Below are 57,671 nucleotides of genomic sequence, written 5' to 3'. Positions count from 1 at the left end.
AATCTGGCTGAGCAACGGCACGCCTTTCAGCGTTTTAACTATCGTGTTGCGAAGCAGTCCGCCAATCACAAGGCTCTGACCATCGCGCAACTGCACCGTGGTGGAGACATTGCTGGTGGTGAAGGACGGCAGCAGCGAGCTGCTCTGTCCGACGCTGAGGCTGACCGGCTCTTTCGACAATTCGGACACTTCCGGCGCGACCCGCAGGTTGATCCGGCCCCCGTCCAGCACGGTCGGCAGGAAGGTCAGCCCGACACCGAACTGGCGTTCTTCCAGCGTGATATTCGTGCTGTTGCCATTGCCGCTTTGCGCAACGGGGATGAAAATCTTGCCGCCGACGAGGAATTTGCCTTCTTCCCCGCTCATCGCGACGATGGTCGGTTCGGCGAGAATCTTGATCGTGCCGCGCTTGCGTTCGGCATCGAGATCGGCGCGGTAATTGGTGCCATTACCGCCGAACAACAGGCTGGCGACGGCGCTGCCCGACCCAAGGAAGTTGGAACCGACCGCCCAGCGCACATCGCCGCCCGGATTGGCGATGTCGAGCTTCAGCCCCAGCCGGTCGACGATGGATTTGGACACTTCGGCGATGCGCACTTCCAGCATGACCTGTTGGGGGTCGCGGATCTTCATCAGGTTGACGACCTGCACCAGCTTGTCGTCGCCGCCTTGGCCGGATGCGCCGCTGCTACCGCCGCCATCCTTGCCGCCCTGCGACAAGAGGCGATTGAGGCTAACGGCATGGGCGTCCGCGAGCTTGATCGCCGCATTGGCCGCTACGGTATCCGCCGCCATGCCGCTCAGGATGATGGAGGAGGCGGTGGACGTCACCTCGATCTGGCTGCCAGTCGGCAATTGCGACTGGATCATCGCATCGAGCGATTGCAAATCAATGCCCACATCGATGGTCGCGGCCTGCGACGAGCCGAAGCGATCCCAGATCAGGATATTCGTGCGCCCGACGCTCTTGCCGAGCAGATATAATTCGCTCGGGCCGATCATGCGGAAGTCGGCGATCTTTTCATCGCCAATCGCCACGCGCTTTGCGGCAAAGGGGAGATGGATGACCTCCGCCTGTCCCAGAAAGACCGACAGGCGTTCGCTGTTGTCGGCGCTGGCGCGCAATGCCTGCCCGCCAGTTAGCGCAGGTGATGGGGCATCGCTGCTGGCATAAGCGCCAAGCGGCGATAGCAGCAACAGTCCGGCAAACAGGGCGATGCGCTTGGCCATCATTGTGCTGTTTCCATTCGGCCAGTGCCGCGAATTTCCTCGACGCCCTGCACGACACGGGGGGCTTGGCGACGGGTGGCGCGGCCAGATGCGGGCGCGGCGGTGGGCTGTGGCTGTGCCTGCGGGTTCAACGCCGCGCCAGAGGCCGCGGGCGGCACGGTAAAGACGATGGAGGAGCCGATAAACAGATCGTTCAGCCGTGCGCCGGGCGCCTTGGCAGGCGAACGGTCGAATTCATTGCGCAGGACCAGCGACAAAGTGCCGACCGACCGCGCCAGATCGAGTCGTTCAGCCTCGGTCGGCGTCATTTCGAGGGTGACGGCATTGACGACCTTGGGCGCATCCGGCTTGGACTTTGTTTCCTGTTCGACCGCGAGAATCTTAATGCGCTCCAGCACGACCTTGGAAAAAGGAAAGCCTGCGGAATCCTTGGCGCTGACCAGCACATCGACATAAGATCCCGGCATGGCAAAACCGGCCACGCCGATCACTTCGTCTGCTCCGATGGAAATCGCGCGCTTGCCTTCCGCGATCATCGCCGTCATCCCGGCCATCGCCGACACTTGGGCAAGGTGGGTATCGAGCACCGGTTCGCCCGCATAGACATTGGTCCGCGCGATCCGGCCTGTGACGAGCTCGATTTTTTCAAATGCGCCTTTGGGCATTTCTTCCGCCGCCCATTCGACGGTGGATAATTCGCTGGCCTTGATGGCGGTGCCAGCGAGAATTTCCCCACTCGCGACGACGATGCGTTTGCGGGCGGCCTCCGTATCCGGGATGATGACCCGAAACACGAGAAACGCCGCCACCAGTCCGATCAGCAAGGCGGCTATGATGAGCGCGGAAGATCGCAATTTCACCCACCTTTACATGAAGTGCCAATGGCAACGCGCACTTTGCCCCGGCCACATCAAGCCTTGGGGGCAGTCAGGCTGCGGCGCAAACCAGCCCCGTTAGAGGGGCCATCTGTCCGCAACCCGGTTTGATTAAAGCGAGTCGAGAATGGTCGTGAAGGTCGTGACGAGCTTCGGACCGATCAAACGCAGCACGGCAATTGCAGCGATCGAAATCAGCGCGGCCAGCAGCGCATATTCAATCATGGTGGCGCCCTTCTGATCCTTGCGACGACGGAAGAGCGAAATCTGGGGCTTGTTTGCCATCTCAGCGAACCTTTGATAACGGAGTATTCAAGATAACTTAAGCTGCCGCAAAAGATGCGCAATGTCAATTAATGTTATTAATTCATTATCCTTTTAGTCTCTGGGGACAGGCGGTTTGACGACATAATTTTCCCATGCAGTGGCGAGATATTGGATGAACGCTGTGCCCACGGCTTCATGGGCCAGATATGCGGGCGTCACCGGAAAGGACTGGGAGACGAAATCCGGATTGGCCAATATCTGCTGGGGAAAATCATGATGCAGGATCGCGCCACGGCCAATCAGGACAAAGTCCGCACCATGGTCGAGACATGCCTGCACATCCTTGGCCGAAAGTAATTTGCCCGCGACGCCCAGACGGCAATGGCTGCGATCGAGGTCCGTGAACCAGTCGATCAGCATCTTGCTTTTGTAGGCCTCTTCTTCCGGTAGCTTGAAGCTATCCCATAATGACATGTCGATATAATCGAGCTTGCCGCCGGTCATCAGTTCCTGCGCGAATTGGCGGGCGATGGCGATGGAATAGCCATAACGTTCGGCAGATAATCGGATGCCCAACTGAAAGTCCGGGCCGGTCGCGGCGCGGACGCCCTCAATCACTTCATGATAGATGCGTGTCCGGTTCTCATAAGAACCGCCGAAGCGGTCGGTGCGGTTGTTATGGCGTTCATCCAGAAACTGGCACAGCAAATAGCCATGGGCGCCATGTAGTTCGACCCCGTCGAAACCTGCTTTTTCGCAGCGGATGGCGGCGTTGATGAAATGCTGGATCGTGTCTTCGACCTGTGCGGTGGTCATCGCCTTGATGCCGCGCTGTTCATCGTCCCATGGGCCATAAAGCTGGCCACCATTCAGGGCCGCATCGGCGCGACCACCGGCATGATGCAATTGGACGGAAGACAGCGCGCCTACCGCGCGCAAGGCTGTGGCGATGCGTTTGAGGCCCGGAATGTGGTCATCGGCATAGCAACCGAGCTGGCCTTTGAAGGCCTTGCCGCTCATATGCACGGATGCGGCACAGGTCATTACCAGACCAAAGCCGCCTTCTGCTCGCTTCACGAGGAAATTGAGTTCGTCTTCGCCCAAAGTGCCATCGTCGTTGCTCTGCAAATTGGTGAGCGGCGACAGCATGAAGCGGTTCTTGATCTCAGGCCCATGCACGAAGGTCAGGGGAGCGTTGAGTGAGGTCATTTAAACAGCGGGTCCAGCCAGCGCAGCATCCGGGCCTTGACCGTGGCATCGAGCGGTAGCCGGTCAAACACATAGGCGTGATTGATGCGGAGCATCGGCACCATTTTTTCCGCCTGTGCCCATGCCGCCTGCGCCTTGGCCATGTTGCCGGATCGCGCCTCCAGCGCCGCCGCCATCAGATGCACCACCGGGACAGAATGGCGCAAGGAGGACGCCCGCACCAGCGCATGGCGCGCCCCAATGACATCGTCCTCCATCATCGCGGACATATAGAGACCGATGAAATACCAGGCGGGCGGATTGAAATGGCGAGAGATGGCCTCGCGCAGCAGCGGCAGACCCTCCGGATGATTGTTCAGGACAAGCATCATCCCGGCCACGCCCTTGACGTCGAGATTGTCGGGATTGAGGGCAAGCGCCTGACGAATGGCGGCCTGCAGTTCGGCATCGCGATGGGCGAAGGCGAAGTTGCGGACTGCCGAAATCTGGACAAAGCTGGAACCGGGGTTGATCTGGCGCGCGGCCTCTGCAACCTCGATGGCTTGTTCAACCAGTTCCTGTCGGTTGGACTCGCTAAAGGCCAGCACCGATTTATCAAGCAGCACCCAGCTATACAGGCCTGCCGCAATCGGGTTGCGGGGGGCGGCATCATGCCAGGCGACCGCGCAATGCGCCATCGGGCCGCTGCCAATGCGGAAATTGTCCTGCAATTGGGATGTGAAGCCCAGCCAGCACCCATAAGGCGTGTCATAGCCATGATTGTGGCTGCGTTCGTTGGCGTGCAGCACGCCCGTCGGCTGGCCGATAACGAACGAGATGTCGGCGGCGACCTTGTCGGTATTGAATGTACCGGTCTTGGGGACGCGCGGCACATCGCCTGACCATGACCAGATGACCTGATTGCGTGGCCGATGCACCAGCAACAAAGTCGCCATGGCCTTGGGGCCATCATGATGAATATAGCTCCGCAGTTCGTAATCGGCGTGACTGCCGGCATGATCACGCACCCGCAGTGTTTCAAAGCGGGTCAGCGCCAGCAAGGTCGACTGGCGCAGTGCTTCGCCCAACGTGGCGTTGAGCGGGGCTTGCTTGCTGCCCATCAAGGTCATTTCGATGCTGGGGAAATTATCGCGTTGCCAGAGCGCCGTGCGGGCGCGTTGATGGTTGATCCACCAGATTGCCGCCCCAGCCAAGGCCGCGAACAATAATAATAGGCCAATGATGCGGATCGTCGGCCGGGACAATTGCCACCACGCGGGCATTGCCAGCGCAGTCGCCGCATCGGTGGTCGCGCTTGTTGCGCGGGGGTTGTCGATCAGTTCGACCTGATAAGAACCATTGTCGATTCTCAGCCTTTGGGGCCGTGTTGCGCCTGACCCGGCATAAAAGGCATCGAGCGATTTGCGCAGCCGGGCCACCTGTACCCGGGCATAGGAATCGACCTGCGGATCGAAATCGGGGGCGCGACCCAGCCCATCTACGGCGACGCTATAGGACTTCAGTCGGGTGCCCCGTCCGGAAATGCTTTCTTCGACGAGAAAGGCAAGCAGGCGCGTCAAAACAGGCGACCGGGCGAATACCGGGTCGGCAAGGACCCCCGCCAGTTCTGTCCTGATAGCCGTAGCGGTCGTCATCCCATTCCTCAGAAAAGCCCCCGGCGAGCGGGCGCTATTGCAGGCATATTTATTTTGGAACGCAAACACATGACTGGTGTCGAGCGGCGATGCACCGACCAGCACCCAAGATGCGTCGTTTTATGGGTGGCATGTGTGGGGATGCTGGCGGACTGGCCTGCAACCTTTGTGCATGCGTTCGGCGACGCATGCGGAGGTATATCGGGCGGTCGGGAGAAAGCAAGGGCAGTGCAACGCCATCCGGTCCCGGATTGGGGCAGTGCCGATCCGGTTTCCGGCTGCGTTTTGGCAGCGGGCGGTCCCTTTTGATCTCCAAAAAATAGGGCCAAACAATAGGGCCAAAAGGAATGGACGGCATCATCAGGACAATGATGCCGTCCATTTGGACGCTCCAACTACCGGGACAGGGACAGTATCGCCGGTTATTGGAACTCGGTCAGATTGCACATGCCCTGCGGCGCGCTTTCTGACCTGTCGCCACGCAATCGATCAATCGCATCAACATTGCATGTCGATGTGCTGATCATCGTAATCGGCATGTTCGGCAGGGTCGCAACCAAATCCGAACGTGCCGGATAGCCGAGATGTACCGATATGCCGGGCATGATGCGGGCTGTCGCAGCGCCTGCCACCATTGCCCCCGTGACGGGTATGACCGGTGTGGCGCCCATAGCGATCATCGGTGCCGTAACAGCAATGAGAACCACTTGGGACATGAGCAACCTGCCAATCATGTGCATAAAAAGGCCATGGATGAGTGCTGCGCATAAGTTTCAACCGGTATCGTACTGCAATATCCGGCCAAAATGCCGCAAACTGCGGCTGTGAGGGGGGTGTTAAACGGGCTGTTTAACGCATGCGGTGGTGGATCCCATAGCGTGACATAGTCCTGCTTTTAGTGCAAAGGCGTTAAATGGGCGTTGTTTCTTAAGGATTCCCTAATCATTATTGATGAAATGCAACCAAACTGGTACGAATATCGGCACGCAGTAAGACTTAAGGCGTGAAAGTGCGAAGGGTCGGGGGACGTTGAACGACACGGATGATCTGAACCTTGCACTTGAACAGGTTCTGGCCGACCCGGCTTTCGTGCGTTCGCCCGTGCTGGCCCGGCTGTTACGATATCTGGTGGCGGAGACACAGGCTGGCCGCGGCTTTGGTATCAAATCCTACGCGGTGGCGGTGGACGGGCTTGGCCGTCCCGCTGATTTCGATGCCCATACCGATTCCTATGCGCGCGTTCATGTCGCGCGTCTGCGTCGCTCGCTCGATAATTTTTATGCCGGGGCCGGTCGTGGCCAGATGATGCAGTTGCAGGTGCCGCAGGGTGGTTATGGCGTCCGGCTGGTATCCCGGACCGGCGATACAGATCCTGTGGACGTACCTGACATGACGTCGCCGGTTGGCGCGCGTGCGCGGTGGCGGGCATTATGGGGTCGTCCAGTCGCTATTCCTAGCCTAAAGCGTCCCATCGTTCGCCGCTTGTTGCTGCCGGGTGCGGTGTTGCTTTTGGCCCTGATGGCAGTGACGGGGGCGATGCTGTTTCGGGCCGAGGCTGCGGCACAACGCTGGGCGCATAATGACTTTCCCAATGTCGCGATCATTACACCGCCAATGCCCCATGACGACCAACCATCGGCAGAGGTGCGGCAGACCTTTGTTCTGTCGATGATCGAGGCCTTCAACTTGATGGAGGGCGTCAATATTGTCGATCGGATCACCGACAAGACTGATTATGTGGTGGAGATCAGGATGCGTCCAGTCGCGGATGCGACGCTTTTATCGGCCACGCTCGTCAACCGGATGCAAGACCGGATCATAGCCTCGCGCCACCTGATCGCGCCCGATCAGGGGCAGCGCGGGGTGTTCGACCAGGCCCGCATGGCCCGCGCATTCGCATTCGAACTTGGCCAGGCCACTGGCGCCATTCACGCGGATCAACAGCGGCTGAAAATCAGTGCGGATTCGCCCTATCGCTGTTGGCTCAATTTTGCCAATCGCTGGCAGCAACAGCGCTTCGTGAGCGGTTGGCAATTGCAGGAGTGCAGCAGCGACTGGCTCGATGCCCAGCCCAATGATCCATTGGCCGCGATGGTGCGGGGATGGACGCTGGTCGATCAGGCGCTGACCAGCAAGCATGGCGCGGCGCGCACTGAATTGCTCGATGCGGCAAGCATATTGGCGCAGCGCAACCTGCAACTTAATCCGGATCGGCTGTCTTCGCTTCTGTTCGCGATGCATGCCGCCTGTTTTGTCGAGGGCGATTCCGAATTCGACATGATCGCTGCACAGCTTTTGACGCGGTTCGGCGATATGCCGGATGTGCGTGGTTCGGTCGGGCTGCATATGCTGTATCGCGGCAATCTAAAGGGTAAGGCGTTGTTGCAACAGGCGGTGAAGGGCCATTTCAACCCGCCATCGCGCTTCTTTGTCGGGCTGTTTTTCGCGGCAGTGCGGATGGACGATGTGGCAGCGGCGCGGACGGCTTTGGCGTCTATTCCCTCTAGCGGGCGCGATCCGCAATTTGCGGTGTTGTCGGCGGCGCTGGCCGCGCGCGAGGGGCGTCTTTCCATGGCGCGGGCCGCATGGACCCGGGCGGCGCAGGCGCAGCGCGTCAAAGGCCAGTCTGTCGATCAGCTGTTGAATGAAGGGCTTTACCCACCGGGCGTGAAGCAGCGGCTTCGCATCTGGCTGTCACCGGTCTGGCAGTGAGATTGTATGGCACATCAATAATTATCGTCAGATAAATATGGGTATCCTTGCTATTAATCGCCACAATTCAAGCGACTGCACGATGGGCAGGCCGTGCATCCCGGCAATGATGCCAGTTCGGTTACGATAGCATTTGCGAATCAATGGGCTACGCCGCACCATCGGTGTTGTAATAGCGCGCCCTTTCATCGCTGGACCTAACTATTGCAATTGCCCGGAGGTCGGACGGCTCTTGGTCGCCTTGATGGTGCGGGTAATTTTCTGGTTCTGGAAAATGCGGGGGAGACGGTCTCTCTCCCGCATTTTTTATGGCCCGTATTTTATATGCCTAGGGCTTGATCCTAAGTGCCAAGGCTATTGGCAAAGGCGAGCAGATCCTTGGGGCGGATTGGCTTTTGCAGGAAAGCGGTGCGCACCACAGGCAGTTTTTCAGCCCTTATGGTCTGGGCATGTTCATTGCCCATCAGCCCGAATTGTATGTTGCGCAATGAAAGCGCCGGGTCCGTTGCCACCGCATGAATCAGGTGCAGGGCATTATCGCCGCCTAGCCTGATATCAAGCAACACCCCGCCGATATCCGGGTTGGCCCGCAAATGTTCAAACGCATCGGCCAGATTATCGATGTGATGCGCGGTGCGGCCATGGCTTTCGAGCAATTCGGCAATCTCTTCTGCCAGCTCGATTTCCTGTTCCACGATCAGCACCGCCGGCGCCCCCATGGCTGCTGCCACCTCCATTGCAGGCCGGTGTGCGAGCAACTCCATGATCTTGTTGAGCATCACTTTAAATCCGACCGGTTTGACGAGTGCGCCTTGTGCACCAAGCTTATGCAGCGACTGGATCATTTCATCATCGCCATAGGCGGTGAACATCAACATGATCGGGCGATAGCCCTTTGACGCGCGCAGACCCTTTAATATCTCAATTCCCGTCATGCCGGGCAATTGGACATCGCAAATCACAAGATCTGGTCGATCGCGTTGGATCATGGCGAATGCTTCAGTGCCATCGCCAGAGCCTGATACCTCGAAATCGCAACATTCGAGCAATTCGATCAGGTCGGCGCGCAGCTCTGCCTCATCTTCCACCACGAGCAAACGGGCCAATGTCATGCGCGTTCACCATATTGATTGTCGTGCAGCACCGGCAGGCGCAACGACACGCAGGCGCCGCCATCGGGGGCGCTGTCGATTTCAAGTCGACCGTCATTGGAGGCGGCAAACACCCGCGCCATATGCAGGCCGATACCCGATCCGATGGTCGTGGTGGCATTGCTGCCGCGATAGAAGCGGTCGAAAATATGGGGCATGTCGGCGCTTGGAATGCCCTCGCCATGATCGATGACCGAGATGACGATTTCGTCCGCATCCTTATCCGTGCGGGCGCGGACCTCAATCGGCGTGCCGGCCGGTGAGAATTTGTTCGCATTTTCCAACAGCGCGATCAGGATCTGGCGGATCAATTCATCATCGCCGCGTACCCGCAGCCCCGGCTCCACCGCAGTATCCACGGTGATCTTTTCGCCACCGACCCGGGCGAATTCCTCGCAGGTCGCATTGACCAGCCAACTCAGATCCAGCGGCACCAGTTCGGCGCGCTGTTTGGAGTTCACCAGTTCAAGCAGGCGCACCAACCGGCTCAACACATCTTGAATACGGTTGCTGGCACGACGGATCTTGTGCGCGCGCGCGACGATTTGCTCGCTGCTTTGTTGTTCGGGTCGGCGCACCATCACTTCGGCGCAGCTATCGACAATCGCCAATGGGGTGCGAATTTCATGCGACATGATGCGGATGAAACGGCGCTGGCTTTCATTGGTCTCGCGCTCATGTTCAAGAGCGCGGGCGATTTGCCGCTCCTGCAAGACGCTGCGTTCTTCGGCTGCGGCCAGACGGTTGTTCATGTCTATCAGATGGTGGCCGACGCGGTTAAGTTCTTCAACCTTTGAACTGGTGAAATGCTGGTCATAGGCCCCAGCCCCAACCCGATCCATGATCGCAGTGACCTGTTCCAGTGGTTCCGCCAGCACCTTGCTCATCGTGCGGGAACGATAAGAGAGCAACATGAAGAAAACGATATAGAACAGGATCAAAATGGCCAGCATGAACAAACCGACCATCTCGACCCGGTCGCGCAAGCGTTGGGCATCGCTGTAGATCATGCTTTGTGCGGCGATGACGACTAGCCGCCAACCGGGGCCGGGCACCTCGGCAAAGGCGGCAACATGCGGGATGCCGTCAAATTTGACCACGATTTTGCCGCTCTTTTTGGCGAACAGCGCTTTGCCGAGTTGTTGCAGATCGGGGCGCTTGCGGATGTTGAAGTCATCCGGGCGAAATGTATCGCCGGTGATGGCGCTGGTATATTCATGGTCGCGCATCATTTTGAGATGGAAATCGGACTCGCCATCTTTCGGCATGGCGATGATCGCGCCATCACGGCCGACCAGCATGGCATAGCCATTCCAGGGCAATGCCGTATCGAGGATGCGGTTGACGATCTGCTTGATCGTGATGTCGATGCCTGCCACGCCTTCTAGCCGGTTGCCGACATAAATCGGTGCGATCGACGATACCATCCAGCCTTGCCCGGCAGGGTCGATATAGGCGTCGGTCCACACGACTTTGCGTTGCGGATTATGACCGGAATCTGCCTCATAATAGAAATTATACGACGGAATATCCATTTTCGCCGGATAGACGCTCGTATCCATATAGGGGTAGATGCGGTTATAGGAATCGAAGGTGTTGATATAGAGTTGGGAAATGAGCGGGTTTGATTCCTTGATGTTCCGAAACACCGGGTCGATCTGGGACGTGCGCCAGACCTTGGCGATCTCTTTCGGTCCAACCGGGACAATGCCGCTATAAAAGGTCGCCGACCCGCCATTGTCGCGGACGGTGATGAAGCTGCCATCCGGGCGCAATTGATAACGCGATTTTTCGGAGGCAGGGGGATCATAAGGCGTGACAAGGGCGCGGCGGCTTTCCCGCACGAACATGCCCGTCAGGCTTTCCACGCCATGCAAAGTTTCGGCAATGACCGATGCTTCCCGCGTGGCGACATCGACGAAATATTGATCTGCCACATTTTGCACGGCCGAGGTGTTGGCGCGATAGCCGATTTCCGCGCTGATCCAATAGACGCCGAGAAAGCCCAATTCAATGAACAGCAAGGGGATAACCGCCGACCGCAGAAAAGCGCGCCACAGCCAGCGCTGCAACGGCATGGGGCCGGTGTTATCCTGATAGATCAATTGCGCGCCCCTTTCCCTATTGGCCGTCCTCCCCTCCAGCCAATCAGATCTTCGCTTATATAAGTTGTGGGGCAGCTTTCCATCTATTTAAGAGTCATCTTTTATATTGTGCTGTATTTTTTTACATGCACCCGATCGCCGCCCCGAGATCGGACAAGAGATCAGCGCAGCATATCATGGTGTTGCGGTGAAATATCGATGCGGTTTGCGGGGAGGGTGACGACAAGACAGGCCCCCCGGCTATCCGGATTCTGGCCGATAGTGATCTGGCCGCCAATCCGTTCGATCATTTGATGGCAGACGAACAGGCCAAGGCCGGTGCCGCCGGTTTCGGCTTTGGTCGTGAAAAAAGCGTCAAATGCCTTGGAGGAATCGGCTGGCGCAATGCCGACACCGTCATCAATCACTTTCAATGACAATCGGCCATCGGGCAGGATATGTGCGATTGTTTCGATCCGACCGCGTGACGCGATGCCGTTCTTGCGGGCGGCATGAATGGCATCGATGGCATTTTGGAACGCATTCTGGATGATCTGCTCCATCATGCCGCGCGCCATGCCGATGATACGGACGGCACCGGGCATGATGGCGTCGCAGATCTGAATATCAGCCTCCTGCGCATCCTGACGGCAGAGATCTTGCACAATGCGAATCGATTGGCCGAGATCGAATTGCATTTCGACCGATGTCTGGGTGCGCGATTGTTCCATCATGCGGTTTGAAATATCGCGCGCGCGATCGACCTGATCGAGGATGCGGTCGAATTTTTGCAGGGCTTTCTGGCTTTTGGTGTCGGAGGCGCCCACCAGCATCAATCGCCCGTTTTCGGCGGCGAAAGAAATGGTCGATAAAGGCTGTTTCAATTCATGCCCCACCACTGCCGACATGCGGCCAAGGTCCATCAGCCGCGCGGCCTGCATCGGATCTAGCGCAACGCTCGCGGGATTGGGCAATTGGATCAGGCTGCCATAATGCCAATGACCGGGGGCAAGCCAGCCTGCGCCCACAAATTTGACCCAGCGACCCTGTTCGGCGGTCCCGACGCGGAAACGGATGCAGGGCTGGTCTTCATCCAGCGCCTGTTCAAAATTATCGCGATCATAGATGCAAATGGCAAAGCGTTCGACGATCCCCTCTTCAGGGGCGGCATTGCATGCGGCGATGGCCTGGGTCTGATCCTTGGCCTGCAAAATGATCAACTCGCCGGTTGCAGGGTCGTAACGGGCGTCGGTGCCATAGACAAATATGCCGTCCTCGCAGGACGCGAAGAGGAGATGTTCAAGTTGCGCGATGCGCGCGACATTGTCCGATTTATCGACCTCATGTCCGCTGGCGCGACCGGCCGTTCCTTTGCGGCGGCTATCCTTGCGACCGAAGATCAAGCCGTTCATATGATCGGCGGACTGCCCATGTTGGACAGCAGCTTGACCATGCGCAGCGCCGTATCCTCGGTCAGCGCGACAAAAATGCGACGCGCATCGCTTGGATCATCCCAACGGTGGAGCAGTTCCTTGTCGGTCATTTCACGGATGCGGCGCATGGCAGTCGATGTCGGCACCGAAGTCGCGAGCGCGACACTCGTCACCGATTCCTGACGGCCTTCGAGATGGGCCGCCGTCAATTCCAGCAAAATATCCCATGACGGGTCGGAGAACAGGTCGTTCTCGAAATATTTGCCGCGCTGGCGACGCGCCTTCATGATCGCCTTTACATCGGCGGATGTAACGGTGCGCTCCTGTCCCGGTGCCGCGGCCTGTCCGGCGGGCGCTGGCGTGGCGGCGGGCTCGACGCCGACCTTTTTCATCAGCGCATTGAGCGAATCCTGTATGGCCTGTACCGAAGCATAGACCTTATCTTCAGCGGCAAAGGCGATGAGCTCCGCCAGCCGTTGATGGGCGCGTTGCAGGGCAGTTTCCAGCATGCCCACAGTTGCCGGCTTGCAGATAAAGTCGGCAAGGCCGCTGTGCATCGATTCGACCGCGAGATCGACGCTGGGATGACCGGTTTGCAAAATCGCGACAAAGGCGCGATTTGCGCCAATGGTCGAGCGGATATGATCGATCAGCGACAGGCCGTTCTTGCCCGGTAATGACCAGTCGGCAATGATGACGTTGATGTCCGGGTTGGCGGCGAAGGCAATTTCGGCAGCCTCCGGCGTCGCCGCCGTGGTACATGCATAGCCAAGCGCCCCTAAAAGGTCTGCCTGCTCTTCAAGCAAGGCCGCATCATCGTCGATGAGCAGGATATTCAGCTCGATCGCTTCTTTGCCGGCTCCGTCTTGAACCGTGCCTTTGTTATCTGGCGTACCCATTATTCACCGCTCTTACTGCAAACGTGACCACAACCGGCGCGAGTCCGGACAGCTAAACGCAAACTGGTACGGTTACTATTGGTGCCATCAACATGAGCGCCAAAGCTACATATCAGCCTGTTTTCGAACGCAAACGGCTCGAAACGGCCCAGATAGTTCATCTTGTGAGTTTATGGGCCTAATTTTGAGCGTTAGCAAACTTTTACCATCTTTCCAATGATGCAGCCAAATTGACTTAAAACATACTGCACATTTTGTCATGCTTACTAAATTTGACGCGCTGACCCTAGAGATAGGTGGAGAGCATCGCCCAGTGCGCCCGCTTCGCCTCCAGATTGATCGTGCAATAGGCGGCGCTGCTCGATGGCAGATTGATGAGGTCGTACTTCTGGCGATGATGTGTTGACGGGGTCAATTGCTGTCGACCGATACGGGCAGATGTCGCGCCGTTGAAGGCGATGGCGCGTAAGGTCGGCAGGCGCGCCACCAGTGCGTTGAGCGGGTTGGATTCATGGTCGCTGATCTTGCTGTCGAGACTGCCCGGTCGTTTCGCCGTCTTGATGACATCCCATAGGCCGATGCCAGCCGCCATCAGCGCATGGAGCCGTGCCGCATAGGGCAGGGCGGCAAGATCCTGCCCGATGACCGATCCGATCAGATGCCAGAACTGGTTGGTCGGATGGGCATAATATTGCTGTTGCGCCAGCGAGACATCGCCGGGCAGGCTGCCGAGCACGAGTAATCGCGTCTTTGCCCCGATGACCGGGGCAAAGCATGATTTGGAGTCGAAGTTGCCCGCCATATTGTCTGCCATATCGGCTCTTATATGGGGATGACCTGTTTATGGTCTATATGGCGGAAGCGCGATCGGGCGATTACCGCCCTTGATGACGCCAGCGATCGACGACGCGGTTGAGCACGTCCTTTTCGCCGCCTTTTTCGCGCCACAGGGTCGAGAAGACCGGATCGCTGGATGCCGGACGCTTCTCCGCCTCCAGATTATCCAGCCCGACCCTGATCGGAATGGCGACGCCTTCGCCGCAGATGATGCATTCGCGGTTGAGCAGCGCGGGGATGGAGTCAAGGAAGCCGCGCGCGCCTTCCGGCATGGCTGCCCGGACCATCGCCTGATCGCGTTCGTTGTTGAGGCGCATGGTGATGATCGTGCCGCATTGCGATAGCACGCCTTCGGCCAGATCGCTGGGCCGCTGGGTGATCAGGCCAAGCGAGACACCGTATTTACGTCCTTCCTTGGCGATCCGTTCCAGAATGCGGCGGACGGCACTATGGCTGGTGATGCGGTCGGAGGGGATGTAGCGATGGGCCTCTTCGCACACGAACATGATCGGGCGCTGCGGTTCATTGCGCGCCCAGACCGCATAATCGAACACCAGCCGGCTGATGACGGCGACCACGGTCGAGGTGATGTTCGACGGCACGCCGGACACATCGATGATCGAGATCGGGCGGCCATCGCCCGGCATGCGGAAAATCTTGGCGATGAAGTCGGCCATGGTGTCCGACACCAACATGCCCGAAAACATGAAATTATAGCGAGGATCGGCCTTGATCTCGTCGATCTTGTTCTTGAGTCGCATATAAGGCGAGGAATCGCCCGCGCGGTCCATCTTGCCCATTTCGCCCTGAATGATGTTGGTCAGGTCGGACAAGAGATAGGGTACCGGGCTATCGACCGTCAGGCGTGGGATTTCCGCGCCGATCCGGTTTTTGGCACGGGCGGCGAGCAGACATTTGGCCAGCAGGTCGCTATCGCGCTGCCGGTCCGAACCTTCCGAGGTGACAAAGACCTCGCAATGCTCCTCGAAATTCATCATCCAATAAGGCAGCGCGAGATTGTTGACATCGAACAGCGCGCCCACGCTTTTGAACGCGGCGGAATATTCGCCATGGGGGTCGACCACCACGATATGGCCATTGGGGGCGAGCGCGCAAATCTTGTGCAGGATCAGCGCGGCGGCGGTCGATTTACCGGTCCCGGTCGAACCCAGCAATGCGAAGTGGCGATTCAACAAGCCATCGAGATAGACGGCGCCGCGAATATCCTTGGTCGGGTACACCGTACCGATTTCAAAATGGGGGCGGCCATCCGTTGCGAAAATTTGTTGCAACTCATGATTGTCGAGCGGATTGATCGGGAGGCCGGGGCTGGGATAGCGCGTAATCCCGCGCCGGAAATTGACCAAGGACCGGGTGCGTGCATCATAATCGCCTTCGCCCATGAAATCGATGGCCGCGATAATGCGGTCGCCGTCAGACCCGAACATGGCGAGCGTGCGAATATTGGCGACCAGCCATGCATTGGCGACCTTGATCTTGACGAATCCGCCAATCTGTCCGGCCATGGCGATGCAGGGATCCTGATGCTCGGACAATTGATGCACCATGGCCGAATCCAGCACTGCCTGTGCCGATGCGCCGCTGACCTCATAAATATGGCCAAGGGTGAGAAGAGCGCTGTTTTCTGGCGGCTGCGGGGCAAATCCGATCGGGGCGATATGATCGTCCGTTGCAAATGGGGTGCCTTGGCTATCCATGAAAACATTCTCCCGGTGTTACGTTCCCAAGGCGAAAGTCTAAACACCAAGGGTAAAGGAAGAATTTACTTGTCCCACCGCGCGGCGGCGTCATCGTCACTTTCTTTGGCCTCTACCCAGCCGGATTGCCCATTGGCAAAATGTTCGCGCTTCCAGAATGGCGCATCGGTTTTCAGCCGGTCGATCAGAAAGGCGCAGGCGGCAAGCGCGGCGGCGCGATGCTTGGAGGCGGTGCCGACCAGCACGATGCGTTCGCCAAGGCGCATCGGCCCGATGCGATGGATCAGTACGACCCCCAATAATGGCCAGCGCGCGCAGGCGGTGTCCACCAAGGCGGCCAGCGCGGCCTCGGTCATGCCGGGATAATGTTCCAGCTCCAGTTCCAATAAACCATTGTCGTCGCGCACCAGTCCGGTGAAACTGGCGACCGCGCCGCCCGGCAGGCTCTCCAGCCGCGCCAGTTCCGCGCCCGTGTCGATTGCATCGGTCTGGATGCGGATATGCCTCATCCGCCAGTGACCGGCGGAAAGATGGCAAGTTCGCGGGCATTGCCGATGATCGTATCAAGCGATGTGAATTGTTGATCAAGCGCGGCCCGCAGCCGGTCTGCCCGGGCAAAGGCGGCGGTATGGCCGGGGCTGGTCGCGGCATGTCGCGCGAGAAAGGCCGCAATCGTCAGGCTCCGCATATCATCGGCATCCTCGCATTGTTCCTGCCGACAGCCGATCTGTTCGGCGACCCATGCGAAATAGAGGATGGAAAGCGGGCGGCTGGCGGGCGTCGTCATGCCGTCAGTCCATATGTTTCATGCCGACGCGCAGATAATCCCAGCCGGTAATCACCGTCAGCGCGGCGGCCATCCACAAGGTCGCAAGGCCCGTCATCTTGATCCAGACTTCTTGCGGCAATGCGCCCGCAAGGATCAACGCGCCAAGCGCGATCAACTGAAACGTCGTTTTCCATTTCGCGAGCTTGGACACCGGGATCGACACCCGCAGCCCGGCGAGAAATTCCCGCAGGCCCGAGACGGCTATTTCGCGAATCAGGATGATCAGCGCGGCAATCAGATGCACGCCCTGAATGGCCGCTGGATTGTGGCGCGTGCCGACCAACATGACGATGACGGCGGCGACCATGATCTTGTCGGCAATTGGATCAAGGAAAATGCCGAGTTTTGAAACGGTTCCCCGGGCACGGGCCAGGTAGCCATCGAAATAATCGGTAAGGCCCATCAGGCAATATAGCCCAAAGCCCATCATATAGCCGAACTCCCAGCCCGGCCACCACAAGAGGCAGACCAGCAATGGCACCGCGAAAATACGGGACATGGTGAGTATGTTCGGCAGGCTCAGCACAGTCGAGCTATCGGCGATATAAGGTCGAAGCGCAAGGGCCGGGACGCAAGGGTGCCATCCCCGATTGTCATGGAACTGTCATCTCTCTGTCATCGAATCGGCATCAAACCTGCCTAGTGCGGCTCCCGACAGTGGAAGGCCATGCGGCCAGCTGTACCCAAACAGGGAAAGGGAATGATTGTGAAAAAGTTTGCCTGTGCGTTGTTGATGGCGGGTGTGGCGGTTGCCGCGCAACCGGCGCTCGCGCGCAACAATATCCGCGTCGTTGGTTCGTCCACGGTGTATCCGTTCACCAAGGCCGTTGCCGAGCGTTTTGCTCAGGCTAACCCGCGCCTGCCTGCGCCGATCATCGAATCGACCGGCACGGGTGCTGGCATGAAGCTGTTCTGCGCCGGCGTCGGCCCGAACTTCCCTGACATTGAAAACGCATCGCGTCGCATGAAGGCGTCGGAAGCCAAGGCATGCGCCGCCAATGGCGTGACGCAGGTGACTGAAATTCAGGTCGGTCTCGATGGTCTGGCACTTGCCACTGCCAAGAACACCCAGCTCGCTGGCGTGAACCTGCGCGACATCTATATGGCGATCGCCAAGACCCCGTTCGGCAAGCCGAACACCGCCAAGACCTGGAAGGATGTCAATCCGAAGCTGCCAGCGATCGCAATCCGCGTTTATGGCCCGCCGACGACGTCCGGTACGCGTTCTTCGCTGGAAGACCTGTTCATGGAACCGGTGTGCGCGACCAATCCCGGCATTGCCGCGTTGAAGAAGAGCGACGAAGCCAAGTACAACGCGATCTGCAAGGGCGTGCGTGAAGATGGCGCGTACATCAACGCCGGTGAAAACGACAATCTGATCGTGCAGAAGCTGGAAGCCAATGTCGGCACCGTCGGTCTGTTCGGCTATTCCTATCTGGAAGAAAACGCTTCCAAGCTGAAGGGCGTCGCCATCAACGGCGTGGCACCAAGCTATGAAACGATTTCTAGCTTCAAATATCCGGGCGCACGCGCACTCTATGTCTATGTGAAGAACGCACATGCCAAGGGCATTCCCGGCATCCGTCAGTTCCTCGCGGCCTATGCCAATGAAGCTGCATGGGGCCCGAGCGGTTATCTGATCCGTTACGGTCTGGTCGCTTCGCCGACGGCGGCGCGCAATAATGCGGCCACCATCGCCCGGACGCTGACGCCGATGAACTTTGGCGTCTTGAAGTAAATAGTAGAATTAAGGGGAAATATCGTGAAATTGAACAAGCTTAACCTGATGCTGGGCGCCAGCATCGCCGTATTGGCCATGCCGGTCGCCGCGATGGCGCAGGATGCCGCTGGTGCGCAGCAGGAAGTCACGAGCGAAGTCGTCTCGGACGCCGAACTCGCTGCCGCGCAGAACAGCGATGCTCTGCTGATGCAGGCGCAGGTCGAATCGCTTCAGGCGCAGATCGATGCCCTGAAGAAGACCATGACCGTCGCCGCTCCGACCTGGAAGGGTGCGCCGCAGTGGGAAGACAAGGAAGCGGGCTGGAAGTTCAAGGTGCGTGGCCGTTTCATGTATGACACGGCGTATATCTCGAACCCGGGTGCCTATGACAAGGTGACCGTGAACAACGCTACGGGCGGCAACAAGAACCTTGGTTTCAGCAGCCGCGTGCGTCGTATCCGTATCGGCGTAGAAGGCAGCATGCCGGGTGGTTTCGGCTATAAGGCCGAAGCTGATTTCGCCAACTCGACCGTCGGTTTCGGCGATGTCGTGATGACCTATGCCCCGGCTGGCAAGCCTTGGTCGGTGACCATCGGTAATCAGGAATCGCTGGATGGTCTCGAACAGATGACCTCGTCGCGTTACAGCTCGTTCATTGAACGCGCTGCGTTCAACGATGCCTTTGCCGACACCCGTCGTCTCGGCGTCGTGCTCGGTCTGAAGAACAATGCCAACACGCTGCGTGCGGATGTCGGTGTGTTCGCCAACCACACGATCGATGCCTCGATCGACAATGATGGCTGGATCGGCGCTGCGCGTCTCGTTTATGCCCCGATGGCATTTGGCGGTCAGTTGCACTTCGGTGCCAACTATCAGCACCGTGAATTCGCCAGCAACAGCGCAGGCGTTGCCTCGACTTCGGCTAACTCGTCGTCGGTGAACCAGGTTGCCCGTTATCGTGCCCGTCCGCTGTTGCAGACGACTGGTGAACGCTTTGTGGACTCAGGTGATTTCGCGGCGAAGAGCGATGATATCATCGGCGCTGAAATCGTCGGTATCTTCAAGTCGCTCCATGTTGTTGCCGAAGGTCAGATTACCCGCGTCAATGCCTATAAGGCTGGTGACAAGACCACTGGTCTCGATACGTTCGTCACCAACACCAGCATGCTCGTGCCGACCGACGATATTCAGTATGAAGGCGGTTATGTTGAAGCAGGTTATTTCCTGACCGGCGAAACCCGCGGGTATAAGAACGGCCTGTTCGACCGCACCAAGGTGTTGAAGCCGTTCGATCAGGGTGGCTGGGGTGCCATTCAGGTCAACGCGCGTTTCGACTATCTGAACCTCAATTCGTCGAAGCTTCAGAATGGTTGCAGCAACAACTTCGCAACCGGTGTTTGCACCGCTTCGAAGAACCTGACCCGTGGCGGCAAGCAGCTTGGCTATCTCGCCAGCATCGCCTGGATGCCGATCGACTATGTGCGCTTCACGCTTGAATATGCACACATCGACGTAACCGGCGGCAGCAAGCAGCGGATCGCAAATGATCTGAGCTCGGCGCAAGGTGGGAACACCGTGGCTGGCGTCGACAAGAAGAGCTTCGGTGTCGATGCGGTCGCCATGCGCGCTGCCTTCGACTTCTAAACTTCAAGGCAGCACGGCGTTATACCCTCCGCCGCGCTGCTTTCTATCATGCAGTTGGTCGCGTGATATTCTGGCGGTCGCCCCCATTAAAGGGGCGGCCGCTTTTTTTGCTATTCAGCCACGGGCATAGATATCGGCATAGCGGATGATGTCATCTTCGCCGAGATAGGCGCCGGTCTGGACCTCGATCAGCATCACCGGCAATTTGCCCGGATTTTCGAGGCGATGGACCGCGCCCAAGGGGACGTAAACCGACTGGTTTTCCGTCACCAGCCGGACCTCGTCATCAATGCTGACCCGCGCCGTGCCGGCGACGATGATCCAATGTTCGGCGCGATGGGTGTGGCTTTGCAACGAGATCGAACCGCCCGGCTTGACCATGATCCGCTTCACCTGAAACCGTTCCCCGATGGCGATGCTTTCATACCAGCCCCATGGCCGGTGTTCGCGTGGGTAAAGTGTCGCCTGCGGGACGTGTTGCGCCATCAGTCGCTCCACCGCGCGCCCCACATCCGCGCTGCGTGATCGGTGGGCGACCAGCACTGCATCGGGCATGGCGACCGCGATAATATCCTCCAACCCGATCCCGATAAGGTGCTGTCCTTGCGCCTCCGACCGCAACAGCGACCCGGTGCAGTCAATCGCATCCGTCCGTTCGGTGCAGATATTGCCCGCCGGATCGGCATCGCCCAATGCCGGGATGTCCGTCCAATAATCGGCATCCACCCATGCATCGGCGACCGTGATGCGGCGGATATTGTTGGCCTTGGCCAATATGGCGTCTTCGACCGTGAGATAGGGCAGATCGGTCCAAAAGGCGGATGCGAGTCGATGAAAATCGAGATCATGCTGGGCATTCGCCACTGCCGCGCCGACAATCTCGATCAGATTTGGGGCGTGGGTTTGAAAGGCGTGGAGCAAGGTCGAGACCTTGGCCAATAACAGACCGTTGCCGATCTTGGCGTCTTGCGGGCTAATCAGGACAAGATCGCCCGCCAATGCCAAGGGCTGCGCCTCTTCAATCGCCTGCTGCCATGTGCCCTGATCCATCAAGACATGATCGGCGGGCGTGACCAGCATCAACGCATCTTCATCGTCGCGGGCCAGCCAATAGGCGGCGGCAAGTACTGCCGGAGCGGTGTTGCGGCCTTCGGGTTCGATCAGGATCTGGCTGGCGGCGATGCGGAGACAGGCCAATTGATCGGCGGCGATGAAGCGGAACGGGGCGGCGGTGACGATGATCGGCGGCGCGAATCCATCGCCGGACACGCGCTTTATCGTGGCCTGATACAGGCTGTCGTCATCGATCAGGGCGCAGAATTGCTTGGGATAGGATTTGCGGGACATCGGCCATAAACGCGCGCCGCTGCCGCCGCACAGAATGACGGGATGGACGATGCTCATCAAGCTTCCTCATACGCAACATTACACATGCCGGACCGGCACTTTATCCTGCTATAGCAGGATAAAGGTGAACATTCTCTATTGTCCGGGCTTGCCAGAAGATCAGGAGAGAGACCATGAAATCATTGATATTGGACGCGCGGCAGGATGCCGGATTCGAGGCGCGGTTTCAGGCGGCGCTGGATGTGGCGCGGGCAAGCAAGGGGCATCTGACCTGCGTGTTCGCCAGCCCGTTTTCGACCGCCATGGCGATGGGCGATGCGCTGGGCGCTGCCGAGATCTTGCGGCTGGCGGCAGAGCAAGAGGACAAGGCCCGCGTGGCGATAGAGGCCCGCATGGCGCATGAGGATGTGAGCTGGGATTATATCGCGTCGCAGGATGATCCGGCCCGAGCCTTGGTCCGTCGCGCCGCGTTGAGCGATCTTGTCGTCATGAGCCATCCGCCACAGGGCAAGGGTGGGCGGATGGAAGAGGGGCTGATCAGCGATGTCATCATGGGCGCGCGCACCCCGGTGGCGGTGTTGCCTGCCGCTGCCCATCATTTCGATATTACAGGGTCGGCGGCGATTGCGTGGAATGGCTCAATCGAAGCCGCATTCGCGCTCAAGAGTGCATTGCCGCTGCTGCGCCACGCGGCATCGGTGCATGTGATCGGGGTCGATGATGTGCCGGAAAGCCGGCTCAGCCTCAATGAGGCCGCCGAATATCTGTCGCGCCACGGCATCGTGCCGGAAGTGATGCAGCGTCCGGCAGGCCATGCGGGGATCATCCCGGCGATCCTGGATGCGGTGGGCGAATGTCAGGCGCGTTATCTGGTGATGGGCGCGTTCGGCCATAATCGCATCCGCGAATATTGGTTCGGCGGCGTGACCCGCGACATGATCGAGCGGCTGCCGATGCCGCTCGTGTTCATGCATTGATCCGATAGGGCCGGGGGGAGGAAATCCCCCCGGCCTTTATGCGTTACAGCACATATTTGCTCAGATCGGTGTCGCGCGCGATGCTGGCGAGTTGGGATTCGACATAATCACGATTGATCAGAATTTCGCTGCCCGCCCGGTCCTCGGCATCGAAGCTGATGTCTTCCAACAGCTTTTCCATCACGGTCGATAGCCTGCGCGCCCCGATATTTTCGATGCTTTCATTGACCTCGGCGGCGACCTTGGCAATCGCCCGAATACCATCTTCGGTGAAGTGGATGGCCACGCCCTCGGTCGCGATCAGGGCGCGATATTGCTCGGTCAGGCTCGCCCGCGTGTCGGACAGGATGCGGACGAAATCATCCTCGGTCAGGCCCTTTAGCTCGACCCGGATCGGCAGACGGCCTTGCAGTTCGGGCAACAGGTCCGATGGCTTGGCGACATGAAAGGCACCGGAGGCGATGAACAGGATATGGTCGGTTTTCATCGGGCCATATTTGGTCGATACGGTCGTGCCTTCGATCAACGGCAACAGGTCGCGCTGCACGCCTTCGCGGCTGACGGACCCGCCCCGGACATCGCTCACCGCGATCTTGTCGATTTCATCGAGGAAGACGATGCCATTGGCCTCGGCATCCGCGAGCGCGATGCGGCTGACCTCATCCTGATCAAGCCGTTTGTCCGCTTCCTCCTCGACCAGCTTGGCCCATGCGGCGGGGACGGTCAGCTTGCGGCGCTTGAGCGCGTGCTGGCCGAATGCCTTGCCCATCATGTCGCCAAGATTGATCATGCCGATGCCGCCGCCACCGCCGCCCGGCATTTCGAACGGCATTTGCGGCGCGGCCTCCAGTTCGATCTCAATCTCGGCCTGCGCCAGATGGCCATCATGGAAACGCTGGCGAAAGGACGAACGGGTCGCTTCCGACGCATCCTTGCCGCACAGGGCATCGAGCAGGCGGTTCATCGCCGCCTCTTCGGCCTTGTCCTTGACGGCGAGGCGGCGGCGTTCCTTTTCCAGCCGGACGGCCTCTTCCACCAAATCGCGGGCAATCTGTTCGACGTCGCGGCCGACATAGCCGACCTCGGTGAATTTGGTCGCCTCGACCTTGACGAAGGGCGCATCGGCAAGCTTCGCCAGACGGCGGGAAATCTCGGTCTTGCCGCAGCCCGTCGGCCCGATCATCAGAATGTTCTTCGGCGTCACCTCATCGCGCAGCGCTTCTGGCAGGCGCTGGCGACGCCAGCGATTGCGCAGCGCCACGGCGACCGCCTTTTTGGCGTCATGCTGGCCGACGATATGCGCGTCAAGGGCAGCTACAATGGCTTTGGGCGTCAGGTTTTCGTTCATCTCATTCTCTCTCGCCGCGATCAGGGGCGGTTGAATATAGGGAGCGCCACTGGCCGTGCTTATGCAACCGCGTCCAGCGTTTCGATGGTGAATTGCTCATTGGTATAGACGCAGATATCGGCGGCGACTTTCATCGCCTTGCGTGCCTGCACTTCGGCGTCCTGTTCATATTCCTGCAATGCGCGGGCTGCGGCGAGGGCGTAATTGCCGCCCGACCCAATGGCCGCGATACCATCGACCGGTTCCAGCACATCGCCATTGCCGGTAAGGATCAACGTCACCTCCTTATCGGCGACGATCATCATTGCTTCCAGATTTCGGAGATATTTATCGGTGCGCCAGTTCTTGGCGAGTTCGACCGCCGCGCGCATCAGCTTGCCGCGATGCTTTTCCAATTGGGCTTCCAGCCGTTCGAACAGGGTAAAGGCATCGGCGGTGGCGCCTGCAAAGCCGCCGATCACCGATCCATCGCCCAAGGGGCGGACCTTGCGGGCATTCGGCTTCATCACCGTCTGGCCCATGGAGACCTGACCATCGCCAATGATGACGACTTTGCCGTTCTTGCGCACGGAGAGAATGGTCGTGCCGTGCCACGTCATATTTTCGCTCATGTCCCGCATATGGGGAGCCTCCAGCGGGCTTCAATGGGCGCGCGGGTGAGAGTGCTTCCAATCCGGATGATAGATTCAGGCCCCTTGTGCCAAGGCGGCGCTTTCTCTAGGTTGATTCCCAAGTACCGGCGGTAGTCACTGATTTTAGTTCTGCTGATGACCGGATGTGAATTGAATGGACGAATTGATGGCCAAGGCGCGGACAGACGCCAGTTGGAGCCAGCCGGGCAACCCCGGTGGCGGTGCTCCACCCCCTTATCGGCCGGTCGCGCGCACCGGGGCCGAACGCGTCGGCGCGGACCTCACAGGCAAACGCGCTTATGCCGCCATCGATCTTGGCACCAATAATTGTCGTTTGCTGATCGCGCGGCCCGCATCGGACGGCTTTGTCGTTGTCGACAGCTTTTCCCGCATCGTCCGGCTGGGCGAGGGACTGGCCCGCAATGGCCGGTTGAATGACGCGGCGATTGAGCGCGCGGTCGGGGCATTGTCGATCTGCGCCGACAAGATGCGCCGCCGCCCGGTCCATCTCGCCCGCTCGGTCGCGACCGAGGCCTGTCGCCGCGCCGCCAATGGCCGCGATTTCGTCAGTCGGGTCTTTCAGGAAACCGGCATTGCGCTCGACATCATCAGCCCTGCCGAAGAGGCGCGGTTGGCCGTCATGGGCTGCCATGCATTGTTGGAAGCGGGCGACGGCCCGGCGCTGATCTTTGATATTGGCGGCGGATCGACCGAGCTGATTCTGGTCGATACCAGTAAGATCTCACGCCAAGGCCATCCCGACATCATCAGTTGGTACAGCGCGCCTTGGGGCGTGGTGTCTTTGTCCGAACATGAAGAAAATGAGCCGGAAACGGCGGAAGGCCGGTTCGCCGCCTATAAGCGCATGTGCGATTTGGTGCAGGAAAGCTTCGCCGATTTCGCCCGTAGCCTGCCGCGCGGGATCAAGCCGTTGCGCCTGCTCGGCACCAGTGGCACGGTCACGACGCTCGGCAGCTATTATCTCAACCTGCCGGTCTATGATCGCCGCGCGGTCGATGGCTTGATGGTCGCCTCGGATGATATGGCGCGTATCTGCCGTGAATTGGCGGGCATGTCCTGTATCGAACGGTCGTTACTGCCGTGCATCGGCAAGGATCGGGCGGATCTGGTGGTGGCGGGTTGCGCGATTTTGGAGGCGATTCTCTCAATCTGGCCAGCGGAGCGGCTGGGCGTGGCGGATCGCGGTATTCGTGAAGGCATATTGCGCGGGATGATGCCCGGCGGGAGTGGACGGGCATGACAAAGCGCACATTGGCGGGCCATCAACGGGTGAAAACCGCGCGCAAGCGGACGGCGGCATCGACGCGCTGGCTCGAACGCCAGTTGAACGATCCCTATGTCCGCCGCGCCAAGGCGGAGGGCTATCGCTCCCGCGCGGCCTATAAATTGATCGAGCTGGACGAACGCTTCGGCCTGTTGAAAGGCGCACGGCGCGTGGTCGATCTTGGCGTTGCGCCGGGTGGCTGGACGCAGGTGGTGCGCAAGCAACTGCCGAATGCGGTGGTGGTCGGCATCGATCTTCTGCCGACCGATCCGATCGAGGGCGCGGTCCTGCTGGAAATGGATTTTATGGATGATGCCGCACCTGGCCTGTTGACCGAGGCCTTGGGCGGCTATGCGGATCTCGTCTTGTCCGATATGGCGGCCAATACCGTCGGCCATGCCCAGACCGACCATTTGCGGACCATGGGTCTGGTCGAGGCGGGCGCATTGTTCGCGGGCGATATTCTCAAGCCCGGCGGGGCATTTGTGGCGAAGGTGCTGGCGGGCGGCGCGGACAATGATCTGGTCGCGATGCTGAAACGCATGTTCACCACCGTCAAACATGCCAAGCCCCCGGCGAGCCGCAAGGAATCCTCGGAATGGTATGTGATCGCCCAAGGGTTCAAGGGGCGTGAGACCGGCGGGGAATAGGGCAAAGTTAAGGGGCCGGGTTTTTCCCGGCCCGTTTTACAGGCTGTCGCCTGCGGCCTTGCCGCTGGCCCATGCCCATTGGAAATTATAGCCGCCAAGCCAGCCGGTCACATCCACGCCCTCGCCAATGCAATACAGGCCGGGCAAATGCCGCGCCGCCATGGTCTGCGACGACAGGCCCGAGGTGTCGATCCCGCCCAAAGTGACCTCCGCCTTGGCAAAGCCCTCGGTGCCATTGGGGTGGAAAATCCAGTCGTTCAGCCGCGCGCCTGCTGCCCTGAGCGCCTTGTCAGACATGTTGCCCAGTTCATGCGGGAAGGCGAGCTGCGCCCCCAATGCCGTTGCCAGCCGATGCGGCAACACTTCGCCCAAGATCGTGGTCGGCATCGCGCGGGGCCGGGCCTGTTTCGCCGCAATCAACATGGCCGCCGCATCTTCGCCGGGCAGAAAGTCGATGCCGATCGGCTGGCCATGCCGCCAATAAGAGGAGATTTGCAGGATCGCCGGGCCGGACAGGCCGCGATGGGTGAACAGGCTCGCTTCCTTGAAACGGGTCTTGCCACAGCGCACTTCCGTCATGGCGGCTACGCCCGACAGGTCGCGGAACAATAATTCATCCCCGCCAAGCGTCAGCGGCACCAAGGCCGGGCGCGGCTCGACAATTTTCAGCCCGAACTGGCGACCAAGATCATAAGCAAGGCCGGTCGCGCCCATTTTCGGGATCGATGGCCCGCCGCATGCGATCACCAGATTGGGGGCGATATAATCGCTGCCGTTCACGGTGATGCGGAATTGACCATCGGCAAAGCTGATCGCGCTTGCCGGATGGCCGAACAGGAAGGACACGCCGGGCGGGCAGGCCTGCATCAGCATGTCGACAATCTGCCGCGCGGAGCCATCGCAGAATAATTGGCCGAGCGTTTTTTCATGCCACGCAATCCCCGCCGCATCGACCATCGCGATGAAATCAGCCGGGGTGAAGCGTTGCAGCGCCGATTTCATGAAATGCGGGTTTTTCGAGAGGTAGCGGCCGGCCTCGGTCCCGACATTGGTGAAATTGCAGCGTCCGCCGCCGGAAATCAGGATTTTTTTGCCCGGTTCATCGGCATGGTCAATCACCAGCACGCGCTTGCCACGCTGGCCCGCCACGCCCGCGGCCATCAAGCCAGCGGCACCTGCGCCGATAATGATCGCGTCAAAGCTCATGCGGATGAAGGGCCTTTATATGCTGGGAGCGTGGGCCGGTGCCAAGCTCAACCAAAAAAGGGAGGAAAGTTGCCCTTCCTCCCTTTGTCAGATCACTGTCGCTCAGCCGATTAGGCGAGACGGAACAGATCGACGTGCAGTGGCCGGTCGGTGACCGGGTGGAACTGCAAATCCTTCGGCGCGGTGCGGATGGATTCGCCGTTGACTTCAACGAGGATTTCGCAATCGAAAAAAGTACCGGTGTTGAGATACTTTACGAGCAACTTCTCTTCGAGGTGAATCGAGATCGGTTCCTTGTTGTTGCCGTAGATTACGGCGGGTACGCGGCCAGTGTTGCGCAATGCACGGGAGGCTCCCTTGCCAGCCCGGTCGCGCAGCTCAGCCGACACAGTCAGCACGTTGCTCATGATAATTCTCCAGTTTGTTTCATTTCCCGACACGCCTCCAGGGATGACCATGCAGGGAAGCGGCGGCGCATAGGGCAAAACCGGTCTGAATGCAAATATCGACCGGTCTGGCGATGAAATTCAGGCGGGGGACAGGTTTTCGCTTGCATTAGGGTATTGAAATCCCCGATTCATCGCTTTTGACACACCACAAGCAGATATGGACATACCCCATGCAGCCTGACGGCCTGATTCCCGCCGCCCAGACCAATATTGCCGACATGATGTCGCCGATCCACCTGTTCATGCAGGCGGATATCATCGTGAAGGTCGTGATGATCGGCCTTGTGCTGGCCAGCATCTGGACCTGGGCGATCATTTCCCGCCATGCCATCGGCTTTGGCCGATTGACCAAGGCGAACGATCAGTTCGAACGCGACTTCTGGAAATCGGACGATGTCGACCGTTTCTATGAAGATCGCGGGCGCGATGATCTCCCCTCGGTCAAGGTCTTTGCCGCGGCCTTGTCCGAATGGCGGCGGTCGACCAACGGCAAGGCGATCGACAAGGAAGGCGTGCGCGCCCGTCTCGCAACCGCGATGGGTGCGACGGTTGCCGCCGAGATCGATCGGCTAGGAGATCGAATCAACATGCTCGCCACGGTCGGTTCGGTTGCGCCTTTTGTCGGCCTGTTCGGCACGGTCTGGGGCATCATGCGCAGCTTTACCGATATTGCCGGGCAACAGAGCACCAGCCTGAACGTGGTCGCCCCCGGTATTGCCGAGGCCTTGTTCGCGACGGCGCTGGGCCTGTTCGCTGCGATTCCGGCGGTGATCGCCTATAACCGCATCACCCATAGCCTGAACCGGCTGGAGGCGCGGCTCAATCGCTTTGCCGATGGTTTTCACGCGACCTTGTCCCGCGAACTCGATCAGGAGCGCTGAACCATGGCGATGGGACAGCTCCCTTCCCAGCGTGGCCGTGGTCGTCGTGCACCGATGGCGGAAATCAACGTCACGCCGATGGTCGATGTGATGTTGGTGCTGCTGATCATCTTCATGGTGACGGCCCCGTTGTTGAACGCGGGCGTGCCGATTGAGCTGCCGGACAGCCGCGCTGCCGCGTTGGAACAGGTGCAGGACAAGCCGGTGCAATTGTCGCTCGATGCCGAGGGCCGGGTCTATATCGACGATCAGGAAATCCCGCTGGCGACCTTGCCGGAACGTCTGTCTGTCCTTGCCCAACAAGGTGCGCCGGAGGGGCCGCAGGTGTATCTGCGCGCCGACCGCGCCCTTGATTATGGCCGGGTGATGCTGGTGATGGGTGAACTCAACCGCGCCGGATTGCGCAAGATTTCGTTGGTGACGACCGGTAATGCCGGGGAGGGCGAGGCAAGTGTCGCGATGCCCGCAGATAGTGCCGATAGTGTTGCCGGAGAGGCCGCAAATTGATGGATCGGTCGCAAGCCGGTAGCCTTGGAATATCTGTCATCGGCCATGCGGTGCTGCTGGCCGTGCTGACCTATGGCATGATGCGCACGGACCCTGTGTCCTTGCCGCTGAATGAGCCGGTCGAAATTTCGCTGGTCGATGAGGTCGGGCTGCAATCCGCCGCGCCCGTGATCAATCCCGATCCAGCGACGAGCCGCGCGCCCGATCTCGGTCAGCCGGAAGATGCGCCGCCGCCTGCACCCGCGCCAGAACCTGCACCGGCGCCAAAGCCAACGCCAGTGGCCAAGCCCTTGCCGACGACATCGGCGGTCAAGCCCGCGCCTGCACCGCTACCCAAGGCCGCGGCCAAGCCTGCGCCCGCCAAGCCCTTGACCAAACCCGCCACGACGCCGGGCAAGGCCGATAGCAAATCCGGCAGCAACCCTGCCTCCGCCGCCAAGAAACCGACGGGCGCGTTGTTCGGGGACAGCTTTCTGAAGGGCTTGAGCGACAAGCCGTCGAAATCGACCAATGCCGCGCCCAAGGCTGCGACGGTCGGCGCGCAGGAATTGTCCAACATCCAAAGCGTGATCGCGCGGCGGATTCAGCCCTGCGCCAATACCAGGCGCAACCCCGGCCCCGGCGCGAATCGGATCAAGACCAAGCTGCGGCTCCAGTTTAACAAGGATGGATCGCTGGCCGCCAAGCCCGCGCTTGTCTCGCAAACCGGGGTCGATGGCGATAATCTGCGTTATGCCGATAGGGTCGCCGATCTCGCGATTGGCGCGGTGGTCGAATGCGCCCCGATCAGCGGCCTGCCGCCCGAATTGTACAAGACCGCAAACGGGCAGGGGTGGAACGACATTTTCTTCAACTATTCCCTGCCGAACTGATGCCCGGCACGCTTCTTTTGCCCGTGTTGATTGGCAGCGCGTTCATCTTGCTGTCAGATTATGTCGTGCAGGGTGATCGGGATATGCAGCTATATTCCTCCGCGACTAATCCCGTCACCGATCAGATCAGGGCATCGCCACCGCCACCGCCTGCGTCTTTTGCCGATGTGGACAGGGCGGCGCTGGATGCCGCGATTGCCAATATCGGGGCGCAGGTACGCCGCTGTTACCGCGCACCCATTAAAATATCGGCGGCGCGGCAGATCGTGACGGTGATGCAAGTGCGGTTCGGGCCGGACGGGATGTTGCTCGGTATGCCGTTATTGACCCGGCAAAGCGGCGTGACCCCGGAAGGCGCGCCCTATGCGGGCCTCATGGCCGAAGCCGCGCGCGTCGCGATTATCCGCTGCACCCCCATTGCCGCGCCGGTCGAACTGCACCAGAACGGATGGGAAGAATTATACCTGACTTTCAGCCCGAAAGGTTCGGCATGAATATGGGATTGAGTATGACAGCAATTTGGCAACATCGCGTGCGCCATCTGGCGTTGGTCCTGTTGGCGGCGGGTGGCGCAGGGATGGCTTCGGTCGCATCGGCCCAGCCGATCGAGGTCGATGTGGTCGGCGGCATTTCCGATCCGATGCCGATTGCCGTACCCGCGATGCCGACGCCCGCCAACAGCTCGACACCGGCAGGGGATACCGAAAGCTTGGGGCGGCAAATGGCCGAGGTGATCGCGAACGACCTGAAAACCAGCGGTCTGTTCACCCCGCGCGGTCCGGCAGGCATTGCCCCGGTCGCGATTCCGCAGGTGACGGCCCCCGATTATCCTTATTGGGTGCAAACCGGCGCACAGGCGCTGGTATCGGGCTATGTGAAGGCGAATGGCGATGGCACGCTCACCATCGGTTGTTATCTTTATGATGTGTCCGCGCAAAATGAACTGAAGCGCGACGGTTTTGTCGTGCCGCCCGGCGCATGGCGGCGCGCGGCGCATAAATGCGCGGATCTGGTCTATACAAGGCTGACCGGCGAAGGTCCTTATTTCGACAGCCGCATGGTCTATGTCTCGGAAACCGGGCCAAAGGCGAAGCGCATCAAAAGGCTGGCGATCATGGATCAGGACGGGGCGAACCATCGCTTCCTGACCAATGGCCAGTCGATTGTGCTGACCCCGCGCTTTTCGCCCAATCGCCAGCAGATCGTGTACATGAGCTATTTGCAGGAACGTCCGCGCGTGTTCGTCTATGATCTGGCGACGGGCAAGCAGCGCCTGCTGCTCGATCAGCCGAACATGACCTTTGCGCCGCGCGTATCGCCGGATGGTCGCTTCATCGTGTTTTCAATGGCGATTGGCGGCAATACCGACATTTACCGCATGCCGGTGAGCGGTGGCGCGCCGCAGCGGCTGACGTCCAGCCCCGGCATTGATACCGCGCCGAGCTATTCGCCCGATGGGGGCCGGGTCGTGTTTGAAAGCGACCGGGGCGGCAGCCAGCAGCTCTATGTCATGGACGCCGATGGATCGTCGCAGCAGCGGATCAGCTTTGGCAGCGGGCGCTATGCGACGCCGGTCTGGTCGCCGCGCGGCGATTTGATCGCCTTTACCCGGATTGGCGGCGGTTTTAACGTCGGCGTGATGAGCCCCGGCGGCGGGAACGAGCAGATGCTGACCAATGGCTGGCAGGATGAAGGGCCAAGCTGGTCGCCCAATGGCCGGGTCATCACTTTTTTCCGCACAGCGCAAGGATCGGGCAAGGCCGATCTGTGGACGGTCGATCTGACCGGCGTGAACGAACGCCGCGTGCCGACCCCGTTGGACGGGTCAGATCCGGGCTGGGGTCCTTTATTGCCTTGAATTGCAGCTATATATGTCTGAATGAATATCTGTGTAAAAATGCCGAGTCGGTGAACGAGGAGATCTGATATGACGATGAAGATGATCAGCCGGATTGCATTGGTGGCCGCCCTCGGGCTGACCGCTGCCTGCGCCAAGAAGGAACCGGTCCAATTGCCGCCGCCGCCGCAGGAAGTGGCACCCGTTGCGGAAGTGACGCCACCGGCCCCCACCGGCCCGATCCCCGGTTCGAAGGAAGATTTCCTCGCGCAATCCGGCACGGACACGGTGTTGTTTGAAACCGACGCCTATGATCTGGACGCGCAGGATAAGGCGACCCTTGATGCGCAGGCAGCATGGATGGCGAAATATCCGAATGTCACCGCCACGATCGAAGGCCATTGCGATGAACGCGGCACCCGCGAATATAACCTCGCTTTGGGTGATCGTCGCGCCAATGCCGCCAAAAATTATCTGGCGGCCAAGGGCGTTGCGGCATCGCGCCTGACCACGATCAGCTATGGCAAGGAGCGCCCCGTGGCCCAAGGTTCGGACGAAGCGGCATGGGCGCAGAATCGCCGCGCCGTGACCGTGGTGCTTTCGAGCGCCGGTTACTGATCGACCTGATGCATATCTAGTGATGATCCGCGCCGTTGATGGCGTGGCAATCGTCGCTGAATGTCCTATATGAATAAAGGCCGTGGCGCAGAGATGCGCTGCGGCCTTTTGCCCGTCTGAAATCTGGGAGAGCGCATCATGGCCGAACTGTTCAACTATGCCTGTGTCGATGGTGTCGGAATCGTCACAATTGATGCGCCGCCGGTGAACACCTTGGGCGCGGCCACCCGCGCGGCGGTGATGCAGGCCATGCAATTGGCCTGGGCCGATGATGCCGCCCAGGCGATCATCATCGCATGTGCCGGACGTACCTTTTTCGCGGGCGCGGACATTGCGGAATTCGCGACCGGCCATTTTGCCGACCCTGATTTCATCACCCTGTTTGATGCGATTGAAAACGGGCCAAAGCCGGTGATCGCGGCCATTCATGGCACGGCGCTGGGCGGCGGGCTGGAACTGGCGCTGCACTGCCATTATCGCTTGGCGGTGCCTTCGGCGAAGCTTGGGCTGCCTGAGGTCAATCTCGGCATTTTGCCGGGCGCGGGCGGGACGCAGCGACTGCCGCGCCTTGTCGGCGTGCCGGTGGCGCTCGATCTCATCACCTCTGGCAAGCCGATCAAGGCCGCACAGGCGCTGGAACTCGGCATTCTCGACCGGCTGGCGACAGAGGGCCAGTTGCAGGCCGATGCTTTGGCTTTTGCAAAGGAGTTGATCGCATCAGGCGCAACTGCGCCGCGTGTGCGTGATCGTGATGACAAGATCGCGCCCTATCGCGGCAAGCCGGAAGTGTTCGACGCATTCCGCGCCCAGAATGCCCGCGCGTTCAAGGGGTTCAAAGCACCGGAAGCGATTATCAAGGCGGTGCAGGCGGCGGTCGAATCGCCCAATTTCGATGAGGGCAGCAAGCGCGAACAGGCCTTGTTCCTTGAATTGATGAACAGCCCGGAATCCAAGGCCCAGCGCCATGTGTTTTTTGCCCAGCGCATGACGGCCAAAGTGCCGGACGTCCCCGCCGACACCCCGACCCGTGATCTCAAGCGCATCGGCGTGATTGGCGCGGGGACGATGGGCGGTGGCATTGCGATGAACTTCCTCAATATCGGCCTGCCGGTGACATTGGTGGAATTGAAACAGGACGCGCTGGATCGTGGAGTTGGCGTCATTCGCAAGAATTATGAAAACAGCGCGGCCAAGGGCCGGATGACCGAAGCGCAGGTCGAACAGCGGATGGGGCTGATTACCCCCGCAATCGGGCTGGAGGCGCTGGCCGATGTCGATCTCGTGATCGAGGCGGTATTTGAATCCATGGCGGTCAAGCAGGATGTGTTCACGAAACTTGATGCCATTTGCAAGCCGGGGGCGATCCTTGCGTCCAACACCAGCTTTCTCGATCTGAACGAAATCGCGGCTGTAACCAAAAGGCCGCAAGATGTGATCGGCCTGCACTTTTTCTCGCCCGCCAATGTCATGCCGCTGTTGGAAATCGTGCGTGGGGCCAAGACGGATAAATCCGTGCTGGCGAGTGCGCTCAATATCGCCAAGGCGATTGGCAAGACGCCGGTGGTGGCGGGCGTGTGCCATGGCTTTATCGCCAATCGCGCGATGGAGCCTTATATGGCTGAGGCCGAGGCCTTGGTGCTGGAAGGCGCATCGGTCCTCGATATCGACCGGGTGATCCGTGATTATGGCTTTGCGATGGGGCCGTTCCAGATGCTCGATCTGATCGGGCTGGATGTGATTGGCCGCGATTCGACGCGCAAGACGGTGATGAGCGAATTGGTGAAGCGCGATCGGCTCGGCCAGAAGAAAAACGGCGGCTATTATGATTATGACGCCGAGCGCAAGGCGACATTGTCGCCGGTAGCGCTTGAGGTCATCGCCGAGTTGGCGGCTGAAAAGGGCGTGGCGCAGCGCAGCTTCAGCGATGAGGAATTGCTGGGCCGCTTGCTTTATCCGGTCGTGAACGAAGGCGCGAAAATTCTGGAGGAGAAGATCGCGAGCCGCCCGTCCGACATCGATGTCGCGTTGATCATGGGCTATAATTGGCCGGTCTATCGCGGCGGGCCGATGTTCTGGGCGGATTTGACCGGCCTGCCGAAGATTGTGGCGGCGTTGCGCGGTTTCGAGGCTACCTATGGCGCGCGCTATGCGCCTGCGGCCTTGCTGGTGCAATTGGCGGATGCGGGCAAAGGATTCGGGAGCCTGTGATGATCGAGACGCTTGGGCCGACCTCCCGCAGCTTTATTTCGCAGCGCTTGCGCCTCAATTATCAGGATTGGGGCAATGCCGACAAACCGCCATTGCTGTTGATCCATGGCGGGCGGGATCATAGCCGCAGCTGGGATTGGGTCGCGCAGGAGTTGCGCCACGACTGGCACGTCATCGCGCCCGATCTGCGCGGCCATGGCGACAGCGCATGGTCGCCCGATGGTAATTATGACATGAGCTATTATGTCTATGATCTGGCGCAGCTGATCCATCAGTTGAAACTCGCGCCGGTCACGATTGTCAGCCATTCGCTCGGCGGCAATATCAGCCTGCGCTATACGGGCCTGTTTCCGGAAACGGTGCGCAAGTTGGTGGCGATTGAAGGCTTGGGACCGCCGCCCAAATTGCTCAAAATCCTTGAAGATGACAGTGTGGCGGATCGGTTGCGGGCCTGGATTGGCGATAAGCGCGCGGCGGCGGGGCGCCAGCCCAAGCGTTACGCCAGTTTTGAAGAAGCGCTGGCGCGGATGAAGGCAGAAAATGGTTTCCTGAGCGATGCGCAGGTCGAACATCTGACGGCCTATGGCGTCGCGCAAAATGAAGACGGCAGCTATAGCTGGAAATTCGACAACCATCTCTATGTCTGGCCGCGCGTCGATATCAGCTTTGACGACAAGGCGGCGTTATGGAGCGCGATTACCTGTCCAACGCGGTTGTGCTGGGGCGAGGAAAGCTGGGCGATAGATCCCCGCACCGATGGCCGGGCCGCATATTTCAATTGCGATGTCGAGGTGGTGCCATTCCCCAAGGCGGGGCATTGGCTGCACCATGATCAGTTCGACATGTTCATGCGGTTTTTGAGGGACTTTTTGTAAGCCCTAACCGCCGCCCGCCCTTTTGGTGCGGAGCGTTGCATTGGCCGAGGCGGGGTCGTCCGGCCAAGGGTGGCGGGGATAGCGTCCGCGCATTTCCTTGGCCACATCCCGCCAACTGCCCGCCCAGAAACCGGGCAGGTCGCGGGTCGTCTGGATCGGGCGACCGGCGGGCGAGGTGAGCGACAGGATCAGCGGGATATGCGCAGTACCGATCACCGGATGTACGGACAGGCCGAACAAGGATTGCACCCGTAAAGTGACCGTCGGCCCGCCCGGCGCATCATAATCAATGTCGTGATGGCTGCCCGCCGGGGTCAGGAATTGATCGGGGGTGAGCTTTTCAATCGTCTTCATCCCGTCCCAGCCGATCAGATTCTGCAACGCCTGATGCAAAGCGGACGGATCGACCTGACCAAGCCGCGACTTGCCTGCCAATAACGGGGCCAGCCACTCATCCAGCGTGGCGATCAAACCGTCCTCGCTTAACGCCTCCAACCCGGCATAGGCCGCGCGTTGGCGCAGCCGCTCTGCCGCCTTGCCCATCGGCAGCAGGTCGAGGCCATGCGCGCGTACGCCATCGACAAGACAGCGGGTCATCGCGTCTTTGTCCGGCGATGAATCCGGGCCGCTCGTCAGCCGAATCGCGCCGAGTTTTTTCTCCAGCCGCGCCTGTGCGCTGCCGCTTGCCACATCGAAACGCAGGTTGCGCTGTTGTTCGATCCGGTCGCCGAAAAGATCGTCCAGCAATTCGGGCGGCAGGGTGATGGCCGAACGGATCATCGCCCCGCCTGCCGATCCTTGCGCATCCGCGACCGCCAGAAATTGTTGGCGGGCGAGCGGCGAAACGGGATCGAGCCGATAGCCGCGCCCGCCGCTCGCGATCCAGTCCGAACCATCCTTGTTGCGCGCCTTGGCAACCCGATCGGGAAAGGCGAGGGCGACACAGGCGGCCATGACATAGGCCGGATCATCGCCGCTTGCGGCGGGCTTGCCCGCTATGCGCCTGGCCCAGCCTGCGGCCATCGCGCGAGCGCTATCGGCCTTTTTGCCCCGGTCGCGCTGCCATTGCCGCCAGCGTGTCTCCAGATCGGGATCGGTCCCACCCAGCCCATGTTCGGACAACAGCATCGCCATATCGCCCGCGATCTTCTGCCAGCCATGCGCGCCCGCAAGGATCAGCATATGGGCAAGGCGCGGCGGTAATGGCAATGCGGCCATCGCCTTGCCATGCGCGGTAACAGCGCCCTGTTCATCCAATGCGCCAAGCCAGATCAGATGCTTGCGGGCCTCGGTCAGCGATGGCGCGGGCGGGGGATCGAGCCATGGCAGGCTGGTCGGATCGCGCACCCCCCAGATTGTGCAATCGAGCAGCAGCGCCCCAAGGTCGCTCTCCAAGATTTCCGGCGGGTCATAAGGGGCAAGCCCGCGCGTCGCGGCCTCTTCCCACAGGCGCACGGCCACGCCCGGCCCTTGCCGCGCCGCGCGGCCCGCACGCTGGATCGCGGCGGCTTGGCTCACGCGCTCGGTCACCAAATGGCTGGTACCGGCCTGACGATCATAACGCGCGCGCCGGGCAAGGCCGCTGTCGATGACGACGCGAATGCCGTCCAGCGTCAGGCTGGTTTCGGCAATGGCGGTGGCGAGCACGATCTTGCGGTGGCCCTGTGGTTCGGGCCGGATCGCCGCCCGCTGCGCCGCCGGGTCGAGGCTGCCATGCAGGCGGTGGAGGATCACGTCGGGACCAAGATTGCCGAGCCGTTCCGCCGTCCGCTCAATCTCACCCATGCCGGGGAGAAAGGCGAGGATACCGCCTTGCTCTTCGATCAGCGCGGCGCGGATGGCGGCGGCCATCCCGTCCTCGATCCGCTTGGTCGCATCACGGCCAATATGACGCAGCGTGAGGGGGTAACTGCGCCCTTCGCTTTCGATGACTGGTGCGCCTTCCATCAACCGGGAAAAACGCGCGCCATCCAGCGTGGCCGACATCGCCAATAATCTGAGATCGGGGCGCAATCCGGCCTGTGCATCCAGCGCCAGCGCCAGTCCGAAATCACCCTCCAGCGTGCGTTCATGCACTTCATCGAACAGCACCGCCGCGACATCGGGCAGGTCTGGCTCGGATTGGATGCGGTTGCGGAAAATCCCTTGTGTGACGACCAGCAACCGGGTCTGGCGGCTTTGTCGGCTGTCCATGCGGGTGGCATAGCCGACCAATTCGCCCAAGGGACTGCCGACCAGTTCGGCAATCCGCTCCGCCGCCGCCCGCGCGGCAAGGCGACGTGGCGACAGCAGCAATATCTGCCGTCCAGCGACCCATGGTTCATCCAACAGGGCAGGCGCGACCTTGGTCGTCTTGCCCGCCCCCGGGGGCCCGATCAGCACGGCATTCGACTGTGTGCGCAGGGCATCGAGCAGCCGGGGCAGCACGTCATCTATCGGCAGGGCGACCGGTGGGTTCATAGCGTGTCCGCTATCATGCCAGTGGGTGCGATGCCAGAGGGGGACCATTTGTTCGATCTTTGATGCAAGTTGTTGGCAATCGCGGGTTGAAACCCAAGATGCAATCGGTTAGGGCGCATCGCGTGCCCCTGTGGTGAAATTGGTAGACGCGTCCGACTCAAAATCGGATTCCGAAAGGAGTGCTGGTTCGATTCCGGCCAGGGGCACCAATAACACGTTGTTTTTAAGTGATTTTTTATCTTTTCAAATACCTCCCATATTCACCCGACTAATCCGTCGGTTGTGCTGGTTCGACAATGCCATCTGCGCAGTGGAGACCATTTGAGGCTGTGATAGCCCACAAATAACTGCCAATATCTCCAGAGGCCAAGATGGTACGCCCGAGATTTCTGGGTGGCTCTGAAACGAATAATGGGGCCGATTAATCCCAAAACTATGCTTCGCCCTACATTGTGATTCAATGCTGGCGGGCAATTTTGTGATCAGTCTCGGTTGCGCATCTTCCGCTCAAACCTGCACCGCCTCCCATTATTATTGTATCGATTTTCCATTTGGTTATCGACTGCTCAGGCACGCAGTCCGAAACGAACTTCGTCTCCGCCTTCTTTTACCTGCACAAGGTATTGAATTTTAAATATAAAAATAGCACCTTAATCGAGGAAGAGACGAAGTTCGATTCCTGTAAGATGCACCAATAACACGTTGTTTTTAAGTGCTTTTTTATCTTTTCAGATACCTCCCATATTCACCCGACTATTCCGTCGGTTGTGCAGGTTCGACACTGCCATCTGCGTAGTGGAGACCATTTGAGGCTGTGATAGCCCACAAATAACTGCCAATATCTCCAGAGGCCAAGATGGTACGCCCGAGATTTTTGAGCGGCTTTGGAACAGGAAACGGGGCCGAAGCCCCGTACTGTTTCCGTTGGGTTAGTTGGTTCAGCCGAACCCGAACATCTTGTGCTGACTCTCCCAATCAAGCGGGATCCTGCTCGTCTCGACCAGTTGCTTGCGGGTGAGGGTTGGGGGATGCTCTCCATCCATGATGGCCTTGATGATGGACGGTGCCAGATAGCTGGTGCGGATTAGATCAGCGAGATGCTCGCGACTGCAACCGATGTGTGTGGCGGCTTCATCGAATGAACCACCGGCTTCCAACTCCTGCCTTGCCGTGAATGCCTGCGCGATCAGTTTGAGCAATATCGGGTTACGCGGTCGATTGGCTTCATCAATGACCGGCGGGATGTGAATGCGGACTTGTTTGTCAGATCGGACAAAGCCGATCTTGCTGGCGATCGTGATGGGCGCGGTTTCCCCCAGCGCCGAGTCAATGGTCGAGACATCGAATTGGATGTCGAGGCTGGCTTGGCTGATCTGAATGCGCTGAATAAGGGATAGTAGCATCTCACGCACTTTTGCCGGAGCTTGGTTCTCCAGCAATTGCCGGATCTGATTGGCGTTCCTGTTCAGGCGGGTAATGACATCGCTGGATAGATCACCAACGGCCATGCGCTGATGCACGGTATCGTGAACGGCTTGCCTGACCTTCGCACATACCAATGTCTCGATGTCATTGGCACTGATCCGCCAGCATGGTTCGCCCGAGGCTTCCGCCCCATCATTCTGCGAGACATAATAACGATACCGTCGACCCTGCTTGACGGCATGGCTTGGTGATAACCGCCGCCCATGGGCATCAACCATCAGGCCAGCAAGCAGGCTGGGTTCAACGGCATTGCTCCCCAGCCGACGGTCCACCCGGGCGTTCTTGAGTTGTTGCTGCACCTGATCGAAGAGCGTGGCGTCAATGATGCCCGTATGCTGGCCGGGATAGCATTGGCTTTTGTGAACTACATCCCCGACATAGAGCCGGTTCTGCAACATGGCATATAAGGCACCCCGACTGATGGAGTTCTGCCCATAGGTCCGACCGTGACGATTGATCCGCGCTTTGCTTTTGATCCCGTTCGCATCGAGTTCCACCATTAGCGCCTTGCCAGAACACAATGCCGCATAGCGCTCAAAGATGTGGCGGACATTAGCTGCTTCAGTCGGATTGATGATCAGCTTGCGGTCATCCAGATCATAGCCAAGTGGCACCTGACCACCCATCCACATGCCCTTGGCCTTGGACGCGGCAATCTTGTCGCGAATGCGTTCTCCGGTCACCTCGCGTTCGAACTGGGCGAAGGACAAGAGGACATTCAGGGTCAGGCGACCCATGCTGGTGGTCGTATTGAAGGACTGGGTGACAGACACGAAGCTGGCATCCGCGTCATCAAGCACATCCACAATCCGGGCAAAGTCCGACAGGCTGCGCGTGAGACGGTCGACCTTGTAGACTACAATCACATCAACCCGCTTGGCGGCTACCTCGGCCAGCACCGCTTTGAGGGCAGGGCGATCCATGTTCCCGCCGGAATAGCCACCGTCATCATAATAATCAGGGACCAGTGTCCAACCCTCATGGCGCTGGCTCAATATATAGGCAGCACAGGCTTCACGCTGGGCATCAAGGCTGTTGAAGTCCTGCTCTAGTCCTTCTTCCGTGGATTTGCGCGTATAGATGGCGCAACGTATGGACTTGGGTGTTGAACACCCCTTGGCGTTACGCATGAGCGACCTCCGCCTTCTTCCGTTTGATCAGCCCAAAGAAGCGAGGGCCGGACCATTTGGCGCCTGTGATCTCGGTAGCGATCTGGCTCAGTGAAGCGTAGTTCTCATCCCGGTAGAGATAGCCCCTCTCCAGCACCACCACATGGTGACTTTCCCCACCCCAGTCGCGCACCAGCCGGGTGCCGGGCTTGATCCGGCTGGGCTGCGCAGCCTCCACTGCACCCGTTCGGGCATAATGGCGGCACAGCCGACCAAGTTCACGTAAAGTGCCAGAAGGCATCCCGCCCTTGGCGCGCTCCTGCAGCCGGTGCGCGATGCCGCGTCGTAGCAGGTCGGTGGTCATGGCCGGTGCCGGCACCTTATGGAGCCGCAACCACTCAGCGCGAAGTAGCACTGCCGACATTGTCGTGAGTGCTGCCAGTTGTTCGTCTAGCGCGCTCATATCCCGACCGCCGTGATCTGATAGGCGGTCACTCCATCGCGCAGATATTTGCTGATGGGATGGCCTTTTTTGCGCAGGCCGCTCAGGGCTGCACGTGTCGTGTGTGGCAACCAGCCTGTGGCCTCCACCAGCTCGGTCAAGGTCGCACCGCCGTCGCGATGCAGCAGATCAATTACACTATCGATTTTGGTGGGTGCATTGAGTGTCGTCATGGGTGGTCTCCTTGGCAAGAAGCGGCCCCTCACCGCTTTCCACCACCCAATGCCCCGTAAGGCCTTACCTACAGGGCGTGCGGGGCATCTCTTTGCTCCGCGATTCACGTTCACACCAATGCTCGAACTGACAGCGAAGTCGAGGTGTATCTCGGCTAGCCCTATCGGTTTGTGAATCAGCCACGACAGTATCGAACCAGTTGTGGTTGATGCGTTCAGCCATGGCAATCGCTCCCCCAGCACAGGAAGTCCAGTCGAGAAAGTCGGCCTTTTGAAAAGCTGCATATGGACTTTCGTACCGGCTTGCACATGTGTCGTCCCATGTACGAAATACCTATCGAGAACGAGTTGCTGGATATGGCTGACCGGTTATGCACCGTCGTGGGCATGATCATGGAAGACCACCATTCTCTGGCGGTCGCTTCGTCGAGAACGGATGCTGAGGCGAGGCACCAAGATATTGAACAACTCGCCACGGCAGTCCAGAACATGGCTACCCTGATTGCGGCCGCTAAGGTGCTCACCCAACTCGGCGGATAAATCATGACCTACGTAATCGGCGGCATTGTTGGCAATCCGGAACGGCAAGCTTTAGCGGCAGTTTGGGTGGAGCGGCCGTTCGTTCATGTTGTGCAGTTCACGGAGGCTTCTTGCCTAATTTTCTGTCGACTGGGATGCTGTCGAAACACATAGCTTGTAACACAAGATGCTTAATAATAAGAAAAATTCCATAACGAGCGCAGCTAAATTCTTCTTGAGCTGGTGGTTCCGTCGAACCTTCAGTACAAGTCGTTCATGTGCATTTTTGAATAAGGCTTTAGTTCAGCGACCCTGCCAGCCAGCACCTTTTGCAGCCAATAAGGATCGGCAAGCAGGGCGCGTCCGATCGCGACTATGTCGAAATCGCCGCGGTCAAAGCGGCGCTCCAGTTCGTCGAGCGACTGCAGGGTTGGTGTGGACTGGCCCTCGGCAAAGTCGGCCAACAGGTCGCGATTGAGCCCGACCGAGCCGACCGTGATTGTCGGCAGGCCCGTCAACTTCTTGGCCCAGCCAGCCAGATTGTAATCGCCATCGGCAAAGGTGGGCTCCCAAAAGCGCCTGTCCGAACAGTGGAAGATGTCGACGCCCGCATCTGTTAGCGGCGCGAGCCAGCGTTCCAATTCCTGCGGACTATGGGCTATCCTTGCGTCGTAGAGATAGGTCTTCCATTGCGAGATACGAAAGATAATCGCAAAGTCTGGTCCCACTGCCCGTCGGATGGCCGCCACTACCTCGACCGCGAAGCGGACGCGATCCGCGATGTCGGGGCCGCCATAACGGTCGGTACGCTGGTTAGTGATGTCCCAAAAGAACTGGTCGAACAGATACCCATGCGCGCCATGCAACTCGATTGCATCGCACCCGAGCCGTTGGGCATCGAGTGCGGCGCAGACAAAGGACGCGATCACATCCTCAATGTCGCGTTCGGTCATCACCCGGCCACCCTTTGTGTCGGGGCCGACGATGCCGGATGGACTTTCGAGCGGTGGGTGGGGCGCATCCGGGAAGTTGAAGTCCTCGCACCCGCCGACATGCCAGAGTTGCGGCACGAGGGCGCCACCGGCTGCCTGGACAGCAGCGCGCGCCTTGTCCCATGCGGCGAGCGCGTCCTCTCCCCAGAAGCGCGGCACGGTGTCGACCGCGACGGAGCCCAGGCGATCAATCCCTACGGCCTCAGTAATGATGGTACCGATCCCGCCTTCGACACGTCGACGGTAATAGTCGACGGAGGCATCGGTGAGCACGCCGTTCGGCGCGAAATAACGAGACATCGGTGCCATCGCAAAACGGTTACGCACCCGGAATGACTTGCATTCAAAAGGTGTCATGAAGGCATTCAGCACGCGTCTACCCCTCCGTGTTAGTGTATGATTTCGTATTAATATAACGCCGATTGGCTGGTATCAGAAGGCTAGGGACTTACACCCGTCCGAGAAAGTCCAGCAATGTTGCCATGTAGCGCGGCGCATCCTCGATGAAGGGTGCATGTCCGCAATCTTCGAAAATGACGGACTGACCATGCCGCGCGCACTTGGCGGCTTCAATGCCGACTTCGGGTTGAAGGATGGCGTCTTTGCCGCCAACGATCGAGAGGACCTGAAAGGGAAGTGCGGCCAACAACGGACGCTGGTCAAGGTCGGTGAGGTCGAGCAGCGACATCACCACGTTCGGGCCGGTATCCATGAAGATAGACCACATCCAGTCGATTGTTGGCTGGCCGACATCCTTGGCGCATACGCCTTGCGCGAGATTTTTGAAAAAGGTCGCCCGGTTGGCGGATATCGCGCCCGGCATAGCGAGGAGATTTTCGCGTTCGCCGCCGAAGGGAAAATCATCGGTACGAACGAAGCGGGGAGAGGCGCCGCAGGTCAGTATCAGCCCGATGGCGAGTGGACCCAATTGACGCGCCGCTTCCGCTGCGACCGCGCCACCCATCGACCATCCATTGAGCACTACCGACCGCAGGCCAAGCATTTTGACGATGCCGGTAATGTCGTTGGCGATGGCGTTGATAGACAGATCGTCGAAATCACGATCCGATTGACCGCAGCCGCGATGATCGATGGCGACCACCTCATGTCCGGCGGCCTGTAGCGCCTCTATGGTGTCGACCCATACGCGGCTAGACATGGCCCAGCCATGGATGAGAAAGACCGGTGTCTTCTCGCCGCGATAATGCTCGAAATAGACGCGTTGACCGCCACCTGCCTCATAATAGGCCATCGATCGCTCCCTTCTTATACTTATTGCGGCGGTGCGAGCGTGACACCCACCAGTTCGCTGAAATGGTGCATCTTCACGTGGCGATAAACAATCTTCCAGACGCCGTTGCGACGTTCGAACCGATCAGTATAGGTCGCCCCCACAGTGCGGGCCAGGCCATCGCTGGTCGTGCCGATGCAATCCACGTCACAGACGCCATCGGCATGGTCGCGGTCTTTGAACTCGACCCGAAGGTTGGTCGTGTAGTGGGTTGCCTGTTTCCAAGCAGGCCAGAGTACGTCTTTGACCGCATGAGTAATGCCTTCATGGCCGTCAAAGTTGCCGAAAGGTGGGCCGATTTCCCATGTCGCATCCGGCCACCAGATATTCATAAAGCGATCAAAATCGCGTTTGTCGAAACCGAGGCAATAGTCGCTGACCAGATCGAGCATTGCGAAGCGGCTTTCGAGTTGGTCGATCCGTTCTTCAGTTGACATGGACATCAGGCATTCTCCTGGTTGAGATAGGCAGCAAATTTCTTTTCGGCTGCTGCACGGGTATCCGGGACGAAATAAGTGGGGAAAACACCGGGTGAGGGGGCAACGTGGCGAAGCACGTCCCGCGCGACCGATACTTTGTGAACCTCGGTCGGGCCATCGACAATGCCCATTTCCGGCACATATTGCCACATGTCCATCAACGGGGTCTCGTTCGACATGCCGAGCGAGCCATGGAGATGGAGCGCCCTGTAGATTACATCCTTGAGTACACCGGGCATCGCGGCCTTGATTGCCGAAATCTCCCGACGAACCGGGCGAGTATAGGCCTTGTCGCGATCGAGCAGCCATGCGGCATAAAGTACATGCAATCGGAACTGCGTGATCTGGGTGTAGCTGTCGGCGATCTTTTCCTGCACCATCTGCTTGTCGGCAAGGCGTTCGCCCTTGGTGATGCGGGAAACGGCGCGTTCGCACATCATGTCCATCGCCTTGTTGAGCATGCCCACCGTGCGCATCGCATGGTGGATGCGACCGCCCCCAAGCCGCGACTGTGCGACCTTGAAACCTTCGCCAACAGGGCCGAGTATATTTTCCTTCGGCACACGGCAGTCGGTGAAGCGGAGATAGCCGTGGACCCCGCTGCCGAGCGCATCCTTCGGCCCGACCGCAGTGTTGCGGATGATCTCCAGCCCTGGCGTACCTTTCGGCACGATCAACATGCTTGATCCCTCATGCACCGGCACGTCGGGGTTGGTGATGCACATCACGATCAGGAATTCGGCGACACAGGCATGGCTGGCGAACCATTTCTCGCCATTGATTGCCCATTCATCGCCTTTAAGATCGGCGCGGCAGGTGAATTGGCCGGGATCGGCACCGGCTTGCGGTTCGGTCATCGAATAGCAGGAGAAGATCTCGCCATCGAGCAGCGGCTGAAGATAGCGCCGCTTTTGATCCTCTGTGCCGAAGCGGGCGAGGATCTCGGCATTGCCGGTATCGGGTGCCTGCGTGCCAAATACCGTTGGTGCGAAGCGGCTGCGGCCCAGAATCTCGTTCATCAAGCCCAATTTGACCTGGCCATAACCCTGGCCACCCAATTCAGGGCCGAGGTGGCAGGCCCATAGCCCGCGTTTCTTCACTATTTCCTTGAGAGGCGCCATGGCCTGCTGTGCGGTTGAGTTCGGGTCGAAGGGGGCCGCAGGATGGCGGAACACCAAATCCATCGGTTCAATCTCAGTCGCGACGAACCCCTTCATCCAGTCGAGTTGCGCTTGGAACTCGGGTTCGGTCGAAAAATCCCATGCCATTATTGTTTTTCCTCAGGTGAAATTCAGTTGCCGGCGTACCAGCCGCCATCGATCCACAGCTCTGCGCCGGTCACGTAGCGCGCCTCGTCCGAGGCGAGGTAGAGTGAGCCATGGGCGATATCCATGGGATCGCCGACAACACCCATGGGGATCGATGCCTTGATTGCGGCATCCTGCTCGGGTGTGATGTCGCCGAGAATGGGGGTGCGGATCTGCCCTGGGAAGATTGTGTTGACGCGGATACCCTGTCGGGCAAATTCCAGCGCTGTGCCTTTGCCCATAACCCTGACGGCGGCCTTGGAGGCATGGTAGCTGATCGCATCCGGGCTACCGATCAAACCATATAGCGAAGAAATATTGACGATGGCGGCATTGCCGGTCTTGAGCAGTTCAGGCGCTGCGGCCTTCATGCCGAGGAAGACACCTGTCTGATTAACGCTGATCATCTTTGCCCAGCCCTGTTCCGTCTCGGCTATCACGCCGCCGGGGTGGAAGATGCCGGCATTGTTCACCAGCGTTGTGAGTTTCCCGAAACTGCTGACGGTAAAGGCTACAGCGGCCTGCCAACTGGTGAGGCTGGTCACGTCCAGACGGGTGAACTTGGCCTTGCCGCCCTCGCTGATGATTTGGTCAACAACCTTGGCACCGAGCGCATCCTGAAGGTCGCCAATCACGACGCTCGCGCCTTCGCGTGCATAGAGAATTGCTTGTCCTTCCCCTAGGCCACTCGCTCCGCCGGAAATCAGCGCTACTTTTCCTGCTAAACGCCCTGTCATCGGCCTGCTCCTCTCACGTTTATTGCTTGTTGTTGATGCGGTGTATCTAAATTACTAGATGAAGACAAGCAAGATTCATATGGGCGCCGACGAGATGTGGTGCGGCTATAAAATTCAAATAAATAACTGTAAAATTATGTTTTTATAGGGATTGCAGAATCTGCATTGATGGCTGTTTGCAAGATTTTCAAGGGCCAATAAATTTCACTTGCTGGTTCTGAGCAAGTAATATACGAATCGCAATGTTGCTTAGGGACTATCTGGGTTCCGCTCGGTTGGCCGAGCTGAATCGGTCTGCAATTTTGAGCAATGCAGCGATATGTCGGAGGCCTGAATGCGCAACGACATCGCTGTTTCACATTCGCCGTTGCGCACGCGCGCTAGGGGAGGAGAGAGCATGGCTAGAACATTAGCGAACATTACATATATGCTGCTATCTACGACTGTTTCCATTGCATCATTGGCAGCGACCCAGGCTATGGCTGCGGAAACTGGCAAAGATCAGGGTTTGGAAGAGATAGTTGTGACGGCGCGCAAGCGCGTTGAGAATTTGCAGGATCTTGGTGGTTCGATCAGTGCGTTGTCGGGCGGAGATCTTCTGAAGCGATTTGATTCTGACGTTCGTGATTTTGCGAGCGCTTCACCGAACGTTATTATTGACGATGTGCAGCAAGGTCCTGGTGGGGTTGCGGCCATTTATATTCGCGGGATCGGCGTGGCGGATGTCGAGAAGTCGGTTGATCCGGCTGTGGGCGTCGTGTTCGATGACATTTATCTTGGCCAGAGTGCAGGCAGCCTGATGAAGGCGATCGACCTTGACCGGGTGGAAGTGCTGCGTGGGCCTCAGGGTACGCTGTTCGGTCGTAACGCGACCGGCGGTGTGATCAGCCTGTCTCGCTCGCGGCCGACACAGGAGCTGACGGGCAAGGCGCGCCTGACCTATGAGCGCTTCCATACGATCAAAGCGGAAGGTGTTGTTTCCTTCGGCGTCACCGAGAATGTCGCGGTGAAGTTCACGGGCGCTTATGAATCAACCGATGGCTATATGTACAACCGTACACAGCACCGTCGCGGTCAGAAGTCGGACTTTGGCGCGTTGGGTACGCAGGTGTTGTTCACGCCGACGGATGCGCTGGAGTTGAGTGTCAGCTACGATTATCAGAAAACGCGTCAGGACGCGCCGGTATCGCTGGCCGTCTTGCGGCCTACGGATTATTTCTGCACGGGTTTCGGCCAGTGTTCGCCAGCGCCGGGGGTGCCGACATCCGGCGACCGTTACACCAGCCTTGGGAATGGTCCGATTAACAAGGATGCGTTCTTCGAGATGAACATGGCGATTGGTAAAGCCAAATATGATCTCGGCAACGACTATGAAGTTCAGTATATTCTTGGCTATCTCAAGACCAAGGAGGGTGCGACCCAGGATTGGGACGGCACACCTTTGACGCTCTACCAAACCGATCGTCCGGCGCGTTGGCGTCAGACGACCAATGAAGTGCGGTTGAGCAAGGGTGGCACGGGACCGCTTACCTTTGTGCTCGGCGGCTATCTTTGGGACTCGCGTTATACGATTAACCTCAAAAACTATATCGGCCTGGCAGCTACACCGCTGCTGACGAGTTCGCAGGAAGTCACGCAGTCGACGAAATCCTATGCGGGATATTTTGAAGGCGATTATCGTATCACCGATAAGCTCAAGCTGACGGTCGGCGCGCGTTACACGCATGACCGCAAGACAAGCATCGTCAATGACGGCGCGATCAATATCTATGGCACGACCGAGGAGGTCGATCCCATCTTGACGATCCAGCCAAGCCTGGCTGGGGGTAGCATTCTGATGGCGGCACCCGTCAAGGCAAGCTGGTCGAAATTTACGCCCAAGGTCAGCTTGAGCTATAATTGGACGTCCGATGTGATGACCTATGCGTTGTGGTCGCGTGGTTATCGTGGGGGCGGCTTCAACGGTCGTCCGGCCACGCTGAGCGCGGCGACCATTCCCTATAATCCCGAGACGCTCGACAATTATGAACTCGGTTTCAAGAGCGAGTTTCTTGATCGCCGTCTGCGTCTCAATGGCGCCGTGTACATGATGAAGTACAAGGATATGCAGCAGGATCTCGACGTGCCAGCGCCGGGTTCTTCGACGGGGCGTGAAAACCGGACGATCAATGCTGCCAAGGCGGATCTGAAGGGCTTCGAACTCGACCTGACTGCCAAGCCTTTCGATGCACTGACACTGAACGGCAATGTCGGTTATCTGGATGCGAAGTATAAGAGCTTCTTCGGTGACATCTACAGCACCGGCACGGCGATCGATGCGAGCTTCCTGAAAATCCGTCGCGCGCCCAAGTGGACGTGGAATATCGGTGCGACATATGAACAGGATGTCGGGCCGGGTACGTTCTGGATCAGTGGCTCCGTCCATTATATGGGGGCACATGAAGTGACCTTCCTGAACAACCCCAATATCAAAAATGGCGGTCAATATCTGGCCGATGCCTCGATCAGCTATCGTGTGAACAAGACCACCGTCAGCGTCTTTGGCAAGAACCTCGCCAATGAAGATGGGTGGTCGGTCGGGTATGACGTCCAGGGCGTCTGGAGCTACGCCGCACCGCGTCCGCCACGGACTTGGGGCGTCGCTGTCACGCAGACCTTCTGAGAGAGGTCGTGACTATGACACAGCCATCGAATGCAGCCCAGCGACGCTGGCTTGTCACAGGTGCATCGCGTGGCCTCGGCCACGCGATCGCTACCATCGCGCTGATGCGGGGGGACCGAGTGTGTCTGGTCGCCCGCAGTGCGGATATCGTTGACATCGCTACTGCGCTCGGGCCGAATGCAATGGGCGTGCAGGCGGATGTCTGCAATCCGGACGCGCTTGCGGCCTTGTGTAACGCTGTGGCGGCGCGTTGGGGCGGCATCGATGTGCTGGTCAATAACGCCGGACTGCACCGCGGCGGCAAGGTTGATGGAATGAGTGTGGAAGATTGGGAGCAATCGATCGCTACCAATCTTTCGGGGCCGATGCATACTGTGCGCGCTGTGCTGCCTCACATGCCGTCAGGCGGTGCGATCGTGAATATCGGGGCGGTCGTCGGATTTCGGGGCTTTCCGGGTGATAGCTGCTATGGTGCCTCAAAAGCAGGACTTGCTGGTCTCACGCAGGTTCTGGCGGCAGAACTCGCATCCCGGCAGATCAGGGTTAATCTTGTCGTTCCGGGTTTCGTTATGACAGAAATGACGGCGACTGTGTCGGAGCGGGCTCGGGAGAAGATCGTGGCCAAGATCCCGCTTCGCCGTATGGGGCGCGCCGAGGAAATCGCGGATGTGTGCTGGTGGGTGGCTGGCTCCACCTACATGACTGGTTCGGTTGTGATGACCGACGGGGGATTGATGTGCAACCTCTAGGGGCTGATGCAGACGCACGTTTCGCTGCATGGCTTGGTGATGTGGCAGGCCTTGATGAGGCGCGGTTAGGGCCGCTGTTGACGGGAGGCAATGCCAATGTAACCCGGCTTGTGGAGAGTCGGCAGGGTAAGTTTGTGCTGCGCCATCCGCCCGTCCATGCCGTTTCCGATAAGGCGGCTGCGGGCATCGCACGTGAGTTCAAAGTATTGACGGCCCTTCATGGGCGCGCCCCGGTGCCTAGGCCCGTGGCATGGTGTGACGATCCGACGATTCTAGGCCAACCCTTCGCCATTACCGAATGGCTTGACGGTGTGGCGCTCACCACCTCGCTACCGCCATCCTATCCGCAGGGGGTGGAGGCGGTAAATGCACTCGGTCGTGAGATGATCACCGGCCTTGCCGCCGTTCACCGGATCGACTGGCAAGAGGTGCTTCCGGTAGATTTCGGGCGCCCGGAATCTTTCGTGTCACGCCAGATCGACCGCTGGCTGGAAGTGCGGCAGCAGCATGCTGTGCGCTCGCTACCGCTGCTTGACGAGATCGCGGTTTGGCTGCGTGCAAACCTGCCACCGGTGGCGCGCGCCAGCGTCATCCATTGCGACTTTCATCTCGACAATTGTCTGGTATCGCGCCTCGAACCAAGACTGCTCGCCATCCTCGACTGGGAAATGGCGACATTAGGCGATCCGCTGATCGATCTCGGGCTGTGCCTGTTCTTCTGGCGGCGCGATCCGACGAGGGCGCTCGGTTTTGCGCAGGTGCAGGCGCTATCCAATCACGCAGATGTCATTGCCCCGGCGGCACTCGCCGACCTCTGGTCGCAGATCTCCGGAATCGACTATGGACAATTGAATTATTATCGCGTCTTTTCCGCTTGGCGGCTCGCGGCGATCGTAGAGGGCGCCTATGTCCTATATTGTCAGGGCAAGGACGAAAGCGACTATGCCCGCGGCCTTGAGTTCGATGTGCCTAACCTGCTGCGGGAAGTGGCGGTGAATATCGATGAGGGGAGGTTGTGATGGATGCGACGATGATGCGCTATCCGCTGACAACCCAGATGATCTTGCACCGTGGTGAGAGATTGTTCGTTGATAGTCAGGTCTCGACTTTCGATGGCGAAACAATGCAGGTTGTCAGCTATGGCGAAATCGCCCATCGAGCGCGCGGGCTTGCGGGGGCGCTCCGCGCCCTCGGTGTCGTGTCCGGCGACAGGGTGGGGACGTTCTGTTGGAACAGCCAAGCGCATCTTGAGGCCTATCTCGCGGTGCCAGCGATGGGCGCAGTCCTGCATACGCTGAACGTCCGCCTGTTTGCAGAGCAGCTCGATTATATCATCAACCATGCGGCGGATCGTGTCTTGCTGGTCGATGTGGCGTTATTGCCGTTACTGCAACCTATCCTGCCTCGACTGGCTTCGGTCCAAGACCTTATTATCATAGGTGAGGCGGAGGTGCCAGTCGCAGGATTTTCCGGGCGTGTTCATGGCTATGATACGTTATTGGCTGCCCATGATCCGCTCATAGATTGGCCTGCGCTCGACGAGAACAGCGCGGCGGTGATGTGCTATACGTCGGGTACGACTGGCCATCCCAAGGGCGTGGTCTATAGTCACCGTTCGATTTTTCTCCACAGCATGGGCTCGATGGGTGTTGATGCGTTCGCGATCAGCAACCATGATCGCATCCTGATGCTACCGCCGATGTTCCATGCCAATGCCTGGGGTACGCCGTTTTCTGGCTGGTTCGCTGGCAGCGACTTCATCCTCCCTGGACCGCATCTCCAGCCCGATAAAATCGCCCGCTTGATCGCGCTTTGCCGACCCAGCTTTACAGCAGCGGTGCCAACGATACTAAATGATATGTTGCAGCTTCACGAGCACAAGCCGCTCGATCTCTCTTCTTTTCGCGTTATTATATCGGGCGGATCGGCGGTCTCGCCTGCGCTGATCGAACGTGTAAAGGATGCTTGGGGCGTTGACGTGGTGCAGGGCTGGGGCATGACCGAAACCAGTCCGATGTGTGTGCTATCATTTCCTCCACGAAATGCGGCACCGGCAGATTCCCTGCATTGGCGAGCAAAGAGCGGTCGGCCTGTGGCCGGGATGGAGGTCCGCATCGTTGATGGCGAGGGCCAATCGCTACCCGAAGATGGCCAGACGGTTGGCAATCTTCAGTTGCGCGGACCATGGGTCGCGGCGGGTTATTACCATCAGGCCGCAGACGAGAGTCCATTGAGCGATGATGGCTGGCTGCGGACCGGCGATGCCGGCAGCATCGACCCGCAGGGTTTCGTCACGATAACTGACCGCACAAAGGATTTGATCAAGTCGGGCGGAGAGTGGATTTCTTCAGTCGAGATCGAACATTGTATCGGTCGTTTTCCTGGGGTGATGGAAGTCGCCGTGATCTCGGTCCCGGATGCACGTTGGGAAGAGCGTCCACTGGCCGTGTTGGCGGCGGCAGATGGCAGGATGCTGGATTTCGGTGAACTACGTCAATTCCTTGCGAAGCAAATTGCCAAGTTCATGGTTCCGGAATACTGGGCGATTGTGCCCAGCCTTCCCAAGACCAGTGTCGGCAAGATCGACAAGAAGAAACTGAGACGGGAGGTGGAGTCGGGCGCACTGATGTATGTGTGTGAAACGAGAATGTGTCCCGAAGGAAAAATTTGATGAGCGAACGATCCGTCGCCAAGGCTGAACCCATTGCGAAGCCCCGTCGCACACAGGCAGAGCGTACCGCTTTATCCGATGCGCGTATGTTCGAGGCTGCAATGGAGCTCATCGTCGAATGTGGTACGCACAATACGACGTTGAAGGAGGTCGGTGAGCGTGCCGGTTATAGTCGTGGCTTGGCGAGCAATCGCTTTGGATCGAAAGAGGCGCTATTCAACCAGATGGTGCGCGACTTTAACGAAAAATGGGCGTTCGAACTGCGTCGTTTTGTTGGTGATCTCAAAGGTTTGGCTGCATTCATGGCGGCGCTCGAAGCGGTTGAATTTTTTCTGCTCAACCATACTATCCAGATGCAGGCGCTTTATACTCTTTGGTACGAGTCAATTAGTAGCCACACCATCATTCGCCGTCGGTTGGCTGCCAATCATATCGCGTATCGGCGTGATGCTGAACGCTGGGTGCGGCAGGGAATCGAGGATGGCACCATTCGCCCCTCGATTGATGCGAGCTGTTTTGCGGTAGAGTTCAACGCGTTCATTTTTGGTCTGGTTTACCAATGGTTGGTCAATCCCAATGCAATTAACCTCCATTCAGTATTTCAGCATTATCGGCGCAGTACATTGGAAACATTAGCAGAAAGGCGGAATTAAGTTCATTTTTGCGATGCCAAATGCTCGATAAATAAACTTGCTAGCTTAGAGCAAATAAGTTAGCTTCAAACGCAATCAATAAGACAATTAAATGTCATCAGGCCCGATGGGGGCAATAGGAGAGAGCGATGCGAGTTGGTCTTTTAATGGTATTTCAAAATTTTATGGACCGGATCTCCGATCGAGAAGCTTGGGATCGGGATATTCACCTGTGTAGCCTGGCAGAGCCATTAGGTTTTGACACCCTCGGCGCAGTTGAGCACCATTTCTCAAATTATGCCATGTCGCCCGACAATATGCAGTTTCTCGCTTATATGGCTGCGAAAACCAGCCGTATCGGGCTGATGACCGGCGCGGTGATTCTGCCTTGGCATCGCGATCCTTTGCGGATTGTCGAACGCATGATCGCACTTGATTATCTCAGCAATGGTCGGGCGATGTTTGGTATTGGCCGTGGTTTGGCGAAGCGCGAATATGATACATTTGGGCTTGATATGAATGAGGCGCGCGATCGTTTCGATGAGGCAGCAGAATGCATCATGAGCGGGCTGGAAACGGGTGTATGTGAATGGGACGGCCAATATTTCAAACAGGCGCGCACTGAAGTTCGTCCTCGTCCATTGGCGAGCTTCAAGAACCGGTTTTACTCGGTTGCTATGTCCTCTGATTCCGTTCCGGTCTGCGCCAAGCTCGGCGCAACCATGATGAGTTTTGCACAAAAGCCTTGGGAACAGATGGTCCCGCACTTCAATTCCTACCGTGAGCTGTTTCTTCAGTATCATGGCGAGCCCGCGCCGCCGCCGATTTGTGTCGACTTCATGGCCTGCGATGAGAGCGCCGAGCGTGCCGAGGCGCTCGCCCGTGAGCATATGGCCAATTATTACGTCACCGTGATGGATCATTATGAAATGGCTGGTGAGCACTTCAAAGACATGAAGGGCTATAGCGATTATGCGACCAATGCGGGCCTGCTTCAGCAGCTTGGTATGACCGAGGCTGCCAATGCTTTTGTCGATATCAATACCTGGGGAACGCCGCAGCAGATTCTCGATAAGCTTGATGCCCGTCGCCAGTGCCTTGGCGATTTCGACCTGACAGTGCAGATCAGCTATGGCGGTATGAGCACGGAAAATGCCGAGAGTGGCATCCGTCTATTCGCTGAGAAGGTGCTGCCGGAAGTGCAGTCATGGAGCCGGAACGCCTGAACGGTGGAGGAAAATGTCATCATGTGGACATCCTCATCTGTGTCGATCTTGGTCGATGGGGGTAATATGGGCGAGAGTGGTCGCGGCATCGTCTTCGTCGATACCGCCCGGCTAACAGCCAAGGATATCATGCTGATGGCGACCTATGCGCGGGGGGTGATCTCGGTTGCCCTCCCGCTGGAGAGGGCCTGTGCGCTTGATTTGGCGCCTATGCGGGGTGGGGTAATCCGCCCCGGGCGACCAATCACCTATGCCAGCGTCGAGGCGCTGGCCTGTACCGAGACCGGCATTTCTGCTGCCGAGCGCTGCACCACGATGCGTGCACTCGGTTCATTGCAGGCCAGCCCTGCGGATTTTTGCTCGCCCGGCCATGTTATCGTCACGGTCGTCCCGCGACGGCAGGATAGGTTAGGACAACTTGTGCCACTGAACGAACGCGCCTTTCATCTGGCAGCGCAGGAAAGTGGCGCGCTTGCTATTGCTTGGTCCGACGTACTCAATGGGCATGGCAATGTTGCGTCTGCGCATGAATGTCGACGTTTGGCAGCGCAACTTGGGCTGCGTTTGCTGGAACAGGATCAGCACGACAGTCTTGTCGAAGCTGCCTGACTATACAACAAGGAATGCACCGCCCCATGTCTATTGCTCCCCCGCTGGCCGGCCTCCGGATTATCGAACTAGCTGGCATCGGGCCGGGGCCGTTCTGCGGGATGATGCTGGCGGACCATGGCGCGGAGGTGATCCGGATTGATCGTCCGGGCGGTATGCATGCTGGTGTTGAGGTGGATGGTGAGCGTGATGTGCTTCTGCGCTCACGTCGGAGTATTTCGCTTGATCTCAAGTCGCCAGCGGGGGTCGAAATTGCTCGGCGTCTGGTGACGACAGCAGATGGTTTCATCGAAGGTTTTCGTCCTGGCGTGACTGAACGGCTGGGGCTTGGCCCGGATACATTGCTCGCACTCAACCCGCAGCTGGTCTATGGTCGGATGACAGGATGGGGGCAGGATGGTCCCTATGCGGCGTTGCCGGGTCATGACATTAATTACATTGCAGTCAGCGGCGTACTCGACTCTATCGGTCGTAAGGGAGAGGCACCGCTCGCCCCGCTCAATTTGCTCGGCGATTTTGGCGGCGGCGGCTTATTGTTGGCGTTCGGGATGGTCACCGCGATCCTCGCGGCGCGTGGCGGTGCGCCGGGGCGGGTCATCGATTGCTCGATGACGGAAGGGGCGTCCGCGCTGATGGCTGGCATCTGGACGCTGAAGAATCAGGGTTTGTGGCAACCCGAACGTGGTTCGAACCTGCTCGACAGTGGCGCACCATTTTATGATAGTTACGCGACCGCAGATGGCCGCTATGTCGCGCTGGGTGCGATCGAAGGGAAGTTTTACACCCGGTTGTGTGACCTGCTTGGCTTTGCCGACGATCCCGATTTTGCTCGCCAGCATGATCAGTCGTGCTGGGAAGTGATGCGAATGAAGCTTACGAACTGCTTCCGTACGCAGTCGCTAGATTACTGGTGCGCATTGTTCGCGGGCGAAGATGTCTGTTTCTCACCGGTGATTTCGCTCGACGATGCGCCTCATCACCAGCACAATGTCGCACGCGGCAGTTTCATCGAGGTCGAGGGCGTGATGCAGCCAGCCCCCGTGCCGAGATTCCTGGATACCAAGAGCGCGGCCCCCCGTATGTGGCGGCAGAACAGCGACAAGGTCGCGCTGCTCACGGAACTCGGCTTCGATCAGCGCGAAATTGAGGAGATGGCAAAGGCCGGCGCTTTCGGGCTGCCGCAAGAATAGCGCGGAAAGAGGGCTGGAGCATGGCCTATCGGTACATTTCGGTCCTGCGAGAGGGTCATCTCATTATTGTCACGATCGCGCGACCCGAGGCGTATAATGCGCTCACCAACGATGCCCATGCAGAGTTGGGGGAAGTGTTCGATGACTTTGCCCGTGATGATGAGCAATGGGTTGCGATCCTCAGAGGGGCAGGGGAAAGAGCTTTTTGTGCGGGCCATGACCTGAAACATCAAGCCGCAGGCGGTAGACTGGAAACCCCGGCCAGTGGCTTTGCCGGGCTCACGGCTCGTCATGACCTCGTCAAGCCGGTGATTGCTGCGGTGAATGGTGTAGCAATGGGTGGGGGATGCGAGATCGTGCTCGCCTGCGACATTGCGGTCGCATCTCCCAATGCCGTGTTCGCACTGCCGGAACCCCGGGTCGGTCTGGCTGCGATTGCTGGCGGAATTCAGCGTTTGTCGCGCGAGATTGGGTTGAAACGGGCGATGGGCATGATGTTGACGGGGCGCCATGTCTCCGCACAGGAGGCGCTGGAGCTTGTGTTTATCAACGAAGTTGCTTCAGATGGAGCGCTCACTGCGGCACGACGCTGGGCGAACGAGATTTTGATGTGTAGCCCGATGTCGGTCCGCGCTACCAAGCAAGCGGTGCTGCGTAGCCTTTCATCCGATATTCCGCAGGCGATGCGTGAGGAATGGGACTATCCGGCGATGCAGGCGATGCTCGCGTCCGCTGATGCCGTGGAGGGGTCTGTCGCCTTTGCTAAAAAACGCCCACCGCGCTGGTCGGGACGCTAACTGTCGACTTTATGCTCGAAACGCAGGCCCGCAGCATTACATCTGATCTGTGACAGCGGGATGGGCCGTTTGGTTTATTTAGCCGCCATATGTGTTGATCGCATCGATAAATCTACAGCACGAGTTTCAAGGAAGACGATACAATCT

The 57,671-nt window shown here is 58.9% G+C and carries 52 protein-coding genes, 1 tRNA gene and 2 pseudogenes (2 of these 55 running past the window's edge); 25 read left to right on the top strand and 30 right to left on the bottom strand.

Features of this window, described 5'->3' with window-relative positions; translation table 11 throughout:
* The 6 genes from K6117_RS09310 to K6117_RS09285 all read right to left on the bottom strand — a co-directional run.
* Positions 1-1,233, bottom strand: the 5' portion of a protein-coding gene (locus K6117_RS09310; RefSeq protein ID WP_221794232.1) for a type II and III secretion system protein family protein. 204 nt of this gene lie to the left of the window's left edge; only the first 1,233 of its 1,437 coding nucleotides appear in the window; it begins with the start codon at positions 1,231-1,233; the stop codon falls past the left edge of the window.
* Positions 1,230-2,084, bottom strand: a complete 855-nt coding sequence (cpaB, locus tag K6117_RS09305; RefSeq protein WP_221794230.1) for a Flp pilus assembly protein CpaB — start codon at positions 2,082-2,084, stop codon at positions 1,230-1,232. The genes K6117_RS09310 and cpaB overlap by 4 nt, the downstream gene beginning before the upstream one ends.
* Positions 2,085-2,216: 132 nt before the next feature.
* A complete protein-coding gene (locus K6117_RS09300; RefSeq protein WP_246604982.1) occupies positions 2,217-2,390 on the bottom strand; it encodes a Flp family type IVb pilin in 174 nt (57 codons plus the stop codon).
* A 93-nt stretch (positions 2,391-2,483) separates the two neighbouring features.
* On the bottom strand, positions 2,484-3,581 hold the full coding sequence (locus K6117_RS09295; RefSeq protein WP_221794228.1) for an NADH:flavin oxidoreductase: 1,098 nt from the start codon (positions 3,579-3,581) through the stop codon (positions 2,484-2,486).
* On the bottom strand, positions 3,578-5,215 hold the full coding sequence (locus K6117_RS09290; RefSeq protein WP_221794226.1) for a tetratricopeptide repeat protein: 1,638 nt from the start codon (positions 5,213-5,215) through the stop codon (positions 3,578-3,580). Before K6117_RS09290 ends, K6117_RS09295 begins: the two co-directional genes overlap by 4 nt.
* 422 nt (positions 5,216-5,637) lie before the next feature.
* A complete protein-coding gene (locus K6117_RS09285) occupies positions 5,638-5,931 on the bottom strand; it encodes a hypothetical protein (RefSeq protein WP_221794224.1) in 294 nt (97 codons plus the stop codon).
* Positions 5,932-6,244: 313 nt separating this feature from the next.
* On the opposite strand from K6117_RS09285, the gene K6117_RS09280 reads away from it, so the two are divergent.
* Positions 6,245-7,927: a hypothetical protein gene (locus K6117_RS09280; protein ID WP_221794222.1), complete on the top strand. Its 1,683-nt coding sequence runs from the start codon at positions 6,245-6,247 to the stop codon at positions 7,925-7,927.
* A 341-nt stretch (positions 7,928-8,268) separates the two neighbouring features.
* Here K6117_RS09280 and K6117_RS09275 read toward each other — a convergent pair whose 3' ends face one another.
* The 9 genes from K6117_RS09275 to pgsA all read right to left on the bottom strand — a co-directional run bounded on the left by K6117_RS09275 (position 8,269) and on the right by pgsA (position 17,404).
* On the bottom strand, positions 8,269-9,039 hold the full coding sequence (locus K6117_RS09275) for a response regulator (RefSeq protein ID WP_221794219.1): 771 nt from the start codon (positions 9,037-9,039) through the stop codon (positions 8,269-8,271).
* The gene (locus tag K6117_RS09270; RefSeq protein ID WP_221794217.1) at positions 9,036-11,183 is read right to left on the bottom strand and encodes a sensor histidine kinase; all 2,148 of its coding nucleotides are present in this window, start codon (positions 11,181-11,183) and stop codon (positions 9,036-9,038) included. Before K6117_RS09270 ends, K6117_RS09275 begins: the two co-directional genes overlap by 4 nt.
* Positions 11,184-11,344: 161 nt before the next feature.
* Positions 11,345-12,574 carry a sensor histidine kinase gene (locus K6117_RS09265; protein WP_221794214.1) on the bottom strand — a complete coding sequence of 410 codons (1,230 nt, stop codon included), beginning with the start codon at positions 12,572-12,574 and terminating at the stop codon, positions 11,345-11,347.
* Positions 12,571-13,494 carry a response regulator gene (locus tag K6117_RS09260; protein WP_221794212.1) on the bottom strand — a complete coding sequence of 308 codons (924 nt, stop codon included), beginning with the start codon at positions 13,492-13,494 and terminating at the stop codon, positions 12,571-12,573. The genes K6117_RS09265 and K6117_RS09260 overlap by 4 nt, the downstream gene beginning before the upstream one ends.
* Before the next feature lie 286 nt (positions 13,495-13,780).
* Positions 13,781-14,308, bottom strand: a complete 528-nt coding sequence (locus tag K6117_RS09255; RefSeq protein ID WP_221794210.1) for a DNA-deoxyinosine glycosylase — start codon at positions 14,306-14,308, stop codon at positions 13,781-13,783.
* Between the two features lie 61 nt (positions 14,309-14,369).
* Entirely contained in the window at positions 14,370-16,049 is a 1,680-nt protein-coding gene (locus K6117_RS09250; RefSeq protein ID WP_221794208.1) for an ATP-binding protein, read from the bottom strand.
* A 65-nt stretch (positions 16,050-16,114) separates the two neighbouring features.
* The gene (locus tag K6117_RS09245) at positions 16,115-16,558 is read right to left on the bottom strand and encodes a molybdenum cofactor biosynthesis protein MoaE (protein ID WP_221794206.1); all 444 of its coding nucleotides are present in this window, start codon (positions 16,556-16,558) and stop codon (positions 16,115-16,117) included.
* Positions 16,555-16,836: a MoaD/ThiS family protein gene (locus tag K6117_RS09240; RefSeq protein WP_221794204.1), complete on the bottom strand. Its 282-nt coding sequence runs from the start codon at positions 16,834-16,836 to the stop codon at positions 16,555-16,557. The genes K6117_RS09245 and K6117_RS09240 overlap by 4 nt, the downstream gene beginning before the upstream one ends.
* 4 nt (positions 16,837-16,840) lie before the next feature.
* Positions 16,841-17,404 (bottom strand): CDP-diacylglycerol--glycerol-3-phosphate 3-phosphatidyltransferase, encoded by a 564-nt coding sequence (gene pgsA / locus K6117_RS09235; RefSeq protein ID WP_221794202.1) that lies wholly within the window; start codon positions 17,402-17,404, stop codon positions 16,841-16,843.
* 174 nt (positions 17,405-17,578) lie between these two features.
* Here pgsA and K6117_RS09230 point away from each other — a divergent pair, with 174 nt between their 5' ends.
* Complete coding sequence (locus K6117_RS09230) at positions 17,579-18,616, top strand: substrate-binding domain-containing protein (protein WP_221794200.1); 1,038 nt, start codon at positions 17,579-17,581, stop codon at positions 18,614-18,616.
* Between the two features lie 24 nt (positions 18,617-18,640).
* On the top strand, positions 18,641-20,242 hold the full coding sequence (locus K6117_RS09225) for an OprO/OprP family phosphate-selective porin (RefSeq protein WP_221794198.1): 1,602 nt from the start codon (positions 18,641-18,643) through the stop codon (positions 20,240-20,242).
* A gap of 114 nt (positions 20,243-20,356) precedes the next feature.
* Here K6117_RS09225 and K6117_RS09220 read toward each other — a convergent pair whose 3' ends face one another.
* Positions 20,357-21,646: a sugar phosphate nucleotidyltransferase gene (locus tag K6117_RS09220; protein WP_221794197.1), complete on the bottom strand. Its 1,290-nt coding sequence runs from the start codon at positions 21,644-21,646 to the stop codon at positions 20,357-20,359.
* Between the two features lie 116 nt (positions 21,647-21,762).
* Here K6117_RS09220 and K6117_RS09215 point away from each other — a divergent pair, with 116 nt between their 5' ends.
* Positions 21,763-22,566, top strand: coding sequence for a universal stress protein (locus tag K6117_RS09215; RefSeq protein ID WP_221794195.1), 804 nt, complete (start codon positions 21,763-21,765; stop codon positions 22,564-22,566).
* A 43-nt stretch (positions 22,567-22,609) separates the two neighbouring features.
* Here the strand turns inward: K6117_RS09215 and hslU are convergent, their stop codons facing one another.
* Both hslU and hslV read right to left on the bottom strand, forming a co-directional pair.
* The gene (gene hslU, locus K6117_RS09210) at positions 22,610-23,914 is read right to left on the bottom strand and encodes an ATP-dependent protease ATPase subunit HslU (RefSeq protein ID WP_221794193.1); all 1,305 of its coding nucleotides are present in this window, start codon (positions 23,912-23,914) and stop codon (positions 22,610-22,612) included.
* A gap of 59 nt (positions 23,915-23,973) precedes the next feature.
* Entirely contained in the window at positions 23,974-24,525 is a 552-nt protein-coding gene (hslV, locus tag K6117_RS09205; RefSeq protein ID WP_246604980.1) for an ATP-dependent protease subunit HslV, read from the bottom strand.
* A 175-nt stretch (positions 24,526-24,700) separates the two neighbouring features.
* On the opposite strand from hslV, the gene K6117_RS09200 reads away from it, so the two are divergent.
* A complete protein-coding gene (locus K6117_RS09200; RefSeq protein WP_246604979.1) occupies positions 24,701-25,807 on the top strand; it encodes a Ppx/GppA phosphatase family protein in 1,107 nt (368 codons plus the stop codon).
* A complete protein-coding gene (locus tag K6117_RS09195; RefSeq protein WP_221794191.1) occupies positions 25,804-26,481 on the top strand; it encodes an RlmE family RNA methyltransferase in 678 nt (225 codons plus the stop codon). Before K6117_RS09200 ends, K6117_RS09195 begins: the two co-directional genes overlap by 4 nt.
* 36 nt (positions 26,482-26,517) lie before the next feature.
* Here the strand turns inward: K6117_RS09195 and K6117_RS09190 are convergent, their stop codons facing one another.
* Both K6117_RS09190 and rplY read right to left on the bottom strand, forming a co-directional pair.
* Positions 26,518-27,687 (bottom strand): BaiN/RdsA family NAD(P)/FAD-dependent oxidoreductase, encoded by a 1,170-nt coding sequence (locus K6117_RS09190; RefSeq protein ID WP_221794189.1) that lies wholly within the window; start codon positions 27,685-27,687, stop codon positions 26,518-26,520.
* A gap of 116 nt (positions 27,688-27,803) precedes the next feature.
* Positions 27,804-28,094: pseudogene (rplY, locus tag K6117_RS09185) on the bottom strand (50S ribosomal protein L25); the annotation flags it as partial.
* A gap of 212 nt (positions 28,095-28,306) precedes the next feature.
* Here rplY and tolQ point away from each other — a divergent pair.
* The 8 genes and pseudogenes from tolQ to K6117_RS09145 all read left to right on the top strand — a co-directional run bounded on the left by tolQ (position 28,307) and on the right by K6117_RS09145 (position 35,934).
* The gene (gene tolQ / locus K6117_RS09180) at positions 28,307-29,017 is read left to right on the top strand and encodes a protein TolQ (RefSeq protein ID WP_221794185.1); all 711 of its coding nucleotides are present in this window, start codon (positions 28,307-28,309) and stop codon (positions 29,015-29,017) included.
* 3 nt (positions 29,018-29,020) lie between these two features.
* A complete protein-coding gene (locus tag K6117_RS09175; RefSeq protein WP_221794183.1) occupies positions 29,021-29,524 on the top strand; it encodes an ExbD/TolR family protein in 504 nt (167 codons plus the stop codon).
* On the top strand, positions 29,524-30,396 hold the full coding sequence (locus tag K6117_RS09170; protein WP_221794181.1) for a cell envelope biogenesis protein TolA: 873 nt from the start codon (positions 29,524-29,526) through the stop codon (positions 30,394-30,396). The genes K6117_RS09175 and K6117_RS09170 overlap by 1 nt, the downstream gene beginning before the upstream one ends.
* Entirely contained in the window at positions 30,396-30,890 is a 495-nt protein-coding gene (locus K6117_RS09165; protein ID WP_246604978.1) for a hypothetical protein, read from the top strand. Before K6117_RS09170 ends, K6117_RS09165 begins: the two co-directional genes overlap by 1 nt.
* 65 nt (positions 30,891-30,955) lie before the next feature.
* A pseudogene (gene tolB / locus K6117_RS09160) lies at positions 30,956-32,254 on the top strand (Tol-Pal system beta propeller repeat protein TolB); the annotation flags it as partial.
* Positions 32,255-32,329: 75 nt separating this feature from the next.
* Positions 32,330-32,851, top strand: a complete 522-nt coding sequence (gene pal, locus K6117_RS09155; protein ID WP_221794300.1) for a peptidoglycan-associated lipoprotein Pal — start codon at positions 32,330-32,332, stop codon at positions 32,849-32,851.
* 138 nt (positions 32,852-32,989) lie between these two features.
* Complete coding sequence (locus K6117_RS09150; protein WP_221794177.1) at positions 32,990-35,059, top strand: 3-hydroxyacyl-CoA dehydrogenase NAD-binding domain-containing protein; 2,070 nt, start codon at positions 32,990-32,992, stop codon at positions 35,057-35,059.
* Complete coding sequence (locus K6117_RS09145) at positions 35,059-35,934, top strand: alpha/beta fold hydrolase (RefSeq protein ID WP_221794175.1); 876 nt, start codon at positions 35,059-35,061, stop codon at positions 35,932-35,934. Before K6117_RS09150 ends, K6117_RS09145 begins: the two co-directional genes overlap by 1 nt.
* Before the next feature lie 3 nt (positions 35,935-35,937).
* On the opposite strand, the gene hrpB is transcribed toward K6117_RS09145, so the two are convergent.
* Entirely contained in the window at positions 35,938-38,394 is a 2,457-nt protein-coding gene (gene hrpB, locus K6117_RS09140; RefSeq protein WP_221794172.1) for an ATP-dependent helicase HrpB, read from the bottom strand.
* Positions 38,395-38,518: 124 nt separating this feature from the next.
* Here hrpB and K6117_RS09135 point away from each other — a divergent pair.
* Positions 38,519-38,603 (top strand) — tRNA-Leu (locus tag K6117_RS09135).
* A 729-nt stretch (positions 38,604-39,332) separates the two neighbouring features.
* Here K6117_RS09135 and K6117_RS09130 read toward each other — a convergent pair.
* From K6117_RS09130 to K6117_RS14455, 3 genes are read right to left on the bottom strand one after another with little or no spacing between them, the layout of a single operon-like run.
* Positions 39,333-41,009, bottom strand: a complete 1,677-nt coding sequence (locus K6117_RS09130) for a recombinase family protein (RefSeq protein WP_221794170.1) — start codon at positions 41,007-41,009, stop codon at positions 39,333-39,335.
* Complete coding sequence (locus K6117_RS09125; RefSeq protein ID WP_221794168.1) at positions 41,002-41,451, bottom strand: DUF2924 domain-containing protein; 450 nt, start codon at positions 41,449-41,451, stop codon at positions 41,002-41,004. The genes K6117_RS09130 and K6117_RS09125 overlap by 8 nt, the downstream gene beginning before the upstream one ends.
* Entirely contained in the window at positions 41,448-41,663 is a 216-nt protein-coding gene (locus K6117_RS14455; protein ID WP_246604977.1) for a DUF3489 domain-containing protein, read from the bottom strand. Before K6117_RS14455 ends, K6117_RS09125 begins: the two co-directional genes overlap by 4 nt.
* Positions 41,664-41,984: 321 nt before the next feature.
* Between K6117_RS14455 and K6117_RS09115 the strand changes: the two genes are divergently transcribed.
* Positions 41,985-42,203 (top strand): hypothetical protein, encoded by a 219-nt coding sequence (locus tag K6117_RS09115; protein ID WP_221794164.1) that lies wholly within the window; start codon positions 41,985-41,987, stop codon positions 42,201-42,203.
* Positions 42,204-42,442: 239 nt separating this feature from the next.
* Here K6117_RS09115 and K6117_RS09110 read toward each other — a convergent pair whose 3' ends face one another.
* From K6117_RS09110 to K6117_RS09090, 5 genes are all read right to left on the bottom strand, one after another.
* The gene (locus K6117_RS09110; protein WP_343211764.1) at positions 42,443-43,546 is read right to left on the bottom strand and encodes an NADH:flavin oxidoreductase; all 1,104 of its coding nucleotides are present in this window, start codon (positions 43,544-43,546) and stop codon (positions 42,443-42,445) included.
* Positions 43,547-43,622: 76 nt separating this feature from the next.
* On the bottom strand, positions 43,623-44,426 hold the full coding sequence (locus K6117_RS09105) for an alpha/beta fold hydrolase (protein ID WP_221794162.1): 804 nt from the start codon (positions 44,424-44,426) through the stop codon (positions 43,623-43,625).
* A 20-nt stretch (positions 44,427-44,446) separates the two neighbouring features.
* A complete protein-coding gene (locus tag K6117_RS09100) occupies positions 44,447-44,908 on the bottom strand; it encodes a nuclear transport factor 2 family protein (RefSeq protein ID WP_246604976.1) in 462 nt (153 codons plus the stop codon).
* Positions 44,908-46,212, bottom strand: a complete 1,305-nt coding sequence (locus tag K6117_RS09095; protein WP_221794160.1) for an acyl-CoA dehydrogenase family protein — start codon at positions 46,210-46,212, stop codon at positions 44,908-44,910. The genes K6117_RS09100 and K6117_RS09095 overlap by 1 nt, the downstream gene beginning before the upstream one ends.
* Positions 46,213-46,235: 23 nt before the next feature.
* A complete protein-coding gene (locus K6117_RS09090; RefSeq protein ID WP_221794158.1) occupies positions 46,236-46,988 on the bottom strand; it encodes an SDR family NAD(P)-dependent oxidoreductase in 753 nt (250 codons plus the stop codon).
* Positions 46,989-47,466: 478 nt separating this feature from the next.
* Here K6117_RS09090 and K6117_RS09085 point away from each other — a divergent pair, with 478 nt between their 5' ends.
* From K6117_RS09085 to K6117_RS09045, 9 genes are all read left to right on the top strand, one after another.
* Complete coding sequence (locus tag K6117_RS09085) at positions 47,467-49,650, top strand: TonB-dependent receptor (protein ID WP_221794156.1); 2,184 nt, start codon at positions 47,467-47,469, stop codon at positions 49,648-49,650.
* Positions 49,651-49,664: 14 nt separating this feature from the next.
* On the top strand, positions 49,665-50,399 hold the full coding sequence (locus K6117_RS09080; RefSeq protein WP_221794154.1) for an SDR family NAD(P)-dependent oxidoreductase: 735 nt from the start codon (positions 49,665-49,667) through the stop codon (positions 50,397-50,399).
* Positions 50,387-51,418: a phosphotransferase family protein gene (locus K6117_RS09075; protein ID WP_221794151.1), complete on the top strand. Its 1,032-nt coding sequence runs from the start codon at positions 50,387-50,389 to the stop codon at positions 51,416-51,418. The genes K6117_RS09080 and K6117_RS09075 overlap by 13 nt, the downstream gene beginning before the upstream one ends.
* Positions 51,418-53,070, top strand: coding sequence for a long-chain fatty acid--CoA ligase (locus K6117_RS09070; protein WP_221794150.1), 1,653 nt, complete (start codon positions 51,418-51,420; stop codon positions 53,068-53,070). The genes K6117_RS09075 and K6117_RS09070 overlap by 1 nt, the downstream gene beginning before the upstream one ends.
* Positions 53,070-53,723 carry a TetR/AcrR family transcriptional regulator gene (locus tag K6117_RS09065; protein WP_221794148.1) on the top strand — a complete coding sequence of 218 codons (654 nt, stop codon included), beginning with the start codon at positions 53,070-53,072 and terminating at the stop codon, positions 53,721-53,723. The genes K6117_RS09070 and K6117_RS09065 overlap by 1 nt, the downstream gene beginning before the upstream one ends.
* Positions 53,724-53,851: 128 nt before the next feature.
* Complete coding sequence (locus tag K6117_RS09060; RefSeq protein ID WP_281422126.1) at positions 53,852-54,928, top strand: LLM class flavin-dependent oxidoreductase; 1,077 nt, start codon at positions 53,852-53,854, stop codon at positions 54,926-54,928.
* Between the two features lie 21 nt (positions 54,929-54,949).
* Positions 54,950-55,537 carry a 3,4-dihydroxy-2-butanone-4-phosphate synthase gene (locus tag K6117_RS09055; protein ID WP_221794144.1) on the top strand — a complete coding sequence of 196 codons (588 nt, stop codon included), beginning with the start codon at positions 54,950-54,952 and terminating at the stop codon, positions 55,535-55,537.
* Between the two features lie 26 nt (positions 55,538-55,563).
* On the top strand, positions 55,564-56,727 hold the full coding sequence (locus K6117_RS09050; protein ID WP_221794142.1) for a CaiB/BaiF CoA transferase family protein: 1,164 nt from the start codon (positions 55,564-55,566) through the stop codon (positions 56,725-56,727).
* Between the two features lie 20 nt (positions 56,728-56,747).
* Positions 56,748-57,524: an enoyl-CoA hydratase-related protein gene (locus tag K6117_RS09045; protein WP_221794140.1), complete on the top strand. Its 777-nt coding sequence runs from the start codon at positions 56,748-56,750 to the stop codon at positions 57,522-57,524.
* Between the two features lie 112 nt (positions 57,525-57,636).
* Here the strand turns inward: K6117_RS09045 and K6117_RS09040 are convergent, their stop codons facing one another.
* Positions 57,637-57,671, bottom strand: partial view of a TetR/AcrR family transcriptional regulator gene (locus K6117_RS09040; protein WP_221794138.1) — the end only. It continues 613 nt past the right edge of the window; 35 of the gene's 648 nt are visible here — the last part of the coding sequence; its start codon lies off the right edge, out of view; its stop codon occupies positions 57,637-57,639.

Source organism: Alteraquisediminimonas sediminicola (assembly GCF_019740335.1).
Lineage (GTDB): Bacteria > Pseudomonadota > Alphaproteobacteria > Sphingomonadales > Sphingomonadaceae > Alteraquisediminimonas > Alteraquisediminimonas sediminicola.
The sequence above is the reverse complement of the archived record's forward strand: the minus strand, read 5'-3'. Positions and strand labels throughout refer to the sequence as shown.

What these genes read in the sequence shown, in the direction of transcription:
- K6117_RS09190 (WP_221794189.1), bottom strand. Translation starts at nt 27,687, where the DNA reads ATGAGCTTTGACGCGATCATTATCGGCGCAGGTGCCGCTGGCTTGATG.
- K6117_RS09115 (WP_221794164.1), top strand. Translation starts at nt 41,985, where the DNA reads ATGTACGAAATACCTATCGAGAACGAGTTGCTGGATATGGCTGACCGG.
- K6117_RS09145 (WP_221794175.1), top strand. Translation starts at nt 35,059, where the DNA reads ATGATCGAGACGCTTGGGCCGACCTCCCGCAGCTTTATTTCGCAGCGC.
- K6117_RS09275 (WP_221794219.1), bottom strand. Translation starts at nt 9,039, where the DNA reads ATGACATTGGCCCGTTTGCTCGTGGTGGAAGATGAGGCAGAGCTGCGC.
- K6117_RS09130 (WP_221794170.1), bottom strand. Translation starts at nt 41,009, where the DNA reads ATGCGTAACGCCAAGGGGTGTTCAACACCCAAGTCCATACGTTGCGCC.
- K6117_RS09070 (WP_221794150.1), top strand. Translation starts at nt 51,418, where the DNA reads ATGGATGCGACGATGATGCGCTATCCGCTGACAACCCAGATGATCTTG.
- K6117_RS09245 (WP_221794206.1), bottom strand. Translation starts at nt 16,558, where the DNA reads ATGAGGCATATCCGCATCCAGACCGATGCAATCGACACGGGCGCGGAA.
- K6117_RS09150 (WP_221794177.1), top strand. Translation starts at nt 32,990, where the DNA reads ATGGCCGAACTGTTCAACTATGCCTGTGTCGATGGTGTCGGAATCGTC.
- K6117_RS09220 (WP_221794197.1), bottom strand. Translation starts at nt 21,646, where the DNA reads ATGAGCATCGTCCATCCCGTCATTCTGTGCGGCGGCAGCGGCGCGCGT.
- tolQ (WP_221794185.1), top strand. Translation starts at nt 28,307, where the DNA reads ATGCAGCCTGACGGCCTGATTCCCGCCGCCCAGACCAATATTGCCGAC.
- K6117_RS09170 (WP_221794181.1), top strand. Translation starts at nt 29,524, where the DNA reads ATGGATCGGTCGCAAGCCGGTAGCCTTGGAATATCTGTCATCGGCCAT.
- K6117_RS09100 (WP_246604976.1), bottom strand. Translation starts at nt 44,908, where the DNA reads ATGTCCATGTCAACTGAAGAACGGATCGACCAACTCGAAAGCCGCTTC.
- K6117_RS09125 (WP_221794168.1), bottom strand. Translation starts at nt 41,451, where the DNA reads ATGAGCGCGCTAGACGAACAACTGGCAGCACTCACGACAATGTCGGCA.
- K6117_RS09090 (WP_221794158.1), bottom strand. Translation starts at nt 46,988, where the DNA reads ATGACAGGGCGTTTAGCAGGAAAAGTAGCGCTGATTTCCGGCGGAGCG.
- K6117_RS09215 (WP_221794195.1), top strand. Translation starts at nt 21,763, where the DNA reads ATGAAATCATTGATATTGGACGCGCGGCAGGATGCCGGATTCGAGGCG.
- K6117_RS09060 (WP_281422126.1), top strand. Translation starts at nt 53,852, where the DNA reads ATGCGAGTTGGTCTTTTAATGGTATTTCAAAATTTTATGGACCGGATC.
- pal (WP_221794300.1), top strand. Translation starts at nt 32,330, where the DNA reads ATGAAGATGATCAGCCGGATTGCATTGGTGGCCGCCCTCGGGCTGACC.
- K6117_RS09050 (WP_221794142.1), top strand. Translation starts at nt 55,564, where the DNA reads ATGTCTATTGCTCCCCCGCTGGCCGGCCTCCGGATTATCGAACTAGCT.
- K6117_RS14455 (WP_246604977.1), bottom strand. Translation starts at nt 41,663, where the DNA reads ATGACGACACTCAATGCACCCACCAAAATCGATAGTGTAATTGATCTG.
- hrpB (WP_221794172.1), bottom strand. Translation starts at nt 38,394, where the DNA reads ATGAACCCACCGGTCGCCCTGCCGATAGATGACGTGCTGCCCCGGCTG.
- K6117_RS09255 (WP_221794210.1), bottom strand. Translation starts at nt 14,308, where the DNA reads ATGGCAGACAATATGGCGGGCAACTTCGACTCCAAATCATGCTTTGCC.
- K6117_RS09265 (WP_221794214.1), bottom strand. Translation starts at nt 12,574, where the DNA reads ATGAACGGCTTGATCTTCGGTCGCAAGGATAGCCGCCGCAAAGGAACG.
- K6117_RS09065 (WP_221794148.1), top strand. Translation starts at nt 53,070, where the DNA reads ATGAGCGAACGATCCGTCGCCAAGGCTGAACCCATTGCGAAGCCCCGT.
- hslV (WP_246604980.1), bottom strand. Translation starts at nt 24,525, where the DNA reads ATGAGCGAAAATATGACGTGGCACGGCACGACCATTCTCTCCGTGCGC.
- K6117_RS09240 (WP_221794204.1), bottom strand. Translation starts at nt 16,836, where the DNA reads ATGACGACGCCCGCCAGCCGCCCGCTTTCCATCCTCTATTTCGCATGG.
- K6117_RS09045 (WP_221794140.1), top strand. Translation starts at nt 56,748, where the DNA reads ATGGCCTATCGGTACATTTCGGTCCTGCGAGAGGGTCATCTCATTATT.
- K6117_RS09300 (WP_246604982.1), bottom strand. Translation starts at nt 2,390, where the DNA reads ATGGCAAACAAGCCCCAGATTTCGCTCTTCCGTCGTCGCAAGGATCAG.
- K6117_RS09195 (WP_221794191.1), top strand. Translation starts at nt 25,804, where the DNA reads ATGACAAAGCGCACATTGGCGGGCCATCAACGGGTGAAAACCGCGCGC.
- K6117_RS09095 (WP_221794160.1), bottom strand. Translation starts at nt 46,212, where the DNA reads ATGGCATGGGATTTTTCGACCGAACCCGAGTTCCAAGCGCAACTCGAC.
- K6117_RS09055 (WP_221794144.1), top strand. Translation starts at nt 54,950, where the DNA reads ATGTGGACATCCTCATCTGTGTCGATCTTGGTCGATGGGGGTAATATG.
- K6117_RS09080 (WP_221794154.1), top strand. Translation starts at nt 49,665, where the DNA reads ATGACACAGCCATCGAATGCAGCCCAGCGACGCTGGCTTGTCACAGGT.
- K6117_RS09165 (WP_246604978.1), top strand. Translation starts at nt 30,396, where the DNA reads ATGCCCGGCACGCTTCTTTTGCCCGTGTTGATTGGCAGCGCGTTCATC.
- K6117_RS09200 (WP_246604979.1), top strand. Translation starts at nt 24,701, where the DNA reads ATGGACGAATTGATGGCCAAGGCGCGGACAGACGCCAGTTGGAGCCAG.
- K6117_RS09250 (WP_221794208.1), bottom strand. Translation starts at nt 16,049, where the DNA reads ATGGATAGCCAAGGCACCCCATTTGCAACGGACGATCATATCGCCCCG.
- hslU (WP_221794193.1), bottom strand. Translation starts at nt 23,914, where the DNA reads ATGAACGAAAACCTGACGCCCAAAGCCATTGTAGCTGCCCTTGACGCG.
- K6117_RS09105 (WP_221794162.1), bottom strand. Translation starts at nt 44,426, where the DNA reads ATGGCCTATTATGAGGCAGGTGGCGGTCAACGCGTCTATTTCGAGCAT.
- K6117_RS09085 (WP_221794156.1), top strand. Translation starts at nt 47,467, where the DNA reads ATGGCTGCGGAAACTGGCAAAGATCAGGGTTTGGAAGAGATAGTTGTG.
- K6117_RS09175 (WP_221794183.1), top strand. Translation starts at nt 29,021, where the DNA reads ATGGCGATGGGACAGCTCCCTTCCCAGCGTGGCCGTGGTCGTCGTGCA.
- K6117_RS09290 (WP_221794226.1), bottom strand. Translation starts at nt 5,215, where the DNA reads ATGACGACCGCTACGGCTATCAGGACAGAACTGGCGGGGGTCCTTGCC.
- K6117_RS09260 (WP_221794212.1), bottom strand. Translation starts at nt 13,494, where the DNA reads ATGGGTACGCCAGATAACAAAGGCACGGTTCAAGACGGAGCCGGCAAA.
- K6117_RS09295 (WP_221794228.1), bottom strand. Translation starts at nt 3,581, where the DNA reads ATGACCTCACTCAACGCTCCCCTGACCTTCGTGCATGGGCCTGAGATC.
- K6117_RS09285 (WP_221794224.1), bottom strand. Translation starts at nt 5,931, where the DNA reads ATGTCCCAAGTGGTTCTCATTGCTGTTACGGCACCGATGATCGCTATG.
- K6117_RS09230 (WP_221794200.1), top strand. Translation starts at nt 17,579, where the DNA reads ATGATTGTGAAAAAGTTTGCCTGTGCGTTGTTGATGGCGGGTGTGGCG.